This is a genomic window from Methylobacterium sp. CM6246 (genome assembly GCF_054818005.1).
The window spans coordinates 1-56540 of sequence record NZ_JBTXKY010000003.1 but is presented as its reverse complement, the minus strand read 5'-3'; the positions used below and the strand labels follow the sequence as shown (position 1 = coordinate 56540).

The following is a 56540-nucleotide window of genomic DNA, read 5'->3' as shown; positions in this document are numbered from 1 at the left end:
GGTCGGCCCAGATAGCGGAGCAGGAAGGCCTGGGCTGGCCGCTCAACGATCTGATGCATAAGCAAAGCAATGGCCAGAGCGAAGACTAATGTTGGCGCCGTGCTTAAGGAGAAGAGATCATCGCTGAGATGCGGCGGTGATATTTTGATAGCTGCTCGGAGGAGGAACGGATGGCTCAGGTAGAGTGCGTATGAGGCGTCTCCAAGCACGACGAGGCAAGCGACCCAGCGGCCTCGGATGGGCGGTAGCCATAAAAACGCTGACACAATGAGCGCGGCGACCAAGCCGTGATGTACGACGTGTGGAAGCCCTGGATCCGACCGGTACAGGACGAAAGCACCAAATGCGAGCATGGTAGATGAGAATGCGTCAGCTCTGACGAAGCCTTTTTGCCAGATGTAGAGCCGCGACAACAGAATCCCAAAAGCGAATTCCGCGATGATCGGATCTGTGTAGAACTGCCAAAGTACAAATTTACTGGACCAGACCTGACCCGCCAAAACATTGATGGCCAGGAGCAGGCACGCAACCCATGGAGCGAGGCGGCCAGTACATAAGCACAGACTGAATAGTATGTAGAAATACACTTCATAACAAAGTGTCCAGGCTAGACCGAACAATGGTTGCATGCGACCGTCGTCCCGCCGATATGGAATTATTAGATAAGATCGCAGAATATGTTCTGAATTCGGCGTAGCACCACCGGACAATTGAGCCGAAAAAATTGAAATGCAGACTATTACTGTCGTTAGAAACCAATACAGCGGCGCCACCCGAGCCAATCTGCATACTAAAAAATGCAGCATCGTGTTTTCCGATCGCATAGAATATGCAATCACGAAGCCGCTCATTACGAAGAAAATATCGACCGCGATGGCGCCAATAGCGAAGGGATTGACGTTCTGCTGGCTAGTTTCTGCGAAACTGCTTCCGATGCTGAAAAGCACGACCAAGATGGCAGCCAGACCGCGCAGTACCTGCAAAGCAGGCAGGCGTGAAACTCCTGCGTCGGATGCCTGTCCGCTGACCGGAGCCTGCAGCTCTGAGAACGCGAGACACCGCTTCATGAGGGCTGCCCTCTGGAACCGCTCGGGCAACTCCGTACGGATTTGCGCCGTGTAAAACCTCCCAAAGAGGAGTAAGCAAACCAACCACACTCCCCAAACCGGGCATCCTGTCTTTCTCATTCGTAGATGAAGAGAGCGACACCAATCCCCCCACCGAAAGCGCGTGACTGAAAAATTATCGACCGTGTCGCAAACGGCGAAATCATAGATTACAATCCCGCGGAAATACCGAAAATATTTCGCCCTTCGGAAAATCGATAACATAGGCAGCGATGTTAGATTTTTAGTCAGATTAGACACTCTGTCGAGCTAATAGTTTCTCAAATTCTCATTTAATAGATGGCTTTTTCGAAAGCCCTCCGAATCTAAGGAGTTCGATTGCGGCCGTAGCAGCATAATCACGCTGATTTTTAGTTTGTCGTCGACCTGACCCATTGCATGTCGTCGCGCGTCGCACGTGACCCGGCCCACTCAACAGGTCACACGTAAGTGGCACGCTTATAATACTTTTTGGTATCTTTCGATCTTAGTGGTCGCGTGATTTCTGAATCGAGATCCGTAAAACGCCGAAATCGGGTTGCTCTTGCTCCTATCTGCGCCGAGGCAGACAAAAAATATTCCAAAATCTCTCCTTCTATCATCCTGTTGGCTTCGTCGATTGTTGGCATGACACTGTGAGCTCCGGCTCGTTGACGGCCAGTAGTACAATTGTCGAACAAGACACTCTGCTGCACGCAAGCACAGCGCTGATCCATCAAGGAAGCTCTCATGAGCGTTCACCCATCAGCACTACCTCAAAATGGTTCGTTCAGCGTGTGCATCGTTGGCGCGGGGCCGGTCGGAATCGCGACCGCCGTGGAATTGAGCTCCCGCGGGATAAGGACGATCTTGTTGGAAGCCGGGGATGCCCGAGCCCGACCGCAAGCGCGAACGAACGGCGCGCTCATTGCTGAAGCCCAAAGCGTCCAGCACAGTCCAGACTCCGAAACGGTAGGGCGCGGTCTCGGAGGTACCTCTAGCCGTTGGGGTGGCCGCTGCGTTGAGTTCGACGATATTGATTTTGAACGCCGTGACTTCGCTGATGCCGACGGTTGGCCGATTTCTCACGCCGACCTCAAGTCCTATTACCCGCGGGCACGACGCTTGCTGAGCAGTGATCTAGAGGAGAGTGAGGTTAAATCAGAAATCAAATCTGCATTCAATCTCTCGGTCGAGACTTGGGCACGGGAGCGGAATACGGCGATTGTGAACTCTCAGCACCTTAGAATCTGTAAATACCTTGAAGTACTTGTGAATTGCGAGGTAACAGAGATAAATTTTTGCAGTGTCACCGACCGAGTTCAATCTCTGACGATTGTATCCGGGGATCATCATCGGAGCATCACAGCGGACTTTTTTGTGCTCGCCGCGGGCGGGCGGGGTTGCACGCGTCTACTCCTGAACCTTCAGGCAGATTTTCCTGTCCTATTCGGTGGTCGCTCCGGCCCGCTTGGACGCTACTACATGGGTCATGTCGCTGGCGAAATTGCGGAGATCGCTTTCGCAAACAAGGCGCTAGCCGAACAATATACGTTCCGTCGCACGCACAACGGCACACTCGTACGGAATCGCTTTCAGCCAAGCTCAAGTCTGCAACGCTCTCTTGGTCTTCAAAACATAGTGTTATGGCCAAACGGCAGCGATAATAGTCGCCTTGTGTGGGGCGATCCTGCATGCTCGGTGCGTTACTTGGCAAGCCGCACGATTCGTCGCCGAACACGCCCCGAGAACTTGAACGCAGCCACGATCAGCGATCATATTCGAAATATTCTGGCGTTTCCTGTTTCTGCCGTCGGCGGGACGGTGCGCCGATTGAGCAACCGCCACATTATGACGATGTTCCAATCACAATTCCTGGCCTCGAATCAGACCAATACTTATCTTCTTCGGTACCATGCCGAGCAGCTCGCAAACGCGGAGAGCTGCGTTTGCCTCGCAGCATCAAGAGACAGGAATGGCGTACGAATGCTGGATACGAATTTTCACTTCAAAAAACGCGATTACATTTCCGTGATTACCGCTCATCAGGAGCTCGACAATTGGTTGCGCTGCAGCGGTATAGGGCGCCTTGAATATCTCGTTGATCCCAATCAGTGCGAAGAATTTATTGCGTCTCAGGCAAAAGACGGGTACCATCAAATAGGGCTTAATCGGATGGGAAGCAACAGATTAGATGGTGTCGTCGATGCCAACGGCAAAGTTTTCGACGTCGGAAATCTATATGTAGCCGGGAGTTCAATCTTTCGCAGCTCTGGTCAAGCAAACCCCACGTTGCCAGCTGTCGCGTTCGCGGTGCGTTTATCGCATCATCTTCATGCGCTCTTGTCGGGTCTGCCCGCCGAGATTGGTGATACGGGAGCTGGTACGATCGCTTTGAAGGGGACTGTAAATCGATCCAGAGCTTTAGTGTAGTATAATATGATTTCCTTTCAGTATTTGCAGACCCAGTTCAGGCAATCAAGAAATTTGAATGTAGAAAGCTTTCTGCGTATTTGGTTTTATTTCGGCTTTTTCGAGGGTCTCGAGATGCCACCAGTATTATCGGTAGATCTGCGACGACGCTTGATTGGCCTGCCCCCATTGAAGTGGTCCGCCCTTTGGTATGGCTTTTGAGCCTGTGGAGTTGACCCCGTTTGTGGTCCACGGCCTATGCAAGTTTTCGAGCTGTGACAGCTTGGTTGGCGAAGGCTCGGGGCGTCAAGCCGCCCAGGGCCGTATGGGGGCGATCTTCGTTGTAGTGGCACCTCCAGTTCTCGATGCGCTCGCGGGCATCGGCCAGCGACAGGAACCACGAGGCGTTCAGACATTCCGCCCGTAGGCGGCCGTTGAACGACTCGATGTAGGCGTTGTCTGTCGGTTTGCCCGGTCGTGAGAAGTCGATCTCGACCCCGTTCAGGTACGCCCACTGGTCGAGCATGCGCCCGGCGAACTCCGGTCCATTGTCCACCTGTAGGCTCTTTGGACGACCGCGGAGCTTCACCAGTGCGTCCAGGGCCTCGGTCACCTGGAAGGCGCGGAAGTTGGCTCTCGGCGTGAGTGAGAGCGCCTCTCGCGTATGGCAATCGACGACCGTCAAGATCCGGAACGGACGTCCGTCGAAGATGCGATCAGACATAAAGTCCATGGCCCAGACCTCGTTGGGCCCACCGATCGCCGGCTGCCCTTGCCGGTAGCGCCAGGCTCGTTTGCGTTTGGGCAGCTTGGACCGGATCGACAGTCCCTCGTCGCGATAGATCCGGTAGGTGCGCTTGTGGTTCACCTCCCAGCCCTCCCGTCGCAGTAGGATATGCAGCCTTCGGTAGCCGTAGCGCACCCGCGCGGCAGCGAGTTCCTTCAGCCGCATCCGCAGCGCAACCTGCGGGTCAGAGCGCTTCCTGTAACGCTGGGACGAGCGGCCAAAACCGGTGGCCCGGCAGGCCCGACGCTCGCTGATGCCGTAGGCCACCTGCAGGTGGCCGGCGACTTCACGGCGAGCGCCGGGCCTTACCACTTTCGCTTCAGGACATCCTGCAACATCGCGCGGTCCAGCGTCAGGTCGGCCACCAATTGTTTGAGCTTGCTGTTCTCGTCCTCCAGCTGCTTCAGCCGCCGGATCTCCGGCACGCCCATGCCGACGAACTGCTTCTTCCAGCGGTAGAACGTCGGCTCGGACACACCCATCTTCCGGCAGACCTCGTCCACCGTCGCGCCGTTCTCCGCCTGCCGAAGGGCGAAGGCGATCTGTTCGTTCGTAAAGCGCTTGCGAGGCATGGCATCCACCCTCCTTCAGGGTTCAGGATGCCCGAAAAACTTGCGCTCAGCGCGGACCAGTTTGATGGTTCAGGGTCAGTTGAAACGGCCAGATCGGCTCGGGGCGAGATTTCGCGGATCGTTCCGGAAATACCATGCCGAAGCCTGCTTTAGGTCAGCGCAAAATCAAGAGGGGCCCCGAAGGGCCCCATGGGATCACATGCGGTGATGGCGATGACCATGGCCGTGGCGCATCATGTGACCGCGGTGATGATGGTGACGCATCATGTGGCCGCGGTGGTGGTGGTGACGCATCATGTGGCCGCGGTGGCCATGCATGCCGTCCATGCGAACGTCGACGATGTTGGTGGTGGCATCGACGGCGCCGATCATGCCGGGGGCGGCCGAGGCGGGTGCGGCGATGCCGATGGCGCCGAGCGCGGCCAAGGCTGCAGCGGCGATCAGGGATTTCTTCATGGGGGATTCCTCGTGGGTTATTGGTGGACTGGACCGGGTCGGGTACCCATCCGGCGGCATCGAGAAACGGCCATGCTTCCAGGACCGTTCCGCGGTGTGCGTACTCACAAGCCGGGCATGGATAAGGGAATGCTTTTCCGTGGAGCCGGCTCTGGAGTGGGCACGGCACGACGTTGACGTAGGCACCCCGTGGCATTCCTCATGGCGGTCGCCGAGCGATAGCATCGCCGACCATCCTTCATCCGGGCCGGGTGCACGCCGAAGCAAGCTTCCGAGGCGGTATGGCGAACCGAGATCATGGCGCCCGGTGGATGACGTAGGTCACCACAATCGCGTCGTTGATGCAGGCGCTCATTGCGTTCGTCGAAGCGAGCTAATGGGACACAACACGCTGACTTGATGGTCGCCCGTATGGCGTCTGCCGCGGACCATTCGGGCACCCGTAAGTGGTCAGGCTCCAAGGTAGAACTGGATCACCCGAGGCGTGAGGGCGACGTCGGCTTGTATGCACGGCCAGCCGTAAGTAGACCTTCTGAACTCGACCCCAACCAGTCATTCCAAGTTGCATCCATGCCCGGTACGCCTCGCGGAGGCGGCACCTGCACGGAGCGCATAACTTAGCGGCGTCGGATATCCGATCGTTTTTCGCACATGATGGTTCGGGCTGCTGAACGACCTCTTGGGGCGATCAGCGGACCCTGGCCCTACGCCCTCAAGCGGACGTTCCGCCTCCGACCCAACATGGTCGTTCGGCCGGACGCCTCCGTCGCCCGTAAGCGGACATAAGCCTTCCTACAGGAAATCCGTGATGGCGCTGACGAGTGCCTTGGCGTTCTCCTCCGGCACCCAATGGTTGCCCGTTCGATGTTCCGGAAGGTCACATCCTTCGCCACCTCGCGCATCATTCCTTCGGTGAAAGGTGCGAACGCGGTGGCCGCACCGGGGAGTGCAAGTACCGGCATCGTCAGGTTTCCGTCCCGCTTGAGGTCGTCCCTGTTGCGTTCCACGTCCACCGGGAAGGCGCGATAGAGCACGAAACCCGCCCGCATCGCGCCGGGTCGGGAAAAGGCCCGGACATAGCGCTCACGAACCTTGGAAGCTGTGTCGGTCGACCTCACCTTTAACCCATGGGCAGCGCGTTCGACGTCATCATCGTGGGGGGAGGTGCCGCAGGCATCGGTGCCGCCCGGCGGCTTGCGGTCCACGGGTCATCAGCCCTGCTGCTTGAGGCGTCTTCGCGCCTTGGCGGCCGTGCACACACGCAGGACATCGACGGGTACCCGCTCGACCTCGGGTGCGAATGGCTCCATTCGGGCGACCGCAATGCCTGGGTCGGCATCGCCGAAACGTCGGGCTTCCCGGTCGACCGCGGCGAGCCGCCTTGGACGAAGGCCCACCCCGGCATCACACAGGACAAGGACGCCCAGGAGGCGGCGCAACGGGCGTTCGGCGACTGGGAGGAGCGGCTCCGTTCGGCCGCGGCGGGCAGCGACCGGGCGAGCGACGCCCTTGAGCCCGGCGGAACCTGGAACGCCTACGTGCGGGCCATCGCCGGGTTCATGAGCGGCGTCGCGCCCGAGGGGATCTCCGCCACGGACTACCTGGCCTACGACGATGCCTCGACGGGTCGGAACTGGCACCTGCCGCTGGGTTACGGCACGCTGGTCGCCGCTAGCCTGCCGTCCTCGACGACGCTGCGCCTCGCCACCCCCGCCGAGCGGATCGACCTGACGGCGGACGGCATCGCCGTCACCACCCGCGCCGGCATCGTCCGCGCCGGAGCCGCCATCATCACGGTCTCGACCGCAGTCCTGGCCAGCGACGCGATCCGCCTTCCCTCCGGGGTGGACCCGTGGCGCGAGGCGGCCGCCGCCCTGCCGCTCGGCCGCAATGAGAAGCTCTTCCTGGAAATCGGGCGCGACACCGCGTTCGAGCCGGACTCGCATGCTTACGGCAACCTCCACGACTCAAGGGCTGCCGCCTATTCCATACGCCCGAACGGGTGGCCGGTGATCGAAGCGTTCCTCGGGGGTGATGGCGCCCGCATCGTGGAGGAGGAAGGCCCGGCCGCCGGCTTAGCCTTCGTCTCGGCGGAGTTGGCCTCCCTGTTCGGCAGCGACGTGACTTCGGCGATCCGACCACTGGCGGCGACGTCGTGGAGCCGGATGGCCTCAATTGGGGGCGCGTATAGCTGCGCCCTGCCGGGCCGATCCGGTGCGCGGGCCCAGCTGGCCCGGCCTTTCGAGGACCGCCTCTTCTTCGCGGGCGAGGCGACGCATCCCTTCGACTTCACGACGGCCCACGGGGCTCACGACAGCGGGCAAAGGGCCGCCGACGAGGCAATGGCGGCGTTAGGTGACAGGCTTGGCCACGGGCGGCGGGACGCTCACGCCTCCTGAGCGTCGCGCGCAGCCCGGTAGCGACCTCATCCCCGGTGACGCAGAGCCTCGACCAGCAGGGCGAAGGCGGCCGCGGGCTGGCGCTGGCTCGGATAGTACAGGTGATAGCCGGGGAACGGTGCGCACCAGTCGGCCAGCACCCGCTTGAGCCGGCCGTCGTCGAGGTAGGCCTCGACCCTGTCCTCCGGCAGGTAGGCGAGCCCCAGGCCCCCGAGGGCCGCGTCCAGGATCAGGGCGGTGCTGTTGAACACCGCCTGCCCCTCGACGCGAACGTTGATCTCCCGTCCGCCCTTCTCGAACTCCCAGGCGTAGAGGCCGCCGCGCGTCGGTAGGCGCAGGTTGATGCATTGGTGCTCGGTGAGGTCCTGCGGCGTGCGCGGCTTCTTCCGTCCGGCGAGGTACCCGGGTGCGCCTACTACCGCCATGCGCATCTCGGGCCCGATGCGCACCGCCACCATGTCCTTCTCGACCTGCTCGCCGAGGCGCACGCCCGCGTCGTAGCGCTCGGTGACGATGTTGGTCAGCCCGTTGTCGGTGATGGCGGTCGGCCTGATCCTGTTCGTGATCGGGTCGGCCGGCTGCGCCCTATCCGGAACCGCGGGGCAGATGATCGGATGTCGCGTTGTGCAGGCGGTCGGGGCCTGCGGCGGCGTCGTGCTGGCGCGTGCCATGGTTCGGGACCTCTACGCCGGCTATCGCGCCGCGCAGATGCTCTCCATCCTGATGACGGTCATGGCGGTCGCGCCGCTGCTCGGGCCGTTCCTCGGCGGGCAGGTGCTGGCGCTGGCCGGCTGGCGTGCGATCTTCTGGTTGCTGGTCGGGGTCGGCCTATTGACCCTGGCGTCGGTCTTCACGTTGCCGGACACCCTGCCGCCGGAGCAACGCAATCGCGAGCCGCTGACAGGCGCCTTCGCGCGCTACGGCGAACTCCTGCGGGAACCTCGGGTGCTCGCCTATGCCGGTGCCGGCGGCTTCTTCTATGGCGGGATGTACGCCTACATCGCCCGCTCGCCGTTCGCCTACATCACCTACCACCACGTTCCGCCGCAGTTCTACGGATTGCTTTTCGGGATCGGCATCGTCGGCATCATGGCGATGAACCTCCTGAACGCGAGGCTGGTGACCCGGTTCGGCGGCGACCGGCTGCTCGTCTGGGGCACCGCCGGCGCGGCCGTGTCCGGCGTCGCCCTGGCGCTCTCGGCCGCCACGGGCTGGGGCGGGCTATACGGACTGGTGGTGCCGCTGTTCTTCTTCATCGCGGCGACTGGCTTCATCGTGGCCAACTCGGTTGCCGGCGCGTTGAACGGCTTCCCGAGACGGGCCGGCGCGGTCTCGGCCCTGGTCGGGGCGATCCACTACGGCAGCGGCATTCTCGGAGCCGGGCTGGTCGGCGTCTTCGCCGACGGCACGCCGTGGCCGATGGGCTGGGTCATCGCCCTCGCCGGCCTCGGCAGCGCCGCCAGCGCCATGTTCGTCACGCGCGGCGTCCTCGTGGAGCGATGAACCCGGTCCCACGGCTTGGGCGGCCGGCGCCATTCATGAGAGATCCTCATAGCCCTATGCGGATCTGAACCACTAATCATGGGACCCCGGCGCGGTACCTTGGAGTTTGTCCAGGGTGTCTCTGCCGCCGGGGCATCCCGCTTTGCCTGTTCGGCCTCAGGCCGAGCACACCCCAACAGGATCGGAGACCGCCATGGGACGACCTGGAGCATTCGATATGAGCCGACGCGACCTCGTCGCCGGGGCAACCGCCGCCGCGGCCCTGACCACGTTGCCCTCGGGCGCCCGCGCCGGGACGGCGGCCACCGACCAGCCCGTGCTGGCGAAGGTGTTGCTGACGGTGAACGGCCGGAAGCGCGACCTGGAGCTCGACACACGCACCAGCCTGCTCGACGCGGCACGCGAGCACCTACATCTGACCGGCTCCAAGAAGGGCTGCGACCACGGGCAGTGTGGTGCCTGCACGATGATCGTCGACGGCCGGCGCATCAATTCCTGCCTGACCCTCGCGGTCATGCATCAGGGCGCCGAGATCACCACCATCGAGGGCCTTGGCCAGCCCGAGAACCTGCACCCGATGCAGGCTGCCTTCATCAAGCACGACGGCTACCAGTGCGGCTACTGCACCCCCGGCCAGATCTGCTCGGGCGTCGCGGTGCTCGCCGAGATCAAGGCCGGCATCCCGAGCCACGTCACCGCGGACCTGACCGCGCAGACCACGGTGACCGAGGCTGAGATCCGCGAGCGCATGAGCGGCAACATCTGCCGCTGCGGCGCCTATTCCAACATCGTCGAGGCGATGACCGAAGTTGCCGGGAGGCAGGCATGAGATCCTTCACCTACGAGCGCCCGACCTCGCCTGCCGAGGCGGCCGCCGCCGTCGCCCGCACGCCGAACGCCAAGTTCATCGCCGGGGGCACCAACCTTCTCGACCTGATGAAGCTGCAGATCGAGACCCCGGCCCATCTCGTTGACGTCAACGGCCTGAACCTCGACAAGGTCGAGGCGACCTCCGAGGGCGGCCTGCGCATCGGCGCGTTGGTCCGGAACACGGACCTCGCCGCCGACGCGCGTGTCCGGAAGGATTACGGCGTGCTCTCGCGGGCCCTGCTCGCCGGCGCCTCGGGGCAGCTGCGCAACAAGGCGACCACCGCCGGCAACCTGCTTCAGCGGACCCGCTGCCCGTACTTCTACGATACCGCCCAGGCCTGTAACAAACGTCAGCCCGGCTCCGGTTGCTCGGCCCTCGACGGGGTCTCCCGGCAGCTTGCCATCATCGGCGGCAGCGACGCATGCATCGCCACCCATCCGGGTGACATGGCGGTGGCCATGCGCGTGCTCGACGCAAAGGTCGAGACCGTGGACGCTAAGGGCGGTACCCGGACGATCCCGATTGCCGAGTTCCACCGCCTGCCGGGCGACCGCCCAGACGTCGACACGAACCTCAAGCCGGGCGAACTCATCACCGCGGTGACGCTGCCTAAGCCGGTGGCGGGCACGCACATCTACCGCAAGGTCCGCGACCGCGCCTCCTATGCCTACGCCCTGGTCTCCGTCGCTGCCATCCTCGGCAAGGACGGGTCCGGCCACGTCGCCTTTGGTGGGGTGGCGCACAAGCCGTGGCGGGTCGAGGCGGCCGAGGCCGATTTGCCGAAGGGCGCCAAGGCGGTGACCGACCACGTCTTCGCCGGCGCCAAGCCGACCCACGAAAACGCCTACAAGCTGAAGCTCGCCGAGCGCACGCTCAAGGCGGCGCTCAACCAAGCGAGGGCCTGAGCCATGAAGTTCGACACCCCCGCCGGCCAGAACCCCATCGACCAGCTCAAGGTCGTGGGGAAGGCCACCGACCGGATCGACGGCAAGTTCAAGACGACCGGCACCGCCCCCTACGCCTACGAGCGCCACGATGTCGTGGCGAACCAGGCCTACGGCTACGTGCTCGGGGCCGGCATCGCCAAAGGACGCGTGCGCCGCATCGACACTTCGGCCGCCAAGCAGGCCCCTGGCGTGCTCGCCATCGTCACCACCCTTGAGACGCCCAAGCTCGGCCTGGGCAAGATGAACGTTGCCAGCCTCTTTGGCGGCGATGCGATCCAGCATTACCATCAGGCCATCGCCGTCGTCGTGGCCGAGACCTTCGAGCAGGCCCGGGCCGCCGCCTTCCTGGTGAAGGTAGACTACGCGCCGGAGGCCGGTAAGTTCGACCTGGCGGCGGAGGCAAAGGGCGCCAAGCCGGTTCCCGGCGACAGCGGCGAGGGAAGCGGTGGCGGTGCCGAAGACAGGCACGGCGACTTCGAGGGCGCCTTCGCCCAGGCGGCGGTCAAGCTCGACCAGACCTACACCACGCCCGACGAAAGCCACGCCATGATGGAGCCGCACGCGACCATCGCGGCCTGGCAGGGCGACCAGCTGACCCTCTGGACCTCGAACCAGATGATCGCCTGGACCCATGAGAGCATCGCCAAGATCCTCGGCATCCCCAAGGAAAACGTCCGAATCGACAGCCCCTACATCGGCGGTGGTTTCGGGGGTAAGCTGTTCGTACGCTCCGACGCGGTGCTCGCCGCCCTGGGGGCGAAGGCGGCCAAGCGTCCGGTGAAGCTCGCGCTCACCCGGCCGCTGGTCATCAACAACACCACCCACCGGCCAGCCACTATCCAGCATATCCGCATCGGCGCGACGAAGGACGGCCACATCACGGCCATCGCCCACGAGAGCACCTCGGGCAACCTGCAGGACGGCAAGCCGGAGACGGCCGTCGACCAGACCAAGCTGCTCTACGCGGGTAACAACCGCCTCACCGCGATGAGGCTCGCCCACCTCGACCTGCCCGAGGGCAACTCCATGCGTGCCCCGGGTGAGGCGCCCGGCCTGATGGCGCTGGAGATGGCCATGGACGAGATGGCCGAGAAGCTCGGGCTCGACCCGGTCGAGTTCCGGGTTCGCAACGATACCCAGGTCGACCCCGGCAAGCCGGAGCGCCCGTTCTCTCACCGCGACCTGATCGGCTGCCTCAAGCTCGGTGCGGAGAAGTTCGGCTGGGCCAAGCGCAACCCGACCCCCGGGCAGGTCCGGGACGGCCACTGGCTCGTCGGCGTCGGCATGGCCGCAGGTTTTCGCAACAACCTGCTGATGAAGTCAGGCGCCCGCGTCCGCCTCGGTGGCAACGGCACGGTCACGGTCGAGACCGACATGACCGACATCGGCACCGGCAGCTACACCATCATCGCGCAGACCGCAGCCGAGATGATGGGCGTGCCTCTCGACAAGGTCGTCGTGCGACTCGGGGATTCCGATTTCCCGGTCTCGGCCGGCTCGGGTGGTCAGTTCGGCGCCAACAACTCCACGTCCGGTGTCTACGCCGCCTGCGTGAAGCTTCGCGAGGCCGTGGCGCAGAAGCTGGGGATCAACTCGGCTGACGCCGTCTTCGCCGACGGCGAGGTTCGGTCCGGTAACCGCGCCGTGCCGCTCGGGCAGGCCGCAAGCGCCGGCGAGCTCGTGGCCGAGGACGCCATCGAATACGGCGACCTCTCGAAAAAGCAGCAGCAATCGACCTTCGCCGGTCACTTCGTCGAGGTGGGCGTGGACGTCGACACCGCCGAGGTGCGCGTCCGGCGAATGCTAGCTGTCTGCGCGGCCGGCCGCATTCTCAACCCGAAGTCCGCCCGCAACCAAGTCATCGGCGGGATGACCATGGGCGTCGGCGCGGCGCTGATGGAGGAACTCGCCGTCGACACCAAGCGCGGTTTCTTCGCCAACCATGACCTCGCCGGCTACGAGGTGCCGGTCCATGCCGACATCCCGCACCAGGAGGTGGTCTTCCTCGACGAGGTCGATCCGCAATCGTCTCCGATGAAGGCTAAGGGCGTCGGTGAGCTCGGCATCTGCGGCGTCGGCGCAGCGGTGGCCAACGCGGTCTACAACGCCACCGGCATCCGCGTGCGGGACTATCCGATCACCCTCGACAAGCTCATCGCCCGCATGCCGGACGCGGCCTGACCGGCCGGATGGAGCAAGTTATCGACGCCCGGTACCGGGGCAAGTGGCGCACGGCGCTACCGTACCCCGGTACCATCATCAAAGGAGAGGACGCGGGATGACCACGACCGTCGTCGTCCGCGGGGAGACGTTCGAACTCGCTTTGGAGCAGCAATCCAAGTCCGTCTTGAGGGTGAGCGGCACCAACAAGGGCAAGTTCCTCCAGTGGGAGGGCAGAAACCCGAACAGCGCCGCCGCCAAGTGGCGGGAGCATGCCCACTACTCGACGCTCTAGCCGATCTTTCGCCGGCTCGATGTGGCCCCGGACCGATCTGCGCGGACACTGTCAGGAATCCCCATGCGTCCAAAAATCATCTGTCACATGATCAGCTCCATCGACGGGCGCCTGCATCTCAGCCGGTGGACCCCTCCCGCCGCGGGCATCGACACCGGTCTGCCGCATCGCCACTACGAGGAGGTCGCGGCGCGCCTCGGCGCCCAGGGCTGGATCGTCGGTCGCAGGACCATGGCGGAGATGGCCAAGGGGACGGAACGCAAACCAGCGCTCAATGGCGTGCTCCCGCGGGAGACCTACGTGGCCGACCGCAAGGATCGGGACCTGGCCGTGGCCATCGATCCGCATGGCAAGGTTCACTACGGGCAGGACAATGCCGGGGGCGACCATGTCGTCGCGATCCTGGGCGAGGGCGTCTCGGACGCGTACCTCGCCGAGTTGCGGAAGGACGGGGTCTCCTACGTCTTCGCCGGCCGGGACGGGCATGACCTCGCCCATGCCCTGGACGTCCTCGGCGAGACCTTCGGGGTTGGCACCCTGCTGCTGGAGGGCGGGGGCGCCATCAACGGGGCCTTCCTTAAGGCTCGCCTGATCGACGAGATCAGCGTGCTCATCACCCCCGCTATCGATGGCCTGACGGGGGTGCCCAGCATCTTCGATTACGTCGGCGCAATCGATGAGAAGCCGGCCGCCGGCCAGTCCCTGCGCCACCTCTCGACGGAGACCCTGGAAGGCGGCGTCGTCTGGCTACGCTACCGGGTCGAAGACGCACCGGCGGCCTGAGCATCCCCCCCGAACCCGCCAATTGGAACGAACATGCCGAGGCTCACCACGACCGTCGATTATTCCGAGCGCGACGCCGCCATCGCGATCAACACCTACACGACGGTGCTGCGACGCCCCCGGGTGCCGCACGAGCTTTTCGCCACCTACTGGCGAGACGTGCACGGCCCCCTGTGCGCCCGCATTCCCGGGCTCGGTTGGTACGTGCAAAGGCACCTCGACCGCGAGCAGGATGCGCACCTCTGGCCGCAAGTCGAGGGGATCGGGCCGTTCGAAAATTACGAGTTGGACGGGGGCGTCGAGATCGGCTTCCGCTCCGCCTCGGACCAGGCGGCCTTCGACGAGGCGTGCCCGATCCTGTTCGCGGACGAGCAGAACATGTTCGCCGCCACGGTCGCCTACGCGCTCCCGCACGGCTCGACGACCTTGGTGGACCGTGTAGCCGAGCCGTCCCCGAATGGGGACGACGGGCTCGACCGGATCGAGATCCATCTCGGCGCCTTGCACGATGACGCCGCGGCGTTCGGCAAGCGCATAACCGCGTTGGCCCGCTCCCTCGCGGCAGAGGCGGTGGTCCTGAAGGTGCGGCTTCACCTGCCTGAGCTCTACGACAACGCGAAGCCCGCTCCGCCCGCGCCGAACGTGGATCACGCGGTGCCGAGCGAACGTCGGCTGATCGCGGTCCTGGAACTGGCGTTCGGCTCGCCGTTGGAGCGACGGACCTTCTACGCGTCCGATGCCTTCGGGGCAGCGACCGTAGGATTGGGCGAGCATGTCGCCTATGCCTCGGCATTCGCGGTCAGCGGTGTCTACACCTACGTCCGCGATGGAAAGCTGACGCTGGCGGGCCTGCGCGGCAGCCGGCCGGCCCAGCTCATCGAGCGGATCGGCGCGGTCAACCAGGTTGGTGCGGACGTACGGCACCTGTTTCTCCCCGACGAGGTATCCGGTTGCTGAGTAGCCGCCGGCGCCTGAAGACCGATGGTTCCGCCTGCATCCGGCCGGGCTGACCATTCGTTCCAAGGGTAAGCCTTCAGGCCGGGCCTCTCGACCCGTGGGGTAGCGCGTCGCGGATAACGTCAAGCGAGCGGATTGCCCGGCGCACCGAGTGTCGTGCTCTTCGGTGCTGAACGCACCGCCTCCGGCATATTGAGGACCAGTGCCAGGATCCCGGAACTACCATCCCTGGCCGTGGGCGTTCGCGATTGAACCGGCTCGGGGAAAGGCATTCCCGCCCGATCGCCATCGGGATGCGGCAGCCACCTTCAAGGCGCCCGGCTTGGCCGCGTCGGAACACCCGAAGGAACCGCCGTCTTGCCATTGGGGGCAGTCTCGCGCGGAAGGACCTCCAGAATGCAGAGCTACGTAACTTCTTTCGGTCTGGGCTTCGTTGCGGGGATGCGCAACATGACGGCGTGCGCCGCCTTGGCTTGGGCCGCCTCCGAGGGGCGTACGCGCGGAAACCTCATCCCCGCCGGTTCCGGCGCCCGCATGCTCGCCACGGGGGCGGCAATCGCCGAGATGGCCGGGGACAAGATGCCGTTCGCCCCAGATCGGCGCATCCCGCCGTCCTTCGCATTTCGGATCGCCGTCGGCGCGTTCGGTGGGTGGGCGTTGGCCGGGCACCGTTCGTCCCCCGAGGTCGGGGCCTTGGCCGGCGTTGCCGGTGCGGTCGCCGGGACGCTCCTCGGACGCTCCGCCCGGGGCCCCGACTCCCGCACGATGCCCGGCCGCGCCAAAGGCCTCGCCGAGGATGCCGTCGCCGTCGGTCTTGCCGTTCTGGTGATCTCCTCGGCCGAGCGCCAACCCCGGACGACCGACGCGATCTTCCGAACCCGCGGCACCTAGGACCCCCGTGTCTTGCGTGGTGGCGCATTCCCCTCAGCGTGCAGGGCGGACGCTACCCCGTTCAATGGCCAGGGATAGACGCCGCGAACAGGTTGAGACGAGCGAGGCGACCCACTGCCATGGCTCGCCTCGCCTTTCCTTACTCTAGGTTGATTACGTGCGGAACATTGGGGTCAAAAGGCGGATCTTTGGGTTGGCTATCAAAGCGGGCGTATCAGCACTGCCGTAGTGCAGGGCCACCATGATGTTGGTGATATTAATGGCCGGGTTCGCTCTATGTGTAGTAGCGCCCCGGTATGGGTCGCTAGTTCCTGCAGCGTCATAGTACTCTCGGCTTTGACGATGAGAGCAGCTGAGCGGAGGGGTAGGGCTCTGTCGATAGGAACTATGTCTGCTTGAAGATATTAGCCACCGAAAGCAGCCGAACCGCTACCCACCCATTTCGGACCGCGCCTCATTTTCCAGTTCATCCTGGAAGCGGACCTTGCTCCTCGACGGGCGCCCCGGCACCGCGGCGTAAGCCGTCGATCAACAGGAGCACCATCCGCCGTGTGTGCGCCTGTCCGTCCTCGTCGGAGGCAACGGAGAGGTTGCCGACCGCCCGCAGCAGATCGTAGGGCGCGATATCGGTCCTCACAGTGCCAGCCTCGGCTGCGGCTTGAAGTAGCGACGTCAGCACTGGCTCGAACCGGCTGCGGAAGTAGGCAGGTAGGCTGTCGAAGGTCGCATCCCCTGAATGCAGAGCAGTGGCCAATCCTTGCTTTGTCGCGATGAACTGCGTGTAGCGGAGAAGCCATCCTTCCAGGGCTGCGTCCGGGGTACGCTCGACCGCGAGGGTCGTCGCCTCAGCGGCGCATCTATCGACCTCCTGACGGAACACGGCTGCCACGAGGCCGGCTCGCGTGGGAAAGCGGCGATAGAGCGTACCGACGCCAACCCCCGCTCGCGCTGCGATATCCCGCACGGGGGCATCCACGCCTGAAGCAGCGAAGACGGCTTTGGCAGCGTCCAGGAGGGCGTCCTCGTTCCGCTGGGCGTCGGCGCGCAGAGGACGGGCGTCGGCATCGCCCATCACAGGGCCGCCCTTCTCGTCCTCCCTTCGGTCGATCACGCGCTTTCCCTCGGTCAATGTATGCCTCTTGCAAAGCGGAACGATGTTCCACTAAAGCGGGCGCCCTGAGTGCCATAGCGGAACGACGTTCCGGTTCATAGGCGCTGAGATCACGTTCTACGATAGGAGAACCGTATGGCAGAACATCTGAGCGAAGCACCTAGGGCGCATGTCGAGGGTCTTCGACCTATCGTTGCCGTCGCGCCGATCGACATCCCGGCGGCGGGCCGCGGGGGGACGTTGCAGGTCCGGGTGTCAGCCCCGATCCAAGGCGACGCGCTGCCCATCCTCGTCTTCTCGCACGGGAACGGCCAGTCGCTCCACGCCTATGGCCCCCTGGTCAATTACTGGGCGGCGCACGGCTTCGTCGTAGTTCAGCCGACCCACCTCGACGCGCGCATGCTTGGGCTGGCCAAGGACGATCCGCGTCGTCCACAGATGTGGCGTTCGCGCGAACACGACCTGATCGCGGTGCTGGATGGGCTGGACCATGCGGAAGCTGCCGTCCCGGGCCTTCGCGGACGCATCGATCGCGGGCGGATTGCCGTGGCAGGTCACTCGTGGGGCGCCCAGACCGCGAGCATGCTGCTTGGAGCAACGCACCCCGACCCCGATGACGGCTCGGTCGTGGACATCCGTGATGCCAGGGTCAAGGCGGGTGTGCTGCTGACCGTGCCCGGCACGGGCGGCGACAACCTCAGTCCCTTCGCGGCGCAAAACTTTCCCTTCATGCACCCGGATTTCTCGCGCATGACGGCGCCGACGCTCGTGATCGCGGGCGGAAACGACAAGGGAGCCATGACCGTCCGCGGTCCGGATTGGTGGCGTGAGGCCTACGACCTCAGCCCAGGCCCGAAGGCACTGTTCACGGTGTCGGGCGGCGAACATTCGCTTGGCGGCATCTCCAACTACGAAGCGCGGGAGACGACCGACGAGCGTCCCCTTCGGGTAGCCGCGATCCAGCGTCTTTCGACGGCGTATCTCCGCACCGCGCTTGACCCGTCCGACGCATCGTGGGGAACGCTCGTCGGTCAACTGAAGGACGGTCTCGACCCGGAAGGGGTTATCGAGGTGAAGTGAGCGAAACGCGGCTGCATTTCGCCACCGAATGCTGAAAGCAGCCAGTCTTAAAACTACCCACCCGGACGTAGGTCATCCTCCACTAGAGCTGTTGTCGTTTAGGTTGGGTCATAAGCGTCGTATCCGGCGGCGGCGATGTAGTTGCGACATTCCGCTGGAGTGAAGGCTGCGAAGGCCCGGGCGATGGCTGCCCAAAGGTCTGGGACGGTTCGGGCAGCGGCGGTGCGCAGCAGCGCCTTAAGCTTTGAGAAGGCCTGCTCGATCGGGTTGAAGTCGGGCGAGTAGGCCGGGAGGTAGAGGAGCCGCGCGCCGGCCGCCTCGATGGCTTCGCGCACGCCGACGACCTTGTGGGATTGCAGGTTGTCGAGGATGACGGTGTCACCCGGCTTCAGCACCGGGACCAGGGTGTTGGTGACGTAGGCCCGGAAACGCGCGCCGTTGGTGGCCCCGTCGAACAGGGTGGTGGCGACCAAGCCGCTGGTGCGCAGGGCGGCGGTGACGGTGGTGGTCTTGTAGTGATGGGGTGGACGCCCCCCGACGGCATCCACGTGCCAAAGTGGTGGTGTTGAGAACCACCGGAGGGAGGCGTCCGTGACAGAGGTTAGCACCATCGGCCTGGATCTGGCCAAGAACGTCTTCCAGGCGCACGGCGCGAATGCTGCCGGTGCCCCGATCTTCCGCAAGAAGCTACGGCGTGATCAAGTACTCGCCTTCTTTGCGGCCCAACCACCCTGCCTCGTGGCGATGGAGGCCTGCCCCGGCGCGCATCATTGGGGCCGGGAGATCGGCAAGCTTGGCCACATGGTGAAGCTGATCGCGCCAGCCTACGTAAAGCCCTTCGTCAAACGGCAAAAGAACGGTGCAGCCGATGCCGAGGCGATTTGTGAGGCCGCGCAGCGTCCGACCATACGCTTCGTCGCTGTGAAGAGTGAGGCCAAGCAGGCCTCCGCAGTGATCTTCCGGACCCGCGACGTACTGATCGGCCAGCGCACCCAGCTCATCAACGCGATCCGTGGCCATCTCGCCGAGTACGGCCAGATTGCCCCACAAGGCCCCGCCCACGTCGAGCGGCTGATCGCGCAGATCGAGGATCCCGAATCGGACATTCCTCTAGCCGCTCGTGCCAGCCTCGCCGTTCTCGTGCATGCGCTCCGCCATCTGCAGGAGCAGACCGCAGCCCTCGATGCCGAGATCGCCACACGCGCGAAGGCCGACGACACGGCCCGGCGGCTGATGAGCGTGCCGGGCATCGGCCCGCTGATCGCCACCGCCATCGAGGCCTTGGCCCCACCCGTCGAGACGTTCCGGTCAGGCCGCGACTTCGCCGCCTGGGTCGGGCTGACACCGGTGCAGCGCTCGACTGGCGGCAAGGAGCGGCTCGGACGTACCTCGCGTATGGGCGAGCGGACGCTGCGACGTCTGCTGATCATCGCTGCCAGCGCAGTCGTACGCTGGGCCAAACGCAAAGGCGTGCCGGCGGACTCGTGGTTGGGCCGGATGCTGGCGCGCAAACCGCCGATGCTGGTCATCGTAGCTGTGGCGAACAAGAACGCGCGCATCGCGTGGGCCCTTCTGACGAAGGGCGGGACCTACCGAGCTCCGGCCGTCACCGCGTAGGCGGGGCGGACGCGAGGCTGTCGGAGGGCGTGAGAAGGTCGACGGACAGGTATGGCGCAACGTCGGTGAGACGGAGTTGGGAGAACCAGGCTCAGGGTAAGCGCTTCGAGCGCGCTGTAGTGATGTGGTCCCGACTCTCGCACTCCCATACGGGCCCGCGGCATGTGACCCGCCGCATCAGAGGCCGGACACATGGCAGCACCCGATCACGCGCAGCGCCCGTTCAGAGATTTTGCTTGCACCCTAGGGGGCGTCCACACGTGCCCGTGAGGCACGGCGATCCGGCAGCGCTGACCGCACGGAGCACGACCATAGCGGCGGACCATCTTCGTCGTGGCGGCCGTCTCGTCGAGGACCTGCCCGGCGGCGCGACGGCTATGGATGCTCAGTAGCCGAGCGTTCGAACCGCGGACGGCGTCGGCGGCTTTTCCCCTTGGTAAGGCTGGTTCCCGGTGCGGCCACTTCTTGCTCATCCCGGCACCCCCAGCTTAGGGCGAACAGGAGCGAGCCGATCATGCAGAGAAAAGTCCTCGTCGCCGGCGCCCAGGGCGTCATCGGCCGCGCCGCGGCCACCCGCCTCGCCGCTCAGCCCGACACTCGGGTGCTGGGCCTGTCGCGTCGAACCGAACCGTCCGTCCCCAACGTCGAAGCGGTCTCCGTCGACCTCCTCGAACCCAGCCAGATCCGGGAGCGTCTCGGCGGCGTCCGCGACGTCACCCACATCGTCTTCGGAGCCTACATCGAGAAGCTGACGGCCGCCGAGAAGAGCACCGTCAACGTCGCCATCCTGCGCAACCTGCTCGACGTCGTCGAGGAGACCTCGCCGGGCCTACGGCACGTCACGTTCTACCAGGGTGGCAAGGCCTACGGTGCCGATCTCGGGCCCTTCAAGACGCCCGCCCGCGAGGACGATCCGCGCTTGATGCCGCCGAACTTCTACTACGACCAGGAGGACCTCCTGCGCGAGCGCCAGAAGGGCAAGGACTGGTCGTTCACCGCGCTCCGGCCCGAGGCGGTCTGCGGCTTCGCCGTCGGCAACCCGATGAACCTGCTCACGGTCATCGCCGTCTATGCGGCCATCTCGAAGGAGCTCGGCATCCCGCTTCGCTTCCCCGGCACGGAGGCCGCCTACCGGGCGCTCTACCAGGTCAGTTCGGCCGACATCCTGGCGGAGGCGGCCGACTGGGCTGGCACGACGCCGGCCGCGCGGAACGAGATCTTCAACATCACCAACGGCGACTACTTCCGCTGGCAGCACATGTGGCCGCGGATCGCGCGCATGTTCGACATGGACTGGGCCGATCCGATCCCGATGCCGCTCGCGACCTACATGGCCGACAAGGCACCGCTCTGGGACAGGATGACCAAGCGCTACGGGTTGCAGCCGATCCCCTACGACAAGGTAGCCTCATGGCCCTTCGGCGATTTCATCTTCGCCAGCGGCTTCGACAACATCAGCAGCACGATCAAGGCCCGTCAGGCGGGCTTCCATGCCTGCATCGATACCGAGGACATGTTCCGGAACCAGTTACGGCACCTCGGCGACCTCAAGGTCATCCCGCCCGTCGCCTGAGATCCGGCATCGACCACAGCATCACCCGTCAGGAAGGAAGCCGAACATGTCCCGCTTCGAAAAGAGCGTTGTCGTCGTCACCGGCGCCGGAAGCGGCATCGGCGCCGCCACCGCGAAACGGTTCGCGTCGGAGGGCGCTTCCGTCGTCCTGAACGGCCGGGACCGGGGCAAGCTCGACCGCGTCGCGTCCGAGCTCGATGCTGGGCGAACTTTGGTGCATGCGGGCGACGTCTCGCACCAGGCCGATGCCGAGGCGCTCATGGCTGCTGCGGTCGGGCGGTTCGGCAGGCTCGACGTGCTAGTCAACAATGCCGGCGTCGCCCCCACCGGCCCCTTCCTCGAAGCCTCGGTCGAGGATTGGCGCAAGGTCATGGCGGTCGACGTCGACGGCGTCTTCTTCTGCATTCGGGCCGCGTTGCCCCATCTGCTCACGGCGAAGGGTAGCATCGTCAACGTGTCTTCGGTATCGGGTCTCGGCGGCGACTGGAACATGAGCTTCTACAACGCCGCCAAGGGGGCCGTGACCAACTTGACCCGGTCGCTGGCGCTTGAGCTCGGCGACAAGGGCGTACGGGTGAACGCCGTCAATCCGAGCCTGACCTTCACGGACTTGACCCGGGACATGAAGGACGACGCGGCCCTGATGGCGAAGTTCACCGACCGAATCCCGATGGGTCGCGGCGCGGAGGCAGAGGAGGTCGCCGACGTCATCGCCTTCCTCGCGAGCTACGACGCGCGTTTCGTCACCGGGGTGAACCTGCCGGTGGACGGCGGCTTGTCCGCCTCGAACGGCCAGCCGCGACAGGCTTGATCCACACACGTGTCGATTGCCGGTACCCTCACGGCGCCTTGTGTCCGCATGCCGATGGCCTGTCATCGGCACCACCCGCAAAACGGAGAACGACGATGGAAATCAGACGCCTCGGCCACTCAGGGCTCCGCGTACCCGCCCTCAGCTTCGGGACCGCCACCTTCGGCGGGGGCAACGATTTCTTCAAGGCATGGGGATCGACCGACGCGGGGGGCGCCTCCCGCCTCGTCGACGTCTGCCTCGACCACGGCGTGTCGATGTTCGACAGCGCCGACGTCTACTCGGACGGGCTGGCCGAGGAGATCCTGGGTGCCGCCATCAAGGGCAAGCGCGACCGCCTGCTGATCTCGACCAAGACCACGTTCCCGATGGGCGACGATCCCAACGGCTTCGGCTCGTCGCGCCAGCATCTCGTCGACGCCGTGGACAAGGCCCTGACGCGGTTGGGCACCGGGCACATCGACCTGCTGCAGCTCCACGGGCAGGACTACAACACCCCGGTGGAAGAGACGCTCTCAACGCTCGACGGGATCGTGCGCTCCGGCAAGGTCCGCTACATCGGCGCTTCGAACTTCTCCGGGTGGCACCTGATGAAGTCGCTCGCGGTGTCGGACCGATACGGCTACCCGCGCCACGTGGCGCATCAGGCCTACTACTCCCTGCTCAACCGCGACTACGAATGGGAATTGATGCCGCTCGGGCGCGACCAGGGCGTCGGCGCGGTGGTTTGGAGCCCGCTGGGCTGGGGCAAGCTGACAGGCAAGATTCGTCGCGACCAGCCGCCGAAGCCGGGCACGCGGGCACACGACATCGCCGAGACCGGACCGCACTACGAGCAGGAGCGCCTTTTCCGGATCGTCGATGCGCTTCTCGGCGTCGCCGGAGAAACCGGCAAGACTGTGCCCCAGGTCGCGCTGAACTGGCTGCTCCGGCGTCCGACGGTGTCCAACATCGTGGTCGGCGCGCGCAATGAGGAGCAGCTGATCGAGAACATCGGTGCGGTCGGATGGAGTCTCTCGGAGGAACAGGTGGCCATGCTCGATGCTGGCAGCGACGTTCCGCCGGCCTATCCGGTGTGGCACCAGCGCGGCTTCCCGATGCTGAACGAGCGCGGTTGAGCATCGGGGATCGGGCGGGTCGGACCAAGCGTTCCGGCCCGCCTCAGCGCGCCTACAAGGCACGCATCTCGTTGACCAGGAAGTCGATCAGCGTGCGGACTCGCTGCGGCAGCCTCCGTTGCGGATACACGATGAAGAACTCGAAGGGCTCCTTCGACGCCCACGTCTCCAGCACGGGTAGAAGGGCACCAGACGGGATCTCGTCCCGCCCGTAGTGGCCGGGCAGCTGCACCCAGGCCGAGCCCGTCCACGGCGGCCTGGATGAGCGTCTTGCCGCTGTTCGAGTGCACCCGTCCGAGGGGGGCGAAGGCATGCTCCTCGCCCTCCCTCCGGAAGACCCATCGACGGTGCCCTAGGCTGAGGCAAAGGGTGGGATCGAGGATCGTCGGGTCGGTGACCCGGATCCACCGGCAAGGGCCGTCCGTTGGCCGCTTCCCGTACGATCACCCCTGCTTCCCGGGTGCTTCTTCATCGGCCGCAGGAGCGATCCGTTTCCCAAGTGGCGGCGCTGACGAGGGCCGGCCCCCCATGGTTAAGGAATCCTTCATTTGGGAAGCGGGCACCGGGAAACGCATCCAGCTTTCCGCTTCCCTCGGAGTCGACATCGACAGCGACCAGGATGGCGTCGATGGCCCTACATCCGCTCCTTGATCCCCGCGGAGACCAGCCACCAGTTCACCGGATAGCTCGTCACGAATCCCGCCACCATCGCGGCCTGCATGGCGAACCAGAACTCGGCCGAGTTCACCGGTGCCGGTTGCCCCGCGAGCTGCGGGAACAGGGTGAACTGGGCGAACGCCATGAAGCCGTACATGCCGATCTGCCAAGCGATCAGCGACAGGGTGTCGGCCTTGAGCGCGGCGACGATGCCCTGGCCGGGGGAGAGCCCCCGCATCGGTACGATGGCGTAGTACTGGAACACGATCCCGAGCCCGAAGGCGAAGACGAAGTCCAAAACCCAGACCGCGTACATCTTCTCCTCAAACAGCGACTGCCAGCCGAACCAGACCGCCGCCGCCGGCACCAGGAAGGCAAGCCATTCGGCTGCGACGTCGCCGAGCATGCAGCCGCTGCCGCAGTGGAGTGCGCCCTTGCCGACCATCACCGGGAAGGGAGTTTGCGTCATGTTCGGCGGCTTCTCATCCCGCTCCATCGCGCGGTGATGCGCCTCCATGGTGCCGAGGCGGCCATAGCGAAAGTAGGCCCAGACCACGACCACCGTGCCGAACAGCGCACTGACAGGCCAGACCACGTTCATTACGGTCATGTGCTGCGGATGCCGGATGACCTGCACCGACAGCAGCAGCGCGCAGGCGGCCCCGAGCAGCAGGGCTAGGATCGATAGCCCGTGGAGCCAGGAAGGGAACATCGTGGCCATGCCGCTCAATGTCCCATCGCCAGCATCCAGACGGCCATGGCGACCATCATCACGTTCTCGGTCAGCGAGACGAAGCCGAGCGGCACCTTGCTCGATCCGCCGACGCAGGCGCACTTGATCTCGCGCTTCTCGACGTAGACCGCCTTGAACACCGAGACCGCGCCGATGGTACCGATAAATAGGGCCACGGGGATCGACAGCCAGTTCAGGGCGCCGGCCACCATCAGGAAGCCGGCGAGACCCTCAAGGAACGGGTAGGCGTAGGCGTAGCGCACCCAGCGCTTGGCCAGCAGGTCGTAGCCGAGGAACATCGACGAGAAGGTCTCGATGTCCTGCAGCTTGAGGAGGGCCAGCACGCACATGCTGAAAGCGATGAACCACTCAGCCGCCCGAACCGTCAGGGGCGTGCCGTACACGGCGTAGCTCGCCGCGAGCGCCATCAGCGCGGTCATCGAGAACACCGCCACGACCGGCGTATAGGTCGTCGCGTTCGGGTCGTTGGCGGCCCGCCCGAAATGCCGCCTGAGGTCGTCGAAACCCCCGACCCGTTCGCCGTTGATGAAGGTCTGTGGCGTCGACTTGACCCCGTGTTCGGACTTGAAGCGGTCGGTCTCGTCGCGGGTGATCAGCCAATGATCCTCCACCTGGAAGCCCTGTCGTTCGAGGAGGTCCTTCGCCTTCAGCCCATAGGGACACGTGTGCTGCGGCATCATCATCCGATACAGGACGGCCTTGCGGGACGCGGGGGCTTGCATCGGAAACTCCGTGGGTTGTCGGGCCGGGATGCCGTCTGGGCTTCTAAGTGGAAGCAGGGTGCGGGCAGCGGCCGGTTGGGCTTGCGGACCTTCCTGCACCTTCCCATCATGGCAAGGTCAACGGGGGGCTTTCACGATGAACATCGGCGAGGCGAGCCGGGCCTCGGGGCTCTCGGCCAAGATGATCCGGCACTACGAGAGCATCGCGCTCGTGCCCCCGGCGGACCGGCGCGACAGCGGCTACCGCGATTACGGGACCGCCGACCTGCACCGGCTCGGCTTCATCCGACACGCTCGGGACCTGGGCTTCTCGCTGGACCGTATCCGGGTGCCGCTCGGGCTCTGGAGCGACCCCGACCGCAGAAAGCACGACGTGAAGGCCATTGCGAGGGCCCACGTCACGGAACTCGAACAACGGGCCCGCCAACTGAACGAGATGGCCGACGCCCTGCGGTCCCTAGCCGACGCATGCGACGGCGACGGCCGGCCGGACTGCCCGATCATCGCCAGCCTGGAGACCGGGACCAACGTCCCGGCCTGCCATCCGGGCGCACCCCAGGGGGCGACGTCGCCCCCCGCACCGCGCCGGAAGGCATTCTCCAAGCGTTGAGGCTATACGAGAGGGACAGCCGACGATCCAACGTCCGCATGGTCCGTTCGTTTCCTATAGACCTCGTCTCTTTATACAAGATTTCCGAGGCCGCATGCGAGCGAAGTCTTGGGACCCGATGACGATTCGGTAGGGCCATCGAGCTTCATCTAAAAAGATCTAGCCGCTCGGGGATCCTGCCGAGGAAGGTGGTGGAGGTCGTACACCAAAGGTCGGGTAAGGGGACCAGGGCGACCATGTCGCGTCAGCCGACAGGCATGAACCGTATGTTTCTCCCGCCAAGCTCTTGCAGGATGTTCGCCTGCCGACCGTCCCCGACGTGAAGCGTTCCGAAACGTTGGTTCCCTCGCGGTCGCGTCGGGGGAATCATTTCCCCGGTCCAATCCTTCTTGTTCCGCGTTGAGGGCACGTGCGCCCTGGAGGGGCACAGCGTCGAGGAGTTCCGCCCCGCATGCCGACCGATGAGATGGGCGCACCGCGCCAGCCAGCCCAGGTTCCGCCTCCGCTCGTACCCGGCCTTCGCGGGCTGCTCACCCTCGCCGTCGGCGTGGTTCTCGTGGCCGCCCTGTACTTCGGTCGCGAGGTGTTCATCCCCCTCGTGCTGGCGGTGCTCCTCAGCTTCGTCCTCGGCCCCGTGGTCAACCTGCTACGACGGTTGAGCCTCGGACGCGTGCCCTCCGTCATCGTCGCTGTCCTGTTGTCGCTCGCGGTCATCGGCGGCATCGGAGCCGTCATCGGGACCCAGGTAGCCGGACTCGCCGGCAACCTGCCTCAGTACCAATCCACCGTGCAGAAGAAGTTCGCCGGATTGCAGCAGGGTTGGCTCGGCGAGGCCAATCGGATGCTTCAGCGCTTCAACCACGACGTCCACGACGCCACTCAAAGGGCCGACGCCGCCGGCACCTCCGCGGCCACCGTCCCCGCCGGCGATACTCCCAAGGCGCAGCTCGTGCGAGTGCAGGAACCCGATCCGTCGCCGCTTGTGCTCGCCAAGAAGGTGCTCGGCCCGGTCATTGAGCCCCTGACAAGGATCGGCATCGTGCTGGTCGTCGTGGTGTTCCTGTTGCTGCAGCGCGAGGATCTACGCAACCGCATGATCCGCCTGTTCGGATCGAGCGACCTGCACCGCACCACCGTGGCCATGGACGATGCAGCGGGGCGGCTCGGTACTTACTTCCTGGCCCAGCTCGGCATGAACGCCGCCTTCGGGGTCATCGTCGGTGTCGGCCTCTGGATCATCGGCGTGCCCAACCCGCTCCTGTGGGGCGTCTTCTCGGCGCTAATGCGGTTCGTCCCCTACATCGGCGCCTTCATCTCGGGAGTTTTGCCCGTCGCCCTGGCTGCAGCCGTCGACCCGGGCTGGTCGATGGTCATCGCGACCGCAGCGCTATTCCTGATCGCAGAACCGATCTTCGGGCAGGTAATCGAGCCGCTGCTCTATGGCCACTCCACCGGGCTCTCGCCGTTCGCAGTGATCGTCTCGACCTTGTTCTGGGGGTTCCTATGGGGGCCAATCGGCCTGATCCTGGCCACCCCGTTCACCGTCTGCCTGGTGGTGCTCGGTAGGCACGTCGACAGCCTGGAATTTCTCGACGTCATGCTGGGCGACCGGCCACCGCTGACGCCGGTGGAGAACTTCTACCAGCGCATGCTGGCCGGCGATCCGGACGAGGTGCGCGACCTCGCCGAGGCCATGCTGAAGGAGCGCTCGCTATCGTCGTACTACGACGAAGTGGCGCTCAAGGGCCTGCAACTCGCCGCCAACGATTTCGCGCGCGGCGTCGTCACCCCGGCGCACCTGGAGAACATTCGGGCGTCCTCTCGGTCCCTGGTCGAGGACTTCGAGGAGCACGACGACGTCGAGCCGACCGGTGGGGATAAAGCAGTCAATCCGAGCGAGACACCGACGCTGGCCGAGCGGATCCACACCCGGACCGAGGCCGTCCCCGGTCAGGCGCCGCCCCGCGAGGCCCTTCCCGAGGCTTGGCGCGGCGACACCCCGGTACTTTGCGTGGCCGGGCGCGGTCCTCTGGACGAAGCGTCGTCGGCGATGCTGGCGCAGCTGCTGCGCAAGCACGGACTCGGTGCCAGGGTCGCCGGCTACGAGGCCGTCTCTCGCGACCGGATCCGCGAGCTCGACCTGACCGGCGTGGCGATGGTGTGCATCTCCTACCTCGACATCTCCGGCAACCCGGCGCACCTTCGCTACCTCTTAGAACGCCTGAAGCGGCGTGCCCCCGGGATGCCGGTGCTGGTCGGGCTCTGGCCCGTGGGTGAGAAGGTCCTCACCGACGCCGCGATCGGCCGCGAGATCGGCGCCGACGTCTACGTGTCCTCGCTCCGCGACGGCGTCGAAGCCTGCCTGAGGCACGCCGGCGGTGCCAATGGGGTGAAGGAGGCCGCCTGAGAGGCGGCTGGGCACACAACCCGAACAGCGCCAGCCAGCCGCCGCCCCAGAGAAGTTCACTGCCAACGCGGGCGGCGGTACGGCAATCCAATGGCAACCCGCGAGGGCACCGGACCGTGTGTGCTCCGAGTGGGGCCGGTACCCTCGCCGGCCCTCGTTCAAACGCTGCCGGCGACCAAAGCCGCCCCGGCGTGTGTTGACGATACCGGATGCCCGATGATCGTCTCGGAAGGCCTTGTTTGCATCGAAGCGCTCGGCCACCCGGCGGCGGCCTTGATTCCGGAGTTCGCTATCGCCCTAGCTTTGTTCGGTGTTGCATTATCGGCCGACACCGGATCGCCAGCCGTCATGAACGACATTTGCCACTCGCCGGTCGTCCGATACGACTTGTCCCAGCTTCTCAGATGTCGATCCGGGCGCCGATCTCGACGGCCCGGTCTACCGGGATGCGGAAGTAGCGGGACGCGTCCGTGGCCGCACGGGCCATGGAGATGTAGAGCCTGTCCTGCCACACCGGCATGCCGGTCTCCGGTGAGGCCACCAGCACCCGCCGCGTCAGGAAGTAAGACAGGTCGCCCTTGTCCAGACCCGCGGCTGACAGGGCGCGCGGAAGGTCGGGCAGTTCGGTGAACCCGAAGCGCACCGTCACGCAGGAGAAGGCGTCGGACAGTTTCTTCACGGCGACGCGCTCGGCGTCGGCCACCCGCGGCAGGTCCTCGGTGACCACGTGCAGGATATAATTGTTCGCGTGCAGCACCCGGTTGTGCCTGACGTTGTGCATCAAGGCCCCCGGGGTATCGCCGGGCGTGCCCGTGAGGAACATGGCCGTTCCCGGCACCCGCTGGATCGAGCCGGTCTCGGCCATCCGCGTGAACTCGGAGAGCGGCACGCGCCGACGGTGGATCTCCTCGGCGATCAGGGCCGAGCCACGCCGCCAGGTCCACATCGCCGTCACGAGGGCGGCACCGATGGTCAGCGGTACCCAGCCGCCATGGAGGATCTTGAGCGCGTTGGCTGAGAGGAACACCATCTCGATCAGCAGGAACGGCGCGATGACCGCGGCCGCGACCGCAGGCGACCAGCGCCAGACCTTCCAGGCGACGACGAACAGCAGGCAGGCGGTGATGACCATGTCGCCGGTGACCGCGATGCCGTAGGCCGCCGCCAGGCCGCTCGACGACTTGAACAGCACCACGACGAACACGACCGCGACGAGCAGCCACCAGTTCACCCGCGGGATGTAGATCTGTCCCTTCTCGGTCTCGGAGGTGCGCAGGACCCGCATGCGCGGCAGCAGGCCGAGCTGCATGGCCTGCTGGGTGATCGAGAAGGTGCCGGTGATCACGGCCTGGCTGGCGATCACGGTCGCCACGGTGGCGAGTAGCACCATCGGCAGCAGGGCCCAGGACGGATAGAGCAGGAAGAACGGGTTCTCGGCCCGCTCCGGGTGGGCGAGCAGCATGGCGCCCTGGCCGAGATAGTTCAGGGCGAGCGCCGGCAGGACGAGGCCGAACCAAGCCGTGCGGATCGGCATGCGGCCGAAGTGGCCCATATCGGCGTAGAGCGCTTCCGCCCCGGTGACGGCGAGGAACACGGCGCCGAGCGCCAGCAATCCGGCGGTACCGTGGGTCAGGATAAACGAGACGCCGTGCGTAGGGTTGAGCGCGCCCAGGATGCTGGGATCGTCGACGAGGTGGCCCAGGCCCCCGAGCGCCATGACGATGAACCAGAACGCCGTGAGAGGGCCGAAGAAGGTCGCCACCCTGGCGGTCCCGTGGCTCTGCAGGGCGAACAGGCCGATCAGGATGGCGAGGCTGATGGGCAGGACGTACGGCTCCGTGGCCGGCGTCACGAGCTTCAGCCCCTCCACCGCCGAGAGCACCGACATGGCCGGGGTGATAATGGCATCGCCGTAGAACAGCGACACGCCGACCATTCCCAGCACGATGACGAATCCTCCGGAATGGCCCAGAGCGCGCTGGGCCAGTGCCACTAGGGAGGGCGTGCCGCCCTCGCCGTCGTTGTCGGCCCTCATCACCAACAGCACGTACTTGAGCGTGACGATGAGGATGAGCGCCCACAGGATCAGCGAGACGACGCCGAAGACCATCTCGCGGGTCGGCGCGTGTCCCCCTCCGGCGGCAGCGTGGAGGGACTCCTTCAGAGCATAGAGCGGGCTGGTGCCGATGTCGCCGTAGACCACGCCGACCGAGCCGAGTGTCAGCGCCCAGAAGCCCGTCTTTGAACCCTGTTCCGCCTCGGCGGGCAGCGGGGTGTCGGAGGTGGAGAACTCGGTCCTGGCGATCACGTGCATCCAATGGCTCCACGTCCGCGAACGTGTGGAGCTCGCAAGGTAAGCCTCAACGGTCGAAGGTACGGGAACGTTCGCACCTGCGGATGCGGCGGTCCTCGGCCAATACCCTTTCGGATCCGGAGGATCGGACATCGCCGGCGGTCTCGTCGTCGGCCGCAATCGAGCCCGGCGCCCTGGAAGGCCGCCGGACAAGCGCGATCGGGCGCTGCTGGCGCTGGGGTTCGCAGGAGCCTTCCGCCGGTCCGAACTCGTGGCCCTCGACGTCGCCGACCTGGTCGAGGACCCGGAAGGCCTGCGGGTCCGGGTGCGCCGGTCAAAGACGGACCAAGAGGGCAGGGGCCTGGAGAAGGCGATCCCGCACGGCTGGTTCATCCGGCCAGTCGCACTGGTGCGGGAATGGCTCAGCGCGGCTGGGATCGTCCAGGGGCCAGTGTTCCGGCCGGTGTCACGATCAGGGAATGTGCGAGGTACCCACAAAACTGAGGAGGCGCTTGCTACGCCCCGGCTGACGACCCACGCGGTGGCCGATATCATCAAGCGGTACTGTACGGCTGCCGGGCTCGATGCCTCGGCCTTCGGGGCACGCAGCCTGCGGGCTGGCTACATCACCACTGCGGCCCAGCGCGGCGTCGACCTCGCGCGGATCATGGACCAATCCGGCCACCGGGATCCGCGCACCGTAGTCGGATACATTCGACGGGCGAACGCTTTCAGAAGGCACTCAGGAAGTGGGTTTTTGTAAGCGAGTAGCTCGGGGCTGCGTCTACATAAGATTTCACCACAGCATCGTGACGACCAGGATCGCCACCTGAAACACAAGCGTGAAGATAATGAGGTCCTTGGCATCCTGGTCGTCGAGCGCCCAGTCTTCACGCTCCTGCTTGGTCATGTTGGAGCCGCGACGAAACGGCCGGAATAGGTGAACAACAAGCGCCCAGTAGCGTCGGTCACAGTGGCGACGTAAGGCCAATCGACCTTGCTGCCGTCAACCTCATAGGCGGCTATCGTGATAGCATCCGACTCATCTATCGCCTCGTATACCCGCGGAGCACCCGCCGGGGCTCCGCCTTTCCCGATGCGATTGATCTTGACGCTGTAGGTCATGCCGGACGCCTCCAAGCTGGAGACCTGCGCCAACCTCTCCGCGTCGGAGGAACGTGAGATTGGCGCAGGCGGTGCCAATACCGTTGATCCTCGGCAGTGACGTGCCAAAATTGCATGTTCGAAATATTTTGTAATTTACTTATATTTAATATCTCAAAATATCAAAACAAACATGTTTTAGTGTCTTGCTGCGTTAATCCAGACATTGGTCGCACCCTCCCGTCGATTTCGACGTTTCCTCACCTATGCTAATCCTGAGATACCGTTCCCAGCGCTCAAGCGAACCCGCCCTTGAGCTGGCCACGAGACGGCGTTGCTTGCTGTAGCAGTCGTCCGGAATGGCGACACACCGGCCGCGTGAACGGGGGGACACGGCAACCGGTGCGCTCGCAAGCAGGAGCTGTTCAGGTCTCAGCGGAGATCAGCTGGCCCGGCTCATCGCGTCGGATGGGGTGCGCTTGGCAACGGTGAGCGGACGGCTCCAGCCATCTACGTTGCGCAGGTAGACCAACAAAGCAGCAGAGATAACCGCGAGGCTCCCGCCGAAAGGCGCTGCTACGACGGCCAGAATGAAGCTGTACTGCCAGCAGACATGGAGCACTACTGCTCCCCCAAGGTAGCCAGCGGCTATCAAGATGATGAGGCTTGTTCGCGCGGCCATGGCAACCCTCGCAGTGTCGCCATATTCGCCTACATATTGTATACGATACGATCAAATACAATTTTTACGTAGTGTCGATCGGCGGACCCCGCTCACTGGAAAACTTACGAAGCGTGGGCCCCAGCAGGGCTCCGCCGAAGGCTGGCCGCCGCCTTCACGATCGACAGGACGCTATTACGCGTCGTCTCGTCGGAGATGCTCGTGAACGCCATCACGAGTTCCATCACCTTCGGATCGCTGAAGAAGGTCGATGCCGCAGTTTCACCATCGTCGATCTCTGCCTGCCCAGCAAAGAAGGTCTCGACCGGCACTTGGAGGGTATCTGCAATCGCTTGAAGGCGACCGGCTCCGATGCGGTTGCGACCCTTCTCGTACTTCTGCACCTGCTGAAAGCTGACGCCGATCGCTTGCCCGAGCACCGTCTGGCTCAAACCTTGGGCGGCACGAAGCACTGCGATGCGGCTCCCGATGGTGCGATCGGCTTCGGTCGCCAGCTTCGGCTTGTAGGAGGCAGTCATCTTGTGAGCAGCTTTCGCTTGAGGTGTTGCGTGGGCCAGAGCGGCTAGGACCACCGAACCACATTACGCACGATTGAGTTGCTCACAATTTTGCAACCTACGCCTGCACCAACGGCATAGCTTGGCCGTCTCCCCCCTTTGCAGGCGGTCATCTGAGCCTTACGGCTCGGTAGTATTCCCCGTAGCCTTCCACGCCCGCCCGGCGTGCTTCGGCTTGTCGGAGACTGTCTCGGCAGGCTCAGCAGCCTTGGGCATCGCCTTCTTCCGCTGATTGCCTAGGCCGAGAGCCAGGGCCATCTTGGAGCGCCGGTCAGAGTAAGATTGTGCCGTCATCGGGTAGTCGTGCGGTAGGCCCCACTTTTCGCGGTAGGCCTCCCGGGTCAGGCGCCTGATCGTCAGATGGCGGCGCATTGTCTTGTACGGCTTGCCGTCCTCGAAGCTGATCAGCGCGTCCGGCGTGATAGACTTCCGGATTTGGCCTGGGGTGAGCCTCTCGACTGCCGGAGCAGCGGCGGTGTTGCCGTGGCCGATCCCTGTGATTGCGGCGTGCGTCGCCGCAATCAGAGACGCAAGCTCCGAACCTTGTACATGATTGTTTGACACATAGGCCGAGACGATGCCGGTTGTAAGCTCGATAAAATCGACGCTTTCAGCCGCGGAAGTTTCGCTTATATCGCTCATACGGCACCTATTTATAGATTTTGTGTATCTCATTCCAATGCGGCAGAACTCTGTAAGTTTCCGCAAATTTATACACAAACTTGGCGAGCGCCATAGTTGCAATCGAAAATGCCGGGGCAAAAATTCACGCCGTGCGAGTGAGATAGCTTGCGCGAGAGGCTTTGTTGACCAAGATCTCGGCATGCTACCGACGAACTGGTTACAGGTGCCGCCGTGAACCGAGCCTTACCTGTCAGTGCCGAGGATTCCGACGGCGACTGCCTAGTACCGATCGATATGCTCAGTCGGCTCTACCACGCCGAGCCGGAAACATTGGCTGATCAGCTCGGGGGTGTCCCGGAAACCACGCGAGCGCGGCTGGCAGTCTATCTCTACCTTCGCAGTCACACGCGCCAACTCGGGGTGAGCTACAGCACGCCGTTGCTGAACTGCTCTAGGCGCCTCGATATGGAATTTGCTATATGCCCTCAAATCACGAGAGAAGGCCCAGGACGGCCCAGGTCTGAATTAGACCATCCAGACACTTGCCAAGCCGCCGAAGGCCGCCAGCGGGTGAATTTGGACGCTGGTACGTGCGCGCACCCGAGTCAGCAGCCTCGCTACTGGGTCGCTTCGGGCGGCGGCGTGTAGCCGTAATGGGCGCCGAAGTGCTGAACCGCCACCTTTGCGGCATAGCGGATGTCGAACTCTGGCGGCTCCTCCCATCCAATCATGGTTAACAATACGTCAACCACTTGTTCTTAGGCTGACACCTGTAACGCACGGGCCTGGGCCCGCTGTCGGCCAAGTTGCGTCTGGGCTTACACGATGATCGAAGCCGCCTTCCTTGCCGCGCTGGCAGCCGCCCTAGGGGCCGCCGCAGTCGGCGCAGTCAGCGGGTCTGGGGCAGAATGATCACCGCGGCATTCCTTTTGACGCCTGCTGCATTGGTTGGCCTGAGCGCGTCCGTGGTGACGTTGATCAACAATGCGCGCATGCGGCAGCGCCGGGCAGCCTTGCTTCGTGAGGCGCTGGGGCGCCAATGAGTACGGATCCGGGGCAGGCGGTCGCGTGAGTGAGCCACCCGCCCACCATTTTCCGGCTCCGTGGCAGGCCGTCGAGTTTGAAAACGCTTACTGCATCCAGGACGCCAACGGCTTCCCCGTGGCCTACGTCTACTTTGCGGACTATGCCCAGCAGCAAGTCGGCACCGACCGCATGTCGCGCAGCGAGGCGCGGCGCATGGCGGTTCGGATTGCAGCCTTGCCTGAATTACGGAAGGCGCTGCGCGACTAGGTGTGGAGCGTCAACAGGTTGTCCTCGGATAAACCGAGTCGGCTGATGGGTGTCTGGCGGTTGATGCCCATGTGGGGCCTCTGCCAGTTGTAGCGGAAGAGGAAGGCCGGGAGTTCCTCTCCGCGCTGGTCGGAGGTGTCGTAGGCACGGGCATAGGCCCATTCGCGCAAGGATGTCTGGACGAAGCGCTCGACCTTGCCGTTGGTCTTCGGGGTGTAGGGCCGGGTGCGTTTGTGGGCGATGCCGATCCATCGCAGGGCTTTGGCGTAACGCCTGGATCGGAAGGCCGACCCGTTGTCGGTCATCACGCGCTCGACCGCGATGCCGTGGCGGCGGAAGAAGCGCAGGGCGCTGAAGAGGAAGGCGAGGCAGGAGCCTCGCTTCTCGTCCGGGTGGATCTCGGAATAGGCGAGCCGGGAATGGTCGTCGACGGCTAGGTGGAGATACTCCCATCCGATGCCGCGGCTCTTGCCCTGGCCGGTGCGCTCGCCGGTGATGCGATGGCCCACGCGCTCGAAGCGCCCGAGCTTCTTGATGTCGATGTGGATCAACTCGCCGTACCGCTCGCGTTCGTAGCGCTGGACGGGCACGGGCGGTTCGAGGTCGCGGATGCGGCTCAGGCCGTGCCGGCGCAGCACCCGGCTGACGGTGGCCGGCGAGACGACCAGGTCACGGGCGATCTGCTGGCCGGTCAGACGCTGCCGACGCAGCGTCACGATCCTCTCCTGCGTCTCGGCCGGGGTCGGCCGATGCAGGGTGTGAGGCCGCGACGAGCGGTCTTGCAGGCCGACAGCCCCCTCGGCCTCGAAGCGGGCCACCCATTTGCGCACCGTCTTGGCGCACACCCCCATCGTCGCGGCCACCGTTCATGCCGCAAGGCCGCTCTTGGCCAACCCTACCAGCCGCTCTCGACCCGACGGCGTCAAACGCGCATTCTCATGGATGTTCATCCGGTCCCTCCGAGATGGCTGAAGCGTCGCAACCTCAGCTTCCTCGGTTCGGATCGGATGGACAACCTATGGAAAGCTCACAACTAGGGTCGATCCGGCGGGCTTTCGGAGGCTTCGCGAGCAGCGCGAGCCGTGGCGATCAGTTCGGCGGCGGTCAGTTTACCGTCCGTGGCAGAGCTTGGGCCTACAGCAAACAGCAGCAGGCCGCGTGGTATCGTCCGAACTGGGTATGGCTTTCGCCTTGCCTGTCCAGCATGCCTACCGATCGCATCCGTCGTGGCGCTGTTCATCTGCGCGGAGCGATCTGCGGGCGCGGCTGCGGAACTGCGATGGTCACAAGCTTGCCGGTGGTCGGGTCTAGGATCGTCACAGGCACCCCTCCGTTGCTACCCTGCCTAGGCAGTCCCGAAATGTGGTCGAAACTTGACCGTTCGAGAGGCTGTATACAGTTTTCGACTCTAGTATTGGGATATCGCGACCATCGAGTGCTACATTCGGATATGGATGCTCAAATTTGATGGATCATTTTCAGGCGCATCTCATCAGGTGTTTTCGGCAAAAGCAGTACCCCATGCCGTGTTATGCGGCCGGCAGCTCGTCAGTTTCAGCCTGGGCGTACCCGGCATCTTCTGACCATTCGTCATAGAGGGCCATGCCGATTATCAGGATACCGCACGCGATCGCGATGAACACTGCGATCCAGAACACTGTATCCAGCATGGCATACCCCCGACAGATTAGATCTTAAGGAGGTATTAACGTATGTAGTTAACGACGTATTAACGCTAGAGGCCATGTACAAGGCTTTGCGGGCAAGCGCTTACGAGCAGACTGACTAGACCATCCCATTCCATGCCGATCCGGCGCGAGCAACGGTTCTTCTATCCCATCGACTGGCCGCAGTTATCGGCCCTGGTGCGCTTCGGGCGCGCCGGCGACCGCTGTGACGGCTGCGGGCGGTCGCACGGCCCATGGTCTACCACCTTGGGGGCGGCCATCGGTGGGATGCTCACGTGGCTACGCGGAAGGCGCTTGGAGGCCTGTTCGGTGGCGTTTACGCCTGAGCTACGGCTTGTAGCCGGTGAGGTCTTGCTGGCTCGTGCTGCGCCAACTCCTTGAGCAGCTCGGCACGCTGCTCGTGCATCTTCCTCGTGCTGAAGTGCTCTCCGGCTCCTGGATGACCCATCCTGTGGGCCTCTTGGTAGAGAGTGATGGTCCTGCCCAGGCGGTTGATGTCAGCCAAGATAGCCGCCACGGTTCGGGGATCATTGTCGGCCATATTGGTGCTCCATGCTCCGTGGCCCCCGCGCAAGGCGCGAGGTTATAGTGCGTAAGTGCAATTATGGGACCCGGGTTTCCACCCGCCGCACCAATGTAGCCGCTTACGCCCCATCCCGAGCCGCCGGGATCCCGAGGGCGTTGAGCGCCACCGCGGTGCCGCCCACGCTGGTGGTCCCAGCAGCGCGTAACTCGTCCAGAACGGGCATTAGCGTCCGGACCCATAACGGTGGCGCGGACGGCTCGGGTGTGATTCACGGCTCCCATGGGAGGGGCCGATGGATCAGTTCTGGCTGACGGACGAGCAGTTTGCGAAGATCGCACCGCATTTGCCGAACGATACGCGCGGCAAGGAACGCGTGGACGACCGGCGGGTGATCAGCGGTATCGTCCATGTGCTGAAGTCCGGCGGCCGCTGGACGGACGCACCGCGCGAGGTCTACGGGCCGAAGAAGACGCTCTACAACCGCTTCGTGCGCTGGGCGGCCAAGGGCGTCTGGGTCGCGCTGTTCGAGACGCTCGCGCAGGCTGGCGGCCCGCCGTCCCAGGTGCTGATCGATTCCACCGCCGTGAAAGCGCACCGCTGCGCGGCGGGAGGAAAAGGGGGGAGCAAAACCAAGCGATCGGCCGCTCGCGGGGCGGTCGCACGACCAAGATCCATGCGCTCACGGACCGCTTCTGTCGCCCGCTCGCCTTCCTCCTGACCGGCGGGCAGGTCGCCGATTGCAAGGCCGGCGCGCTGCTGCTCGAACGCCTGCCCGCCTGCCGCATCGTGCTGGCCGACAAGGGCTACGACAGCGACGCCATCCGCCGGCAGATCGAGGCCACGGGGGCCGCACCCAACATCCCGCCCAAGGTCAATCGCCTCTGGAAACCGTGCTTCTCGCCCGTGCTCTATCGCGGACGCAACGCCATCGAGCGCATGTTCGGCCGCCTCAAGGACTTCCGGCGTATCGCCACACGCTACGACCGCCTGGCAACCAACTACCTCGCCGCTGTCTGTCTCGCCGCCACCCTCAGCTACTGGTTATGAGTCCGGACGCTAGGTCTGTCAGCCGGGCACCTGCCCGGAATGCCTGGAGCGCCTGCCAGCCTCACCTGCGGCTTCCGTAACCGCGTGGCCCGGTAGCAACCCAGCACGGTACCGCGGGCCTTGGCGGCCACCAGAGCTACCTTGGTTGACGCCGATGTTAGGCTTGGCTGGCGCGAGATTGTTGAAGGTCCGTTAACAGGGGCGCGGCGGTCGCTACCGATGGTGGCCAAAGGAGCCGAGCGGTAATCATGCGGTGTCGCTGCGGCCTTGTTGGACATGCAAGGCCGAACGGCAGGCGGACCGAGTCCATGTCCCTGGTGGCTCGGTCCGCGCCTTGAGATTGTCGCCTGGTGGAGCAGACCTTCCAGCAGGGCTTCGTTAACGACCAACGTCCACCCTGACCCTGGCCGTCGATCCGGCGGCCGCACCGGGCGGCCCCGGTGGATGCGGCTCCGCGCAGCAGCAGCGCGCGGAGCCGACTGCACATCGTGAAGGTCGGATGATGCGTGGATATCTGAAGACTGTCGGCACAGCCGCCCTGGCCACCGTTGCCCTGTGCGTCGCCCAGCCAGCTGCGCAAGCCCGTGACGGCATCGGCGTCGGTGGTGCCGCTGCACTCGGCCTGCTCGGCGGCGTCGTCGCTGGCAGTGCGATCGCCTCAGCGAACAACGGGTACTACTATCCCGGCCGCCCGGTCTACCGCGCGCCGGCCCCGGTCTACGTTGAGGAAGAGGTGGGCCCGGTCTGCCACTTCGAGCGCCGCGGCTTTATCGATCCCTACGGCGTCGAGCACATCCGCCGCGTGCGCGTCTGCGAGTAGCCTCGAGACCGAACGCAACTGGTAACGCTGCAACGGGTGGCCGCTGATCGCATGCGCCTCAAGGCATTCCTAGCGATCGCCACCCTGTTCAGCGGGCTGGCCGCCTGCCAAGGGCAGGACGCCAGCACCTACACACTGTACCGCAACTCCGTCCTCAACGACGGGGCGCGGATCCATGTCGCGACCTTCAATGCGGCAGACGGTGATGCCTACAACCATGAGAACTGCACCGCAGCTGCCGGATTGTTTGGTGGCCAGCCGGGCACACGGCCCCGATTTTGGTGCGAGAAGGGACGGTACCGCCCCTAGGCAGCACGGCAGCGTGTTCGCTTTTTGTGCCGCTGTGTCGCCGATGCGGCAGCCGTCGCTTTACGGCTCAGCTAGAGTCCGAGCGTCTCCTTGAGGCGCTTCCCATGATCATCCCCACGCTCACCATCCGCCGCTCTATCCTCGTCGGGCTCATGCTAGTCAGCCTCTTGGTGCTGGCAGACAGCGCAGCTCACAACGAGTTGCAGAGGGCTATGGGCGACATGGCTTTTGTCATGTCGGGTGGTTCGTCCGGTGAATAGCTGGGCGGCACAGATCCAGGGCTTGGCCCTGGTTCTCGCCCTCGCGGGTATCGGACCGGCCTCGGCCCTGGCGGCTGAGCCGGCCGACCTACCGGCCATGGAGAAGGCTTGGCACAGCTGCGTGCGTGAAGCCTACGATCGGCAGCCGGAACGCGGTACCCGGGCAGGCCGAGAGCGGAATGCTTTGGACGAGTGCAAGCCGCACGAAGACGCCTATGTGGCGGCGCTCATGGCCACCCGGCCCGACGAGACTGATATGCCCGTTCACGGCTGGGCACGGACTTGGGCGGCGTACGTGGCTTTCGTGGTCGATCCGGTAAAGGGCTGGATCGAGGTGCTGCGGCGCTGATCTGCACCAACATCATCACGTACCACCGCAATAACAGGCCGTGGGCTGGCGCCCCGCGGTTTCCAGTTCCCCCGCATGCGCCAACCCGCACGCGATCACCCGGCCAAGGCTTCAAGGGCGAGGTATGGAACTGGCCTGCACATCGCCCGTCATTGCGTGTCCACCCGCAACAGCACCGTGTGGTGTCGCGAACGCCTCGGGCACATCAGCGGGGGAAGCGCTGCTTTAGCAGGTGCCTGGGCAGAAAAAAGGCTACCCCCGAAGGAGCGGCCCGAAGTCTTGGGAGGAAACGCCCTTGGGAGGGCTGCAGGACTGCGACGCCATCGCCGTCCCACGACACCGACTTATGCACCTGCAGTGCAGCGAACAACCGCCCACAGGTTGTGGCCCGCGCATAAGTGGCACCGCTTATCGTCTCAGGTGCGCTTCCACACCATAGCTCGTTGCGGCGCGCGGTTTCGATTGCTGGGAGTGGCGGATATGCGCCGAAGAATCTTCCTCGTTGGCGTAGCCGGTCTGCTTGCAGTCCGATCAAACGCCAGCTTTGCCAACGCAGCTCCGAGCGATCAGCCGATCGTACCTCTTTGGCCCAATAATCCACCGGCGGGGGTGGTCCCTCGGGGCCGGTGATGGTCGATGACCACGGGGCCGTCAGCAACATCGCTGTGCCGAGCTTGGAAGTGTTCGTCTCCGACCGGCCGAACGGTGCAGCGATGCTCGTGGCCGGCGGCGGGGGGTACAAGAGTATTGAGGTCGAGCGGGAAGCCCGTTCGGCCGCCCGATGGCTCGCCGCTCGCGGCATCACCGCTTTCGTGCTCACCTATCGTTTGCCGGGTGAGGGCTGGAACGACGGTCCGCTGGCCCCGTTGCAAGATGCCCAGCGTGCCTTGCGCGTGATCCGAGCGGGGGCACGGCGCTACGGGATCAACCCAGACCGCCTGGGCGGGCTCGGCTTCTCGGCTGGCGGTCATCTCGTGGGTCTCGCTGCTACACGCTCCGCCTTCGCGTCGTACGCACCGATCGATGCCGCGGACGCGCTCTCGGCCCGCCCGGCCGAAGTGGCACTGATCTATCCGGTCATCACGCTGGAACAGCCCTACGACCACACCTCGACGCGAGTGCAACTCGTCGGACGTCATCCCGGTCCAGCGGCGAGCGCGGAGTGGTCGGTCGAGGATCATGTTCGATCGCACTGTCCGCCGGTCTTCCTTGTGCAAGCGGAAGACGATCAGGTTTCCAACGCGGCGAACAGCCGGATGATGGCGGCGGCGTGCGAGCGCGCGGGGGTGCCGGTGGATCTGCACGTCGTGGCGGACGGCGGACATGGGTTCGGCATGGGTCGCCCCGACACAGCGAGTGCGGCGTGGCCTAACTGGTACGAAGCGTGGCTGAAAGCTAACGGTGCTTTGGGCTAAAGCTTCAATCGGGAACCGGATCGGCTTGATCCCGACGACGACGGTCGCCCAAACAAAAAAGGCCAGCCCGAAGGCTGGCCCTGACGATCTGATTGGGTCCGAGCTTACTCGGCCGCGGTCATCTCGGTCGTGAAATGGCCACACCAATCCTCGGTGGCCACGACTGGCCACAAGCCCTTCGACTCTGGCGTCGGCTGAGTGACCGGCGGGTTGAAGCGGCACAAACCGGCATCAGCCTGCACCTGGGCGCCGTTGCCATGGTGATCGTCAAAGAACTTGCAGCTCTGGCACGTGGCGCTGGCCATCGATGGCTCCTGTATCTGCTGGCGGTCCGGGACCGCTGTCACTTACGAATTAGAACAAATCCAATCTGCTGGTCAACCAGCACCGCTTCAGGTGGTTCCATCTCTCACCTCAATGCCCCCCAACATGCCCCGACAACGCAGCGATGCGACCTGTTGAACCCGGTCGGGCCTTTGCCGTCGGCATCGATCCCGTATGGTCCTTGACTCGCCTGGGGTGTGAAAAAGCGTGAAAGGTTGGTTCATCCGCAATTTCGGTTCTGCGGAATGATTCGGGCGTTGGTTCACGTGGTGGCCCGAGGGCAGCGCTATGCCGATCTCGAACCCGTCGTTGCCGTCGGTCCCGGACGGCATGCACTTCGATGGCCTGACGCTGGACACGTCCGGGTTGCTGATCACCGCCCGAACCACGGCAACCCAAGCCTGCTGTCGGGGCTGCGGGCGTGCTTCGTCGCGGGTGCACAGCAGGTGTTGACGGGCGTTCGACGACCTGCCCTGGCGGGACTCATCGGTGACGTTGCGGGTGCAGGTGCGCCGCTTCCGCTGCGGCCATTGCCGGGGGCGGATCTTTGCCGAACGCGTGCCAGGGTTGGGTACGCGCAAGGCGCGCCGCAGCGACCGGTTGGCCGCGGCGCAGACCGACATCGGCATGGTGCTGGGTGGTGAGGCCGGCGCAAGGTTGTCGCGGCGGCTAGCCATGCCTGTCAGCGGCGACACCGTCCTGCGCCTGATCCGTCGTCGCGGGACCATACCGTCTCCGCCGCCGCGGGTCATCGGCATCGACGATTGGGCGTGGCGGCGCGGCCGGTCCTACGGCACCATCGTGTGCGACTTGGAGCGGCGGCGCGTCATCGATCTGTTGCCCGGCCGCCCGTCGGCACCGGTGCGGGACTGGCTCACCGCCCATCCGAGCGTGACCGTCGTCAGCCGTGACCGTTCGGGACCCTACGCCGAGGCCGCGCGCACGGGAGCACCGACGGCGACGCAGGTCGCGGATCGCTGGCACTGCTCGTCAACGCTTCCGAGGCCCTGCGCGGCGTCGTCGAGCGGCACCAGTCCGAGATCCGAGGCGTGACGCACCGCGCCGTGCACGACCCCGCCGGCTCCCCTGATTTGGCGAAGACGAAGACAGCGCCAACGAACGTGAGCAGCTGGCGACGCGACCGCTGCGAGGCGGCCCTGTGCCTCCACGGCGAAGGTCTGCAGACCAAAGAGATCGCTCGCCGTCTCGGCGCATCCCGCAACGCCGTGCGCCGCTGGGTGCGGGCGGGCCGGTTCATGCCCTACCGCCGCGCACCGGGTTCGAGCCTGCTCGATCGCTATCTCCCCTTCGTCGAGGCACGCTGGCGGGAGGGCCAGCACAGCGCCACCGTCCTCCACCGCGCGTTGCACGCGCAGGGCTTCATTGGCAGCTACGACATCGTCCGGCGCTGGGCCTCACGACGGAGGCAGGATGCGCCTGCGAGATCGCCCTCCGCCCGGGTCCCCTCGACGCGCCGCATCACCCGTTGGCTCACCGCCGACCCGACCTCGCTGTCTCGGGAGGATCTCGCCTTCACCGAAGCGCTCTGCAGCGCCGCGCCGAAGCTGAAGCAGGCCGCCGAGGATATACGCGCCTTCGCCGAGCTCCTGCGCCAGAACGATCCCACCGGACTGACGCCCTGGCTGGAAGCTGCAGCCGCGACCGATCTTGGCGGCTTCGTCACCGGGCTCCGGCAGGACGAGCCAGCCGTGCGCGCCGCTATCGTCGAGCCCTGGAGCAACGGCCCCGTCGAGGGGCAGGTCAACCGCCTCAAGCTGATCAAGCGGAGCATGTACGGTCGCGCCGGTTTCGATCTCCTGCGCCAACGCGTCCTGCATGCTGCATGAGCCGGGATCGGCAAAGCTTGAGCGGATGCCAAACCTTCGGCACCGAAAGTGCGGAAGAACCATACTTCGAAGCCGATCCACAGAATGGATGGCCGAAAAGCAGCGACGGCTGGAGACGATCCGTGCCGCCAAGGCTGCGCTGGAGGCGGAAGCGGTCGACCCGCCCTACCCCGAGGACGAGAGCGGACCGGGGCATGCGCTGGCAGGGGCGGCCTCTGCGCGGTGAGGACGGCGGTCCGCCCGACCGGGCACAGGGTAACTTGACCGACCCCGACAGCCGCATCCTGCCCACCCGCGACGGGTTCGTGCAGGGCTACAACGGCCAGATCGCCGTCGATGCCGCGCATCAGGTGATCGTCGCGCACCGCCTCGTGACCAACTCGGCCGACTCCCGCGCCCTCGTGCCGCTCGTGGACGACGTCCACGCTTATCTCGGGCGCAAGCCGCGAGAGCTCTCCGGCGATTCCGGCTTTGCGAACGAGGCGAACCTCGTCGCGCTGCAGGAGCGGCGGATCACCGCCTACCTGGCTCCGGGTCGGGCGCGTCATGGCGAGGCGGACGCGGCCGGCCGCCGGAGGCTGACGAAGATGCCGTTGATGAGCCGATGGCTGTGCGCCTGAAGCGGGCTGGCCGCCGCAGCCGCTATCGCTCAGGAAGCAAGTGGTCGAGCCCGTGTTCGGGCAGATCGAGCAGGCCCGGGGCTTCCGACAGTTCCTGCTCCGCGGCCTCGATCAGGTCCAGGGCCAATGGGGGATGATCTGCACCGCCCAAAACCTCCTCAAACTGGCGAAGGCCGGGCACTGAGCCCAAAGCCGACGCACACATCTGCCCAGACTTCGACGCTTATCCCACCTCGTGAACTCGTTACTCGGACGGGCTCCTAGTGGTCATTCGTCTTTGAGAAGACGCCAAGCTTCCATATCGAGAGCCGCCGCCAAACGACCGATATTGTCGATCGAAACGTTCCTCTCCGAACGCTCGACACCACCGACATAGGTACGATGGATCCCGCTTTCATGGGCGAGCGCATCCTGACTGAGGTCGAGCTCATGCCGGCGTCTACGCAAGTTTTTGGCGAGAACATCGCGCAGCGGGCCCTTGTGGGTGCGTTTCACCCGTTGATCAGCGCACGCTGCATCTTTTAAGGCGACACTTTTTAAGTATCATTCGGCTGCCGATCTGAAGATCGGCGGCGATCGTAGAGACCGTGATGCATGTTCTGGTGAGGCGACTGCGTCGAGGACTGCCCGGTCACCCGCCTTTGGACCATACGGATCATCCGACGGTTCCAAGGGCGAACGCTCCGTTGCACAGCGAAGCCGAGATGGTCCGATCTGATACCGGGTGGCCTGCCGAAGCGCGGACGAAGCGGGATGAAGACCCCGCCGCCGGGCAGATGCAGGCATGACCATCTTCTTCACCGCCGATCATCATTTTGGCCACGCCAACATCATACGATTCTGCCGGCGCCCTTTCGCCGACATCGTCGAAATGGACGAGGCGATGATCGACCGGTGGAACGCCGTCGTCGGCCCGTCGGACGAAGTCTGGCACCTCGGGGACTTCGCGCATCGGTGCGGTCCAAACCGCCGGGCGGAAATCTTCGGACGCCTTCGAGGCCGTGCGATCCACCTCGTGCTCGGCACCCACGACCGAGGAGCCACGCTGGATCTTCCATGGGCATCGATCCAACGCTACGCCGAAGTCTCGATGCAGGGGCGATCGCTGATCCTGTTTCATTACGCGCTTCGCGAATGGCGCCGCTCGGCTTCCGGAACGCTATCGCTCTACGGACACAGTCACGGTGAACTACCCCGGATACCGGGATCCTGCGACGTCGGCGTGGATTGCTGGAATTTCGGACCGGCCGCATTTGAGGACGTCCTGCAGCGCATATCGTCGACGCCCGCCGACGATTGAAGGACGGGCACTTCGCCGTCCCATTCGGTCGATCCCCGGCAGGTTGAAGGAGTCGGGGGCGATGCGCGTCGGGATGCTCCACGATGACCGCCGACAGGGTGGCGCCGCCGACTACGCACATTCCGCGGCCTGAGCATCCGGGATTTCCATCTGGGCGGTCGGACGATCGACGGCATCCTCGCTTCCCATCCAATCGACCGCGAAGCCTCACTCTTTCACATCCCGGACGGTCTGCAGACCGGCAGAGTCCGGCGGCGATCCGAGCGCTACGGACGGCCTGTAGTCGCTGGTCCTCCTGAACTCGATGCCAGCCGCCTCGAGGCTGCGGACGACCCGGGTCTTGGTTTCCTCCTTCGGGATGGTCTCCTCGATCTCGAGCGACAGAATTGAACGCTTGGAGATGCCGGAGCGCGCGGCCAGCTCTTCCTGGGTCCAACCCAGCATCGCTCTGGCGGCCCGGATCTGTGCCGGGACGATTAGCGAGAGCTTTATTGCTTGACTTCGTTTCACTTCTGGCGCAGCCTACGAATCACTGGACGACGTAGCCGGAACGCGAACTGCGAAAGGCGTCGCTACCAGTACGCCCGATCCTTCGACGGCCCGCAAGTCGTAGGATCGAGGTTTCCGCCACTCCTTCGTGGCCGCTCCTTCGACTCGGGTCGAAGATGACGCGCGAAACCGATGCGAAAATCCGCATCGGACGCGACGGAACCCCTGATCACACCTTCGATCGTCCGCCGATCCTTCGGCGGTCCGGGAATCCTTGCGCCATGCCCATTCCTACTGGTCCCGAGCTGCGGCACAGCGATGCCGAATGCCGTCGCATTCGACTCGCTGCGAGCCGCGCCCGCCTCGAAAGCCTCCTGGAGATCGCCCTCGTAGGGCGCGCCGACGTCCAGACCGTGATGTCCGGCGGCCTCGCCTGCATGCCGTCCTACCGACGGATGGAAGTCGAAGGCCTCGCCCACGCTTTTGCGATCCGCGACGACGGCAGCAGCGTGATTATCCTGGCTGGGACACGCCGCATCTGGCGGAAGCGGCCCCTGAAGAGAGGTTTGCTCGCGATTAGATGTGGCGCAGCCAGGCTCGGACAGCGCGTCGTCCTCGTCACCGAGCGCGGCCTCAAGCGCGCGATCGATCGCCAGGGGACCGCGATCGGAACCGGCTCCATCAAGCCGGCCTCGCCATGACGAACATCCTCCCCTTCCGACGACCGGACGATTTCGCAACGGCGCAGTGCCGTGGCCCCGTCGGCATCACGGGCGACCTTGCCGGCGCGATCGTGGGCTGCGCGCCTCACGATTTCTGCCTGCATCTCGAGTTCGCAGGAGAGCCCGGTCTCTCGGTCGCCTCGGCACCGATCTGGTGCCGGGAGAGGATCGCCGAAGCCGGTTTCCCGATCGGCCCCGCCGTCGTCCTACTGACAGGTCGCGATCTCGACGGCGCCTCGGCATTCGCCACGGTATCAACTGCGGACTGGAGACCCGCTGTTCTGCGTCTCGGTAAAATGCCGTCCTACGCGTTCGCCGAACGGGTCCATCTGCTCTTCTGGATGGGCGTGCTTCAGCCAACCGCGCGGCGAGCCATGTCGGCCGAGATCGGCCGGCGGATCGCCTCGTACGGGAGCGCCCGCCGCCTCGGCCGGATCCCGACCCGCTCCCTCCATCGACCGGACCTCGACGCCGGTGTGCTGACCGTCCTCGTCGCGGTCGCCGCGATCTCCACCACCCTGTCCGATGGGAGCCCCCGATGAGGTCCGCCCAAATCAAGCCGGGGAATGCCTCGAAGACGGATGCGCTCGCATGCGCCTTCCTCCGTACCCTGAAACAGACCGAACGCGGAACGATTAGCCGGGAGGTCCGGCGCCGACCCAATGCATCCGATGGCGATGAGCCCGCCGAAGAGCTCCGTCGCGCGGCGGAAGGAGCATCCAAGGTCGAGAGCATTCCGATCCGTGCCGATCTCGCTTCCGTGGCCGTGCTCGTCGCTCGCGCCATTGGATCCGAACCCGGCCTGCTGCGCCGCCTGAGAAAGGACGCACCGGTGGTGACGATCGCGACTCACGCCGGCGAAGTCGTCGATCTCGTTCGCAAGGTCGTGCAGCTGTGCGTCTTCGGCCGTGAGAGGGTCGGGCTGGAGCCTAGCCGAGACACCCCTCCGTACCTTTGGCACAAACGGGCGGCGCTGATGGTCCGCGACGGCACGAGCAAGCAACACACGAACGAAGTCGGCAACGACGTCGTCGGCGCCGCCCTTCAAGCCAACGTACCCTTCATCGGGGTCGCTCCCGACCCGAAGCGGGACCTCCCGCGCGATCTCCTCCGTGCCGCGGATGCAAGGCTCGCTCTTCCACGCTTCGACTCGCGCGCCCTGGCGCTCGTCATCGAAGCCGTCGTCGGCAGCCGCCCAACGCGCGAGCTCGACGATGCCCGCGTCCGCACGATTGAGGTCGGCGACCTTGCGATCGCCCTGCGCGGTGCGGCCACCGCCGACGATGCGCTCGATGCGGTCGCGCGGGTGCTGGCCGAGAAGACCGAACACGTCCACGACGGGCCTTCGCTCCGGGACCTTCATGGCTACGGCGCGGCACGCGAGTGGGGGCTCGCACTGGCTCACGATATCCGCATGTACCGCGCCGAAACGTTGAAGTGGCGCGATCTCGATGTCCGAATACTTGTTACAGGGCCGCCCGGCGTGGGCAAGAGCTTCTTCGCGCGGGCCGTCGCCAAGGAGTGTTCGCTGCCGCTCGTCGCGACCTCGGTCGCCGACTGGCATGCGATGGATCATCTCTCCGGCACGCTCAAACGCATCCGCGAAGTGTTTGCCGAGGCCAGATCGCGTGCGCCGTGCGTTCTCTTCATCGACGAACTCGACGGCATCTCGGATCGATCCCAGCTCTGCGGCGAGTACGTCCCGTACTGGACTCAGATCGTCAATCTCGTCCTCGAACTTCTCTCCGGGGTCGAGGCTCTTGAGGGAGTCGTCATCATTGGAGCGACGAACTACCCGGATCGGATCGACGCCGCCATCAGGCGTGCCGGTCGTCTCGATCGTGAGATCGCGATCGAGCCGCCCGATACGACGAGCCTCTGCGCGATCTTCCGGCAGTACGTAGCAGGCGACCTGCCACCCGAAACGTCGCTTATGCCGCTCGCGCTCGCCGCACGCGGTCGCACCGGGGCAGACGTCGAAGCCTGGGTGCGCCGCGCCCGGGGAGCCGCCCGAAGGGCCGGTCGCGGGATGGTCTTCGACGACGTCCTCGCCGAGATCCTGGCAGGCCGACGTCGGCTGACGCCCGAAGTCCGCCGCCGCATCGCTCTTCACGAAGCTGGCCACATCGTCGCGCATCTCGAACTCGGTCTCGGCCCGATCGTCGACGTCAGCATTCACGACGACGGGGGCGAGGCGGTCATAGAGGCCGATCTCGCCGGCGATGCGACCCCGGATCGCGTCGAGGCGTTCATATCCGTCCTTCTAGCCGGGCGACTCGCCGAGAGGATCGGTCTCGGGGCGGCTTCTATCGGCGGCGCCTCCGATCTGGCCAAAGCGACCACGCTGGCTCGAGACCTCGAACTCCGGTACGGCGTCGGACTGATCGGCCTCATCTGGATCGAGCCCTACGAGGGCGATCTCGTGACGATGCGCGGTCTGCTCGACGCTGTCTCGAAACGTTTGCAAGCGGCCGAAGTCTGCGCCCGGACCCTGTTGGAGGGAAACTGGGCTTCGGTCGAAGCCGTCGCCGCCTCGCTCGAGCACTCTGGCTACCTAACGGGTCGGGACATTCTCACGATCGTCGAGAAGGTGCGGGTGGCATCGAGGGTGCTGCAGGGATCGGACCGCACGCCGCCGACGGAACATCATCGCACGGACGATCCAGGTTTATGCTGCGAAGCGGATCCGGCTTTGGGAGTTTCGTCGTGACGGCCCGCCTGCCGAGGGTATTGCGGGCGTTGCTGCGCGGGACGCCGGGCGACGGGATCCTTACTCTCGAACTCCACGGGTCGGCCATTGCTATGCATGCCGCCCCGGTCTGGCGCTTCGACGAGCTACTGGAACTCGCTGACGTGCTGGCCCCGGGCGTCTACTGCCTCATCGGCGTGGGCGACGATCCCTCCGGTAAGGCCCGTGCTCTGGTGGGTGAAGGTGGGATGATGCGTGAGCGGCTCGCGTCCCACGCTTCAGATCCAAGGCTGGACTGGGTCTATGAGGTTCTTTGCTGGTCCGGGCCCCGTGTGATGTCCGACACGGTGCGCCTGTGCCTGCAGCGACGCCTCGTCGACGAACTGTTGTTCGCGGGACGGATCGGCAGGCTCGTCGGCCACGACCCGGAGAGAGCTACGGCCAGCGTCTACGACACGGTCGCGGCCGACGGGATCCTCGAGGACATGAGAATGCTGGCCGGTTTCGCGATACCGGGCCTCATGGCCGACGTGATGCCGGTGAGGGTGCCGATCGCAGCGCGGAACTCGACCTTGCCTCGCGGGGTCGACCCGCAGGGAATGACGTGGTCGACACACGAGATGGCTTATGCCGGAGCCCGCGCCATGGCCAGCATGCTCGCCCGCGAGACCGTTCTGCTGCCGCACTCGACCATCATCGCCGCGACGCGCGGCGGAGCGAAATGGCTTTGCGATAAAAAGGCGGAGCTTCTCGCCGGCGGCGTTCTGGTCGCTCACGCCGATCCGCGGCTGCTCCTTGTCACCACCTTCATCACCTTTGCGAGCGCGCGGGAAGCCACCGCGTTCGTTGCCGGCGGAGCAGCCGCCTCCGCCTCACTCACGTGGGTGCCCGTTGAGCCCTAGCCTTGAGTGCTAAGAAGCGGAGGAGCGCTCGTAATTTGACAATCAAGACGCGACCTGGATCGAAGATCCGATCTGCAGATGACCACAATGAAAAGACGAATAAGCAAAAGCAGAGTATGAGATCTGGTGACTAACTGACAAAGCAATCGCAGCCTAGGTGCATTCGTGAGAGGCGGCGCAGCGGCATCGGCCCGCCTGACATGGACGCCGGTCGTTTCCAGCTGACGAAATCGCGACGACCGGATCTGAACATAAAGGAATGGACATCGGGACGAAGGAACGATCGGAAGCAGTATCCCATCGTTTTGCACTCGAATACCATATTCATAGTCGGCACAAACAAAAGTTAAGTTTCTTCAAAGTCAATAGCGCCTTAATTGAAAATCGAGACTAATGGGAGAATTCTATGGTTGGCCCCTAGGATGGACTCCGCATCGAAGTTTTTAGTGCGATCGTTCTGCGGTTTGCGGGCCGAACGAGCGTCAGTCTTAGCGAAGCGGCACGCATACTCGAAATGTCGACCAAGACATTGTCCAAGCACGTCAAACGAAGAGAGGTAAGATATATTCAACTCGGATTTGGTAAGATTAAAAAGAGACGGATTTTCACGGCTGAAGATCTCGCTTGCTTCATGTCAAAGCGCAGCCAACTGGAAATCTCTATGAGCGACGATTTTCGGCGGAGAACCCGTCGCAAACAACGATGACAAACGAATTTGCGAAATCGTAGAGGCGATCGTAAATAATATACCGCCATATTCAGATATTTATTAAATACTATTAAAGATTAATATAGCGATTTTAGTCATCGGTGCGGGATATGAACCGCGACCTATCAGCGTAATCAACTCTAATGATGGTGAAACCAATGAGCGTATATCAGAAATTAAGAAAAGGAGTGCCGGCGGGGCCGTTTCAATTCATTGACGAGGTGCATGGGATACGCAATACTGGCACTACCGGTACGACCAATCGTGCCAAGGCGGAACGCTACGAGGCCGGGAAGCGTGCTATCTTCCGAAAACAGGTCGAAGAGCGCATCGAGATGGAGAACGAAGCGCGCATGCGGATGGAGGCACAAACGCGCTCTCCGATATACACGTTGGGCGAACTGCTGCCAAACTACCACGCGCATCTGAAGCTCATGGGTTTCAGGACCGCTTATCGGATAGGTCTCGAGGCCGTTCGCATCGTAGAGTTCATCGGCGCCAAAACGAAATTGACCGACATCGACAACATGACGGTCCGAAACCTGCTATTGCAGGCGAGGGAGTTGAGTCGGGGTAAGAGGATAGGCGACGATGATCCTCTAAAAAATAGATCCATAAACTCCGGATTTCTCTATAGACTAAGATGTATGTTAGGGTTTGCGAAAAGTATTCATAAGTGTATTCTACCCTTTGAGCCGGATTGGAAGCAATACAAACTGAAAGAGGACAACGTTCGAACCCTGTGGTTGACCTTCAGGCAGAGTGATGCGCTGGATGAGGTTTTGTTGAAATACCACCCCGACTTCTATGCGATCGATAGGTTCGCCCGCGCGAGCGCCTTGAGACTGGACAATCTCGTCAATCTCGCATGGAGCGAGGTCGACTGGGAAAAGCGTGAGATCAACGTGACTATAAAGGGCGGCTTCAAGCACGCCGTGCCGATCACCCGCGAGATCGAAGGCCTGCTCAGGCCTCTAATAGGCCACCACAAGACCCGTGTGTTCACCGTCGCGGCAAAGATAACTCGCGAGGTGCGCGGCGAGAAGCGCCAGGCGGGACGAAGGTATCCGTTGGGACGGGAAATGTACAAGCTCGTCTCGCGAGATGCGTTCCGTCGGGCAGGCATCGTCGATGGCTATAGCATACATTGCCATAGACATACCGCGGATACTTGGCTCTATGCAGTCAACCAAAGCCTAATTGAGGTCCAGCGTCTCCTCGGACACAAAGATATCCGGATGACGCTACGCTACACGAAACTCGATCTCCGCGCGGTCAGGACCGCGATGGAGGCCGTCATCGCCGAACGCATTAGGGAGCAAGCGAAGATGCTCGCGGAGTTGTCGTACCTGACGGAGTCGACGGCACGCTGCTGAGGGCGCTGCGGCCGAAGCTGCAGGCGCGCGACGAGGAGGGAAGGGCGGTCGCGCTAGACGTGGCCGCCTTTCCCTCATTGTTGGCTTTGCAACAAACGGGTGAGGGGCCGTGGGTTGCAGTCGGCACCGCCCGGCCCTTCACGCATTCGGAAGAGGCTCGCTCGTTCGGCGCACAAACCCTAGCCGGCACTGAACAGCCTGGGCGGAGGGGTTATGACGGACCGCGGCGCCGGCCATAGCCGACGTCCGCGCCCTGGGCCTTCCATGCGCGCCTACCTTGAGCGCGGCATTCGATCTTTTGGACGTCGCTGGCCTCGCCTACCCCTGGACGCGTCGGAGAGTGGCTCAGCGCGCTCGAGATCGGATAGCCGTTGGCGCGCCAACCCGAGAACTGGTCGGAAAGTTCGCCGCGGCATCCTGGAACCATCGCGACGGGAGAGACAGCGCGGTAGTCCAGCATGCAACGGCAGGCCCGACGGAGCTGTGACTGGATCCCGATTAACACTTACTCGTCGTTCCACTGCCGACCCTCCTCCCACCGGTGCGCTGCCGAAGTACGGACGGGGGGCTGGTAATGGGGGCTTTGTGACTCGCGCTCGGTGGCTCGTCCAATCGAAATGCTGCTCCGATGCCCCGCTATCTGCCCCGCCGCGCGTATGGGCAGCAAAGCGTAATGCGTTTGGCCAGACTCCACTTTCGGCGGCCAAACCCCTATGGCTGCCTACGTTTTCGAGATGATCGGGATTGCCGACTTGATTGGAGGCGGTCCTGGTATACCCGCATATCCGGGGGAGCAGGTAGATCTGCCACGCAATCACTTGCGAATATCCCGACAATCGGAGAATAAGTCATAGTCTGCAGAGGCTTGGAACTCCAACTAGTGGTTGAGCCCTGACGGTTGAGTCCGTGTGGGGTTTCGGTTTGAGGCCCATCCTGCGAGTCTAGCGGGATGCGCAGTGGTATATCTTTCACGCTCTCAACCTCGGATCGCCTTCGGCTCGAAGCACTCGTTGCGGATCGAAACACGTCGCAGAAGCACGTCTGGCGCGCCCGCATCGCGCTGCTGAGTGCCAATGGACTCGGGACGCACGCGATCATGCGTGAGGCAGGCGTGTCCAAGACGGTGGTCTGGCGCTGGCAGGACCGCTTCGCGCAGGAGGGCGTCGACGGACTCCTTCGGGACAAGACGCGGCCGGCGCGCATCCCGCCGCTGGGGCCGGAGGTGGCGGCGCGCGTAGTGGCTCTGACGCAAGGAGATCCGCCCGGCGAGACCACGCATTGGACGGCCGCCGCCATGAGCAAGGCCGCGGCCATCAGCGTCTCGTCGGTGCAGCGGATCTGGCGGGGGCACGGCCTACAGCCGCATCGGGTCCGGCAGTTCAAGCTCTCCACCGACCCAGCCTTCGCCGCCAAATTGGGCGACGTCGTCGGGCTCTACGTCGATCCGCCCGCTCATGCCGTCGTCCTCTCGGTCGACGAGAAGAGCCAGATCCAGGCGCTCGCCCGCACGCAGGCCCCGTTGCCGATGAAGCCGGGCTACCCGACGACGCGCACCCACGACTACAAGCGCCACGGGACGACGACCCTGTTTGCCGCTCTGGACGTGCTGGAGGGCAAGGTGATCGGCCGCTGCATGCAGCGCCACCGACATCAGGAGTTCATCCGCTTCCTCAACGCGGTCGAAGCGGCGGTTCCGGAGGGCAAGATCGTCCACGCGATCCTGGACAACTATGCCGTCCACAAGCACCAGAAGGTCCGTGCTTGGCTCGGCCGCCACCCGCGCTGGACCTTCCACTTCACCCCGACCTCAGCCTCGTGGCTCAATGCCGTCGAGGGCTTCTTCGCCAAGCTCGCAAAACGCCGGCTCCGACGCGGCGTGTTCGGATCGCTGATCGAGGTGCAGGCCGCCATCAAACGCTTCATCGCCGAGAGCAACGGCGACCCGAAGCCCTTCGTCTGGACCGCCGACCCGGATCGCATCATCCAGGCCGCGAAGCGCGGGCACCAAGTGTTAGACTCGCACCACTAGCGCTATTGCCATCCGGCCGAAGCATGTAGAGATCACCTCAGAACAGCACCAAATCACATGGATCGGCCTCGGACGTACCACGAAATCCCCGCCGCGCATGCGACGGTCAATCTTGATGTGGCGCGAAACCTCGAATTGTCCCGCCGTCCCCGACTAGGTACATCCGTCGTCACGCTTCGGCCGAAAAATTCCAGTGAATTTTTATAGGGTGTTCAGGTCTTTGATCCGCCCGGCATTTAGCAGATCGGGTCCTGCCATGCGCATGTGGACACATTCCTCTCGATCTAGTGCGGGCAGCGCACTGGACTGCTCGAGCGATCGAGATGATGCATTGGTTCATACGATTGGCCTATGGAGCAGCATCGCTTCGAAATCGCTCAAAATTCGTTCGGAGTGGTGAGGAAACGGAATTCGGCCCAATCGTTTATGGCGGATCCCACGTTATAATACTTAGATAAATACGTAGACAGAAGTGGGAATGCTTAATTAATGTGTGAGTAATCGTGTGAGATCGTCAGCTTGGCCGCATGAAGCAATGACGTGCCGAACGTAACTTCGTTCCTTCGATTTCCTGATGTTGACGCCCACATGCTGTTTGCGTCTTGAAGCGGAGGCCGCACGGTAGGGCAAGCCGCATCCTCGAACTCATGGTGCGACGCGATGCCCGCAGCGGGCGCAACCGCACGGTCGAGGCGGCCTGTGCGATTGCAGCCTCTATTCGCTGGAACGCAGACGAACCGTCGCTACAAAAGACAGTGAAATCTCTGAAATGCTGTTCGACTCGGGGCAAAGGGAGGACCTCCGCAAAAGATCGGGCGGATCTTTCGGCCATAGAGGCAGCGTGGGCTGCAATGCTTAAAACAGGTTGCTGACGGATGAGCAACGACGCGGCGGCAGTGCGCGCCTGTTTCCGTGCCGCCCTCGACGCAGATTCTTCCTGAATCCACGCCTCCAAATTCGCGGGCGTTCTGAACGCCATATCGATACGCGACCGGTATCGAAAGCGTATCAGCTCTGCTATGTAGCGAATTCGTTTTGTTGCGCCTGATGGTCACCGGATTAGCTCGATCTTTACGCCGACCGCCCTCTTCAATCCTTTCCACGCTTTGTCCGAGGTGAGTGCTGGGGCACCCTGGCGTTTTGCGGTCGCGAGACACGCACGATCACCGAGGGATAGGCCGGCCTCCCGGGTGTGGATGCGAAGATGGGCAGCTTCGGCGGCCTGCTCAAGATCGAAGGGTAGAATCGTTAGCTGCAAGCCCGCGAAGATGTCCTCGACGGTCGCCTGCGGCATCCCCAGATCGAACAGCTTGGTCATCACCTCGGCCACGTTGACGGTCGAGATCATGGCCCCGGGAAGATGGCTCGCGACGCGTTCGGCGCCCGCTTCGTCGAATATGACGGCCAGGACAGCCGAGGCATCGAGCACGATCTCAGTCACGGCCAGCACCCATGTCCGTCCCGCCGTCGCGCGACGCCTCTTCCCGTCGATCGGCAAGGAGCTCGTCGACGACGGATCGGCCGTCCACCTTGAACGGCGCCGCTAGGGCGCGGATCCGTTTCAGGGCATGATCGGCCGTGGTGAGCAAAACTCCGTTCTCATCCTGTGTGAGGATCACGCGCCCAGGTCCGCTGAGGCCCAAGGCGCGGCGAACGTCCGCGGGCAGGTTCATGCGTCCGTTCTCGGCAACCTGGACTAGGCGCTGTCGCGGTTGTGGCATCACCGATCTCCCAAATTTCCAAGCGAGGATCACTACAGGAGTTCTCCCCATCGGGTCCATAGGGAGAGGACCGGCTTCACTCCACGAAATGGACCCAAAAAACAGGATTCCTGGCGGTTGGCTCGCGTTCCCCAGATTGCCACCGATAATGACACTTATCGTAGCAAATTCGTAGACGGTTAGGATCCGCGTGCCTAAGGTCGGCCCATGAAGCTTGACGCCCCCGATCTGGCGCTCGGTCCTGATGCCGACCCCAGCGCCCTCCCC

The 56540-nt window shown here is 64.2% G+C and carries 51 protein-coding genes and 5 pseudogenes (1 of these 56 running past the window's edge); 35 read left to right on the top strand and 21 right to left on the bottom strand.

Translation table 11 applies throughout. The annotated features are described in order from the left end of the window. Positions 1–1067: the 5' portion of an acyltransferase family protein gene (locus ACYQPG_RS30385; RefSeq protein ID WP_461232661.1), read on the bottom strand. It extends 4 nt beyond the left edge of the window; only the first 1067 of its 1071 coding nucleotides appear in the window; its start codon is at positions 1065–1067; its stop codon lies off the left edge, out of view. 768 nt (positions 1068–1835) lie between these two features. On the opposite strand from ACYQPG_RS30385, the gene ACYQPG_RS30380 reads away from it, so the two are divergent. Further along, positions 1836–3518 carry an FAD-dependent oxidoreductase gene (locus ACYQPG_RS30380; RefSeq protein WP_461232660.1) on the top strand — a complete coding sequence of 561 codons (1683 nt, stop codon included), beginning with the start codon at positions 1836–1838 and terminating at the stop codon, positions 3516–3518. Between the two features lie 235 nt (positions 3519–3753). On the opposite strand, the gene ACYQPG_RS30375 is transcribed toward ACYQPG_RS30380, so the two are convergent. Further along, positions 3754–4856, bottom strand: a protein-coding gene (locus tag ACYQPG_RS30375; RefSeq protein ID WP_461232659.1) for an IS3 family transposase whose coding sequence is annotated in 2 segments (ribosomal slippage) — positions 3754–4595 and positions 4595–4856 — 1104 coding nt in all. Because the reading frame shifts where the segments join, the coding sequence is not laid out codon by codon here. Positions 4857–5051: 195 nt separating this feature from the next. Next, positions 5052–5312 carry a hypothetical protein gene (locus tag ACYQPG_RS30370; protein WP_461232658.1) on the bottom strand — a complete coding sequence of 87 codons (261 nt, stop codon included), beginning with the start codon at positions 5310–5312 and terminating at the stop codon, positions 5052–5054. Between the two features lie 1127 nt (positions 5313–6439). On the opposite strand from ACYQPG_RS30370, the gene ACYQPG_RS30365 reads away from it, so the two are divergent. Beyond that, positions 6440–7711: a flavin monoamine oxidase family protein gene (locus ACYQPG_RS30365; RefSeq protein ID WP_461232657.1), complete on the top strand. Its 1272-nt coding sequence runs from the start codon at positions 6440–6442 to the stop codon at positions 7709–7711. A 26-nt stretch (positions 7712–7737) separates the two neighbouring features. Here the strand turns inward: ACYQPG_RS30365 and ACYQPG_RS30360 are convergent. Then, a pseudogene (locus tag ACYQPG_RS30360) lies at positions 7738–8244 on the bottom strand (LysR substrate-binding domain-containing protein); the annotation flags it as partial. Here ACYQPG_RS30360 and ACYQPG_RS30355 point away from each other — a divergent pair. The 8 genes from ACYQPG_RS30355 (at position 8225) to ACYQPG_RS30320 (ending at position 16118) form a co-directional block, all read left to right on the top strand. Then, positions 8225–9214 (top strand): Bcr/CflA family efflux MFS transporter, encoded by a 990-nt coding sequence (locus ACYQPG_RS30355; protein ID WP_461232656.1) that lies wholly within the window; start codon positions 8225–8227, stop codon positions 9212–9214. The pseudogene ACYQPG_RS30360 and the gene ACYQPG_RS30355 overlap by 20 nt on opposite strands. A 193-nt stretch (positions 9215–9407) precedes the next feature. After that, a complete protein-coding gene (gene paoA, locus ACYQPG_RS30350) occupies positions 9408–10043 on the top strand; it encodes an aldehyde dehydrogenase iron-sulfur subunit PaoA (RefSeq protein ID WP_461232655.1) in 636 nt (211 codons plus the stop codon). Then, a complete protein-coding gene (locus ACYQPG_RS30345) occupies positions 10040–10990 on the top strand; it encodes an FAD binding domain-containing protein (RefSeq protein WP_461232654.1) in 951 nt (316 codons plus the stop codon). Before paoA ends, ACYQPG_RS30345 begins: the two co-directional genes overlap by 4 nt. A gap of 3 nt (positions 10991–10993) precedes the next feature. Next, a complete protein-coding gene (paoC, locus tag ACYQPG_RS30340; protein WP_461232653.1) occupies positions 10994–13213 on the top strand; it encodes an aldehyde oxidoreductase molybdenum-binding subunit PaoC in 2220 nt (739 codons plus the stop codon). A gap of 97 nt (positions 13214–13310) precedes the next feature. Further along, positions 13311–13487, top strand: coding sequence for a hypothetical protein (locus ACYQPG_RS30335; RefSeq protein WP_461232652.1), 177 nt, complete (start codon positions 13311–13313; stop codon positions 13485–13487). Positions 13488–13550: 63 nt separating this feature from the next. Next, on the top strand, positions 13551–14270 hold the full coding sequence (locus ACYQPG_RS30330) for a dihydrofolate reductase family protein (RefSeq protein ID WP_461232651.1): 720 nt from the start codon (positions 13551–13553) through the stop codon (positions 14268–14270). A 33-nt stretch (positions 14271–14303) separates the two neighbouring features. Beyond that, entirely contained in the window at positions 14304–15227 is a 924-nt protein-coding gene (locus tag ACYQPG_RS30325) for an EthD domain-containing protein (protein ID WP_461232650.1), read from the top strand. Positions 15228–15623: 396 nt separating this feature from the next. Then, positions 15624–16118, top strand: a complete 495-nt coding sequence (locus ACYQPG_RS30320) for a hypothetical protein (RefSeq protein WP_461232649.1) — start codon at positions 15624–15626, stop codon at positions 16116–16118. 466 nt (positions 16119–16584) lie between these two features. Here the strand turns inward: ACYQPG_RS30320 and ACYQPG_RS30315 are convergent, their stop codons facing one another. Further along, complete coding sequence (locus ACYQPG_RS30315) at positions 16585–17190, bottom strand: TetR/AcrR family transcriptional regulator (RefSeq protein WP_461232908.1); 606 nt, start codon at positions 17188–17190, stop codon at positions 16585–16587. A gap of 174 nt (positions 17191–17364) precedes the next feature. Between ACYQPG_RS30315 and ACYQPG_RS30310 the strand changes: the two genes are divergently transcribed. Continuing rightward, entirely contained in the window at positions 17365–18309 is a 945-nt protein-coding gene (locus ACYQPG_RS30310) for an alpha/beta hydrolase family protein (protein ID WP_461232648.1), read from the top strand. Positions 18310–18407: 98 nt separating this feature from the next. Here ACYQPG_RS30310 and ACYQPG_RS30305 read toward each other — a convergent pair. After that, positions 18408–18836: pseudogene (locus tag ACYQPG_RS30305) on the bottom strand (IS630 family transposase); the annotation flags it as partial. A gap of 64 nt (positions 18837–18900) precedes the next feature. Here ACYQPG_RS30305 and ACYQPG_RS30300 point away from each other — a divergent pair. From ACYQPG_RS30300 to ACYQPG_RS30285, 4 genes are all read left to right on the top strand, one after another. After that, positions 18901–19926 (top strand): IS110 family RNA-guided transposase, encoded by a 1026-nt coding sequence (locus ACYQPG_RS30300; RefSeq protein ID WP_461232647.1) that lies wholly within the window; start codon positions 18901–18903, stop codon positions 19924–19926. 514 nt (positions 19927–20440) lie between these two features. Beyond that, positions 20441–21499: an SDR family oxidoreductase gene (locus tag ACYQPG_RS30295; RefSeq protein WP_461232646.1), complete on the top strand. Its 1059-nt coding sequence runs from the start codon at positions 20441–20443 to the stop codon at positions 21497–21499. Between the two features lie 46 nt (positions 21500–21545). After that, positions 21546–22310 (top strand): meso-2,3-butanediol dehydrogenase, encoded by a 765-nt coding sequence (gene budC / locus ACYQPG_RS30290; RefSeq protein WP_461232645.1) that lies wholly within the window; start codon positions 21546–21548, stop codon positions 22308–22310. Between the two features lie 95 nt (positions 22311–22405). Continuing rightward, positions 22406–23428: an aldo/keto reductase gene (locus ACYQPG_RS30285; protein ID WP_461232644.1), complete on the top strand. Its 1023-nt coding sequence runs from the start codon at positions 22406–22408 to the stop codon at positions 23426–23428. A 52-nt stretch (positions 23429–23480) separates the two neighbouring features. On the opposite strand, the gene ACYQPG_RS30280 is transcribed toward ACYQPG_RS30285, so the two are convergent. From ACYQPG_RS30280 to ACYQPG_RS30270, 3 genes are all read right to left on the bottom strand, one after another. Then, positions 23481–23741, bottom strand: coding sequence for a hypothetical protein (locus ACYQPG_RS30280; RefSeq protein WP_461232643.1), 261 nt, complete (start codon positions 23739–23741; stop codon positions 23481–23483). A 321-nt stretch (positions 23742–24062) separates the two neighbouring features. After that, a complete protein-coding gene (locus ACYQPG_RS30275) occupies positions 24063–24797 on the bottom strand; it encodes a DUF4396 domain-containing protein (RefSeq protein ID WP_461232907.1) in 735 nt (244 codons plus the stop codon). A 14-nt stretch (positions 24798–24811) separates the two neighbouring features. Continuing rightward, on the bottom strand, positions 24812–25561 hold the full coding sequence (locus ACYQPG_RS30270; protein WP_461232642.1) for a glutaredoxin family protein: 750 nt from the start codon (positions 25559–25561) through the stop codon (positions 24812–24814). A gap of 136 nt (positions 25562–25697) precedes the next feature. Here ACYQPG_RS30270 and cueR point away from each other — a divergent pair, with 136 nt between their 5' ends. Both cueR and ACYQPG_RS30260 read left to right on the top strand, forming a co-directional pair. Then, a complete protein-coding gene (gene cueR, locus ACYQPG_RS30265) occupies positions 25698–26171 on the top strand; it encodes a Cu(I)-responsive transcriptional regulator (RefSeq protein WP_461232641.1) in 474 nt (157 codons plus the stop codon). Between the two features lie 451 nt (positions 26172–26622). Further along, positions 26623–28578, top strand: a complete 1956-nt coding sequence (locus ACYQPG_RS30260; protein WP_461232640.1) for an AI-2E family transporter — start codon at positions 26623–26625, stop codon at positions 28576–28578. 400 nt (positions 28579–28978) lie between these two features. Here ACYQPG_RS30260 and ACYQPG_RS30255 read toward each other — a convergent pair whose 3' ends face one another. After that, positions 28979–30892: a potassium transporter Kup gene (locus ACYQPG_RS30255; protein WP_461232639.1), complete on the bottom strand. Its 1914-nt coding sequence runs from the start codon at positions 30890–30892 to the stop codon at positions 28979–28981. Between the two features lie 130 nt (positions 30893–31022). Here ACYQPG_RS30255 and ACYQPG_RS30250 point away from each other — a divergent pair, with 130 nt between their 5' ends. Beyond that, positions 31023–31634 carry a site-specific integrase gene (locus ACYQPG_RS30250; protein ID WP_461232906.1) on the top strand — a complete coding sequence of 204 codons (612 nt, stop codon included), beginning with the start codon at positions 31023–31025 and terminating at the stop codon, positions 31632–31634. Between the two features lie 143 nt (positions 31635–31777). Here the strand turns inward: ACYQPG_RS30250 and ACYQPG_RS30245 are convergent, their stop codons facing one another. The 4 genes from ACYQPG_RS30245 to ACYQPG_RS30230 all read right to left on the bottom strand — a co-directional run bounded on the left by ACYQPG_RS30245 (position 31778) and on the right by ACYQPG_RS30230 (position 33856). Next, positions 31778–31996, bottom strand: a complete 219-nt coding sequence (locus ACYQPG_RS30245; protein ID WP_461232638.1) for a hypothetical protein — start codon at positions 31994–31996, stop codon at positions 31778–31780. Positions 31997–32417: 421 nt separating this feature from the next. Then, complete coding sequence (locus tag ACYQPG_RS30240) at positions 32418–32657, bottom strand: hypothetical protein (protein ID WP_461232637.1); 240 nt, start codon at positions 32655–32657, stop codon at positions 32418–32420. A gap of 104 nt (positions 32658–32761) precedes the next feature. After that, positions 32762–33175 (bottom strand): helix-turn-helix domain-containing protein, encoded by a 414-nt coding sequence (locus ACYQPG_RS30235; protein ID WP_461232636.1) that lies wholly within the window; start codon positions 33173–33175, stop codon positions 32762–32764. Between the two features lie 159 nt (positions 33176–33334). After that, positions 33335–33856, bottom strand: coding sequence for a Ros/MucR family transcriptional regulator (locus tag ACYQPG_RS30230; protein ID WP_461232635.1), 522 nt, complete (start codon positions 33854–33856; stop codon positions 33335–33337). A 1050-nt stretch (positions 33857–34906) separates the two neighbouring features. Here ACYQPG_RS30230 and ACYQPG_RS30225 point away from each other — a divergent pair. After that, the gene (locus ACYQPG_RS30225) at positions 34907–35131 is read left to right on the top strand and encodes a hypothetical protein (protein ID WP_461232634.1); all 225 of its coding nucleotides are present in this window, start codon (positions 34907–34909) and stop codon (positions 35129–35131) included. On the opposite strand, the pseudogene ACYQPG_RS30220 reads toward ACYQPG_RS30225, so the two are convergent. After that, positions 35128–36081: pseudogene (locus ACYQPG_RS30220) on the bottom strand (IS481 family transposase). The gene ACYQPG_RS30225 and the pseudogene ACYQPG_RS30220 overlap by 4 nt on opposite strands. Positions 36082–36660: 579 nt before the next feature. Further along, positions 36661–36801: a hypothetical protein gene (locus ACYQPG_RS30215; protein WP_461232633.1), complete on the bottom strand. Its 141-nt coding sequence runs from the start codon at positions 36799–36801 to the stop codon at positions 36661–36663. Positions 36802–37637: 836 nt separating this feature from the next. Here ACYQPG_RS30215 and ACYQPG_RS30210 point away from each other — a divergent pair. The 6 genes and pseudogenes from ACYQPG_RS30210 (at position 37638) to ACYQPG_RS30185 (ending at position 41545) form a co-directional block, all read left to right on the top strand. Next, positions 37638–38392, top strand: a protein-coding gene (locus ACYQPG_RS30210; protein ID WP_461230406.1) for an IS5 family transposase whose coding sequence is annotated in 2 segments (ribosomal slippage) — positions 37638–37968 and positions 37968–38392 — 756 coding nt in all. Because the reading frame shifts where the segments join, the coding sequence is not laid out codon by codon here. A 502-nt stretch (positions 38393–38894) separates the two neighbouring features. Next, on the top strand, positions 38895–39212 hold the full coding sequence (locus ACYQPG_RS30205) for a hypothetical protein (protein WP_461232632.1): 318 nt from the start codon (positions 38895–38897) through the stop codon (positions 39210–39212). 51 nt (positions 39213–39263) lie between these two features. Continuing rightward, the gene (locus ACYQPG_RS30200) at positions 39264–39521 is read left to right on the top strand and encodes a hypothetical protein (RefSeq protein ID WP_461232631.1); all 258 of its coding nucleotides are present in this window, start codon (positions 39264–39266) and stop codon (positions 39519–39521) included. Positions 39522–39625: 104 nt separating this feature from the next. Continuing rightward, complete coding sequence (locus ACYQPG_RS30195; RefSeq protein WP_461232630.1) at positions 39626–39781, top strand: hypothetical protein; 156 nt, start codon at positions 39626–39628, stop codon at positions 39779–39781. Next, the gene (locus ACYQPG_RS30190; protein WP_461232629.1) at positions 39774–40130 is read left to right on the top strand and encodes a hypothetical protein; all 357 of its coding nucleotides are present in this window, start codon (positions 39774–39776) and stop codon (positions 40128–40130) included. Before ACYQPG_RS30195 ends, ACYQPG_RS30190 begins: the two co-directional genes overlap by 8 nt. A 480-nt stretch (positions 40131–40610) precedes the next feature. Then, positions 40611–41545, top strand: a pseudogene (locus ACYQPG_RS30185) (alpha/beta hydrolase). 104 nt (positions 41546–41649) lie between these two features. Here ACYQPG_RS30185 and ACYQPG_RS30180 read toward each other — a convergent pair. Beyond that, positions 41650–41850, bottom strand: a complete 201-nt coding sequence (locus ACYQPG_RS30180) for a hypothetical protein (RefSeq protein WP_461232564.1) — start codon at positions 41848–41850, stop codon at positions 41650–41652. A 508-nt stretch (positions 41851–42358) separates the two neighbouring features. On the opposite strand from ACYQPG_RS30180, the gene ACYQPG_RS30175 reads away from it, so the two are divergent. From ACYQPG_RS30175 to ACYQPG_RS30165, 3 genes and pseudogenes are all read left to right on the top strand, one after another. Further along, positions 42359–42922 (top strand): ISL3 family transposase, encoded by a 564-nt coding sequence (locus ACYQPG_RS30175; protein ID WP_461232628.1) that lies wholly within the window; start codon positions 42359–42361, stop codon positions 42920–42922. Next, entirely contained in the window at positions 42919–43716 is a 798-nt protein-coding gene (locus tag ACYQPG_RS30170; protein WP_461232627.1) for a transposase, read from the top strand. The genes ACYQPG_RS30175 and ACYQPG_RS30170 overlap by 4 nt, the downstream gene beginning before the upstream one ends. A gap of 82 nt (positions 43717–43798) precedes the next feature. Continuing rightward, positions 43799–44520: pseudogene (locus ACYQPG_RS30165) on the top strand (transposase); the annotation flags it as partial. An 83-nt stretch (positions 44521–44603) separates the two neighbouring features. On the opposite strand, the gene ACYQPG_RS30160 reads toward ACYQPG_RS30165, so the two are convergent. Beyond that, complete coding sequence (locus ACYQPG_RS30160; RefSeq protein WP_461232626.1) at positions 44604–44831, bottom strand: helix-turn-helix domain-containing protein; 228 nt, start codon at positions 44829–44831, stop codon at positions 44604–44606. Between the two features lie 289 nt (positions 44832–45120). Between ACYQPG_RS30160 and ACYQPG_RS30155 the strand changes: the two genes are divergently transcribed. After that, positions 45121–45636 (top strand): metallophosphoesterase family protein, encoded by a 516-nt coding sequence (locus tag ACYQPG_RS30155; protein ID WP_461232625.1) that lies wholly within the window; start codon positions 45121–45123, stop codon positions 45634–45636. Between the two features lie 207 nt (positions 45637–45843). On the opposite strand, the gene ACYQPG_RS30150 is transcribed toward ACYQPG_RS30155, so the two are convergent. Then, positions 45844–46146 carry a helix-turn-helix transcriptional regulator gene (locus ACYQPG_RS30150; protein WP_461232624.1) on the bottom strand — a complete coding sequence of 101 codons (303 nt, stop codon included), beginning with the start codon at positions 46144–46146 and terminating at the stop codon, positions 45844–45846. A 155-nt stretch (positions 46147–46301) separates the two neighbouring features. On the opposite strand from ACYQPG_RS30150, the gene ACYQPG_RS30145 reads away from it, so the two are divergent. The 6 genes from ACYQPG_RS30145 (at position 46302) to ACYQPG_RS30120 (ending at position 54552) form a co-directional block, all read left to right on the top strand. After that, positions 46302–46826: a hypothetical protein gene (locus tag ACYQPG_RS30145; protein WP_461232623.1), complete on the top strand. Its 525-nt coding sequence runs from the start codon at positions 46302–46304 to the stop codon at positions 46824–46826. Further along, positions 46823–47389 (top strand): hypothetical protein, encoded by a 567-nt coding sequence (locus ACYQPG_RS30140; protein WP_461232622.1) that lies wholly within the window; start codon positions 46823–46825, stop codon positions 47387–47389. Before ACYQPG_RS30145 ends, ACYQPG_RS30140 begins: the two co-directional genes overlap by 4 nt. Then, entirely contained in the window at positions 47386–49557 is a 2172-nt protein-coding gene (locus tag ACYQPG_RS30135) for an AAA family ATPase (RefSeq protein ID WP_461232621.1), read from the top strand. The genes ACYQPG_RS30140 and ACYQPG_RS30135 overlap by 4 nt, the downstream gene beginning before the upstream one ends. Then, positions 49554–50438: a GIY-YIG nuclease family protein gene (locus ACYQPG_RS30130; protein WP_461232620.1), complete on the top strand. Its 885-nt coding sequence runs from the start codon at positions 49554–49556 to the stop codon at positions 50436–50438. Before ACYQPG_RS30135 ends, ACYQPG_RS30130 begins: the two co-directional genes overlap by 4 nt. Positions 50439–51305: 867 nt before the next feature. Next, complete coding sequence (locus ACYQPG_RS30125) at positions 51306–52523, top strand: tyrosine-type recombinase/integrase (RefSeq protein ID WP_461232619.1); 1218 nt, start codon at positions 51306–51308, stop codon at positions 52521–52523. 949 nt (positions 52524–53472) lie between these two features. Next, on the top strand, positions 53473–54552 hold the full coding sequence (locus ACYQPG_RS30120; RefSeq protein WP_461230113.1) for an IS630 family transposase: 1080 nt from the start codon (positions 53473–53475) through the stop codon (positions 54550–54552). 1051 nt (positions 54553–55603) lie between these two features. Here ACYQPG_RS30120 and ACYQPG_RS30115 read toward each other — a convergent pair. Together ACYQPG_RS30115 and ACYQPG_RS30110 are read right to left on the bottom strand one after the other, a co-directional pair. Continuing rightward, positions 55604–55993, bottom strand: coding sequence for a type II toxin-antitoxin system VapC family toxin (locus ACYQPG_RS30115; RefSeq protein ID WP_461232618.1), 390 nt, complete (start codon positions 55991–55993; stop codon positions 55604–55606). Then, positions 55986–56225, bottom strand: a complete 240-nt coding sequence (locus ACYQPG_RS30110; protein WP_461232617.1) for an AbrB/MazE/SpoVT family DNA-binding domain-containing protein — start codon at positions 56223–56225, stop codon at positions 55986–55988. The genes ACYQPG_RS30115 and ACYQPG_RS30110 overlap by 8 nt, the downstream gene beginning before the upstream one ends. Between the last annotated feature and the right edge of the window lie 315 nt (positions 56226–56540).

What these genes read in the sequence shown, in the direction of transcription:
- ACYQPG_RS30380 (WP_461232660.1), top strand. Translation starts at nt 1,836, where the DNA reads ATGAGCGTTCACCCATCAGCACTACCTCAAAATGGTTCGTTCAGCGTG.
- ACYQPG_RS30370 (WP_461232658.1), bottom strand. Translation starts at nt 5,312, where the DNA reads ATGAAGAAATCCCTGATCGCCGCTGCAGCCTTGGCCGCGCTCGGCGCC.
- ACYQPG_RS30365 (WP_461232657.1), top strand. Translation starts at nt 6,440, where the DNA reads ATGGGCAGCGCGTTCGACGTCATCATCGTGGGGGGAGGTGCCGCAGGC.
- ACYQPG_RS30355 (WP_461232656.1), top strand. Translation starts at nt 8,225, where the DNA reads ATGTTGGTCAGCCCGTTGTCGGTGATGGCGGTCGGCCTGATCCTGTTC.
- paoA (WP_461232655.1), top strand. Translation starts at nt 9,408, where the DNA reads ATGGGACGACCTGGAGCATTCGATATGAGCCGACGCGACCTCGTCGCC.
- ACYQPG_RS30345 (WP_461232654.1), top strand. Translation starts at nt 10,040, where the DNA reads ATGAGATCCTTCACCTACGAGCGCCCGACCTCGCCTGCCGAGGCGGCC.
- paoC (WP_461232653.1), top strand. Translation starts at nt 10,994, where the DNA reads ATGAAGTTCGACACCCCCGCCGGCCAGAACCCCATCGACCAGCTCAAG.
- ACYQPG_RS30335 (WP_461232652.1), top strand. Translation starts at nt 13,311, where the DNA reads ATGACCACGACCGTCGTCGTCCGCGGGGAGACGTTCGAACTCGCTTTG.
- ACYQPG_RS30330 (WP_461232651.1), top strand. Translation starts at nt 13,551, where the DNA reads ATGCGTCCAAAAATCATCTGTCACATGATCAGCTCCATCGACGGGCGC.
- ACYQPG_RS30325 (WP_461232650.1), top strand. Translation starts at nt 14,304, where the DNA reads ATGCCGAGGCTCACCACGACCGTCGATTATTCCGAGCGCGACGCCGCC.
- ACYQPG_RS30320 (WP_461232649.1), top strand. Translation starts at nt 15,624, where the DNA reads ATGCAGAGCTACGTAACTTCTTTCGGTCTGGGCTTCGTTGCGGGGATG.
- ACYQPG_RS30315 (WP_461232908.1), bottom strand. Translation starts at nt 17,190, where the DNA reads ATGGGCGATGCCGACGCCCGTCCTCTGCGCGCCGACGCCCAGCGGAAC.
- ACYQPG_RS30310 (WP_461232648.1), top strand. Translation starts at nt 17,365, where the DNA reads ATGGCAGAACATCTGAGCGAAGCACCTAGGGCGCATGTCGAGGGTCTT.
- ACYQPG_RS30295 (WP_461232646.1), top strand. Translation starts at nt 20,441, where the DNA reads ATGCAGAGAAAAGTCCTCGTCGCCGGCGCCCAGGGCGTCATCGGCCGC.
- budC (WP_461232645.1), top strand. Translation starts at nt 21,546, where the DNA reads ATGTCCCGCTTCGAAAAGAGCGTTGTCGTCGTCACCGGCGCCGGAAGC.
- ACYQPG_RS30285 (WP_461232644.1), top strand. Translation starts at nt 22,406, where the DNA reads ATGGAAATCAGACGCCTCGGCCACTCAGGGCTCCGCGTACCCGCCCTC.
- ACYQPG_RS30280 (WP_461232643.1), bottom strand. Translation starts at nt 23,741, where the DNA reads ATGCCTTCGCCCCCCTCGGACGGGTGCACTCGAACAGCGGCAAGACGC.
- ACYQPG_RS30275 (WP_461232907.1), bottom strand. Translation starts at nt 24,797, where the DNA reads ATGTTCCCTTCCTGGCTCCACGGGCTATCGATCCTAGCCCTGCTGCTC.
- ACYQPG_RS30270 (WP_461232642.1), bottom strand. Translation starts at nt 25,561, where the DNA reads ATGCAAGCCCCCGCGTCCCGCAAGGCCGTCCTGTATCGGATGATGATG.
- cueR (WP_461232641.1), top strand. Translation starts at nt 25,698, where the DNA reads ATGAACATCGGCGAGGCGAGCCGGGCCTCGGGGCTCTCGGCCAAGATG.
- ACYQPG_RS30260 (WP_461232640.1), top strand. Translation starts at nt 26,623, where the DNA reads ATGCCGACCGATGAGATGGGCGCACCGCGCCAGCCAGCCCAGGTTCCG.
- ACYQPG_RS30255 (WP_461232639.1), bottom strand. Translation starts at nt 30,892, where the DNA reads ATGCACGTGATCGCCAGGACCGAGTTCTCCACCTCCGACACCCCGCTG.
- ACYQPG_RS30245 (WP_461232638.1), bottom strand. Translation starts at nt 31,996, where the DNA reads ATGACCTACAGCGTCAAGATCAATCGCATCGGGAAAGGCGGAGCCCCG.
- ACYQPG_RS30240 (WP_461232637.1), bottom strand. Translation starts at nt 32,657, where the DNA reads ATGGCCGCGCGAACAAGCCTCATCATCTTGATAGCCGCTGGCTACCTT.
- ACYQPG_RS30235 (WP_461232636.1), bottom strand. Translation starts at nt 33,175, where the DNA reads ATGACTGCCTCCTACAAGCCGAAGCTGGCGACCGAAGCCGATCGCACC.
- ACYQPG_RS30230 (WP_461232635.1), bottom strand. Translation starts at nt 33,856, where the DNA reads ATGAGCGATATAAGCGAAACTTCCGCGGCTGAAAGCGTCGATTTTATC.
- ACYQPG_RS30215 (WP_461232633.1), bottom strand. Translation starts at nt 36,801, where the DNA reads ATGCTGGATACAGTGTTCTGGATCGCAGTGTTCATCGCGATCGCGTGC.
- ACYQPG_RS30205 (WP_461232632.1), top strand. Translation starts at nt 38,895, where the DNA reads ATGCGTGGATATCTGAAGACTGTCGGCACAGCCGCCCTGGCCACCGTT.
- ACYQPG_RS30200 (WP_461232631.1), top strand. Translation starts at nt 39,264, where the DNA reads ATGCGCCTCAAGGCATTCCTAGCGATCGCCACCCTGTTCAGCGGGCTG.
- ACYQPG_RS30195 (WP_461232630.1), top strand. Translation starts at nt 39,626, where the DNA reads ATGATCATCCCCACGCTCACCATCCGCCGCTCTATCCTCGTCGGGCTC.
- ACYQPG_RS30180 (WP_461232564.1), bottom strand. Translation starts at nt 41,850, where the DNA reads ATGGCCAGCGCCACGTGCCAGAGCTGCAAGTTCTTTGACGATCACCAT.
- ACYQPG_RS30155 (WP_461232625.1), top strand. Translation starts at nt 45,121, where the DNA reads ATGACCATCTTCTTCACCGCCGATCATCATTTTGGCCACGCCAACATC.
- ACYQPG_RS30145 (WP_461232623.1), top strand. Translation starts at nt 46,302, where the DNA reads ATGACGCGCGAAACCGATGCGAAAATCCGCATCGGACGCGACGGAACC.
- ACYQPG_RS30140 (WP_461232622.1), top strand. Translation starts at nt 46,823, where the DNA reads ATGACGAACATCCTCCCCTTCCGACGACCGGACGATTTCGCAACGGCG.
- ACYQPG_RS30135 (WP_461232621.1), top strand. Translation starts at nt 47,386, where the DNA reads ATGAGGTCCGCCCAAATCAAGCCGGGGAATGCCTCGAAGACGGATGCG.
- ACYQPG_RS30125 (WP_461232619.1), top strand. Translation starts at nt 51,306, where the DNA reads ATGAGCGTATATCAGAAATTAAGAAAAGGAGTGCCGGCGGGGCCGTTT.
- ACYQPG_RS30120 (WP_461230113.1), top strand. Translation starts at nt 53,473, where the DNA reads ATGCGCAGTGGTATATCTTTCACGCTCTCAACCTCGGATCGCCTTCGG.
- ACYQPG_RS30110 (WP_461232617.1), bottom strand. Translation starts at nt 56,225, where the DNA reads ATGAACCTGCCCGCGGACGTTCGCCGCGCCTTGGGCCTCAGCGGACCT.